This is a genomic window from Lysinibacillus sphaericus OT4b.31, from assembly GCF_000392615.1.
GTDB classification, from domain to species: domain Bacteria; phylum Bacillota; class Bacilli; order Bacillales_A; family Planococcaceae; genus Lysinibacillus; species Lysinibacillus sphaericus_B.
On record NZ_KB933398.1, the window covers coordinates 223,854 to 281,524 of the forward strand.

Annotated in this window: 57 protein-coding genes and 2 riboswitches (1 of these 59 only partly in view); of the genes, 37 read left to right on the forward strand and 20 right to left on the reverse strand. The window is 37.7% G+C overall.

The genetic code is table 11. The features are described from left to right. Positions 1-203 precede the first annotated feature (203 nt). The 5 genes from H131_RS01030 (at position 204) to H131_RS25165 (ending at position 3,417) form a co-directional block, all read left to right on the forward strand. Positions 204-1,148 (forward strand): RHS repeat domain-containing protein, encoded by a 945-nt coding sequence (locus tag H131_RS01030; protein ID WP_010857178.1) that lies wholly within the window; start codon positions 204-206, stop codon positions 1,146-1,148. 19 nt (positions 1,149-1,167) lie between these two features. Further along, a complete protein-coding gene (locus H131_RS01035) occupies positions 1,168-1,569 on the forward strand; it encodes a DUF7587 domain-containing protein (protein ID WP_196228851.1) in 402 nt (133 codons plus the stop codon). A gap of 3 nt (positions 1,570-1,572) precedes the next feature. Continuing rightward, positions 1,573-1,920 carry a hypothetical protein gene (locus H131_RS01040; protein ID WP_010857180.1) on the forward strand — a complete coding sequence of 116 codons (348 nt, stop codon included), beginning with the start codon at positions 1,573-1,575 and terminating at the stop codon, positions 1,918-1,920. A 588-nt stretch (positions 1,921-2,508) separates the two neighbouring features. Continuing rightward, entirely contained in the window at positions 2,509-2,763 is a 255-nt protein-coding gene (locus tag H131_RS01045) for a DUF7660 family protein (protein ID WP_010857181.1), read from the forward strand. Between the two features lie 240 nt (positions 2,764-3,003). Then, on the forward strand, positions 3,004-3,417 hold the full coding sequence (locus H131_RS25165; protein ID WP_230491805.1) for a hypothetical protein: 414 nt from the start codon (positions 3,004-3,006) through the stop codon (positions 3,415-3,417). A 254-nt stretch (positions 3,418-3,671) separates the two neighbouring features. On the opposite strand, the gene H131_RS01055 is transcribed toward H131_RS25165, so the two are convergent. Then, a complete protein-coding gene (locus H131_RS01055; RefSeq protein ID WP_010857183.1) occupies positions 3,672-3,875 on the reverse strand; it encodes an alpha/beta-type small acid-soluble spore protein in 204 nt (67 codons plus the stop codon). 228 nt (positions 3,876-4,103) lie between these two features. Between H131_RS01055 and H131_RS01060 the strand changes: the two genes are divergently transcribed. The 3 genes from H131_RS01060 to H131_RS01070 all read left to right on the forward strand — a co-directional run bounded on the left by H131_RS01060 (position 4,104) and on the right by H131_RS01070 (position 6,400). Then, positions 4,104-4,601 (forward strand): YehS family protein, encoded by a 498-nt coding sequence (locus H131_RS01060; protein WP_010857184.1) that lies wholly within the window; start codon positions 4,104-4,106, stop codon positions 4,599-4,601. A 301-nt stretch (positions 4,602-4,902) separates the two neighbouring features. Further along, positions 4,903-5,097, forward strand: coding sequence for a hypothetical protein (locus H131_RS01065; protein WP_010857185.1), 195 nt, complete (start codon positions 4,903-4,905; stop codon positions 5,095-5,097). 221 nt (positions 5,098-5,318) lie between these two features. Further along, a riboswitch (cyclic di-GMP riboswitch) is annotated at positions 5,319-5,403 on the forward strand. Positions 5,404-5,710: 307 nt separating this feature from the next. Then, positions 5,711-6,400, forward strand: coding sequence for a hypothetical protein (locus H131_RS01070; protein ID WP_010857186.1), 690 nt, complete (start codon positions 5,711-5,713; stop codon positions 6,398-6,400). Positions 6,401-6,479: 79 nt separating this feature from the next. Here H131_RS01070 and H131_RS01075 read toward each other — a convergent pair whose 3' ends face one another. The 3 genes from H131_RS01075 to H131_RS01085 all read right to left on the reverse strand — a co-directional run bounded on the left by H131_RS01075 (position 6,480) and on the right by H131_RS01085 (position 11,165). Continuing rightward, positions 6,480-8,174 (reverse strand): methyl-accepting chemotaxis protein, encoded by a 1,695-nt coding sequence (locus tag H131_RS01075; protein WP_010857187.1) that lies wholly within the window; start codon positions 8,172-8,174, stop codon positions 6,480-6,482. A 422-nt stretch (positions 8,175-8,596) separates the two neighbouring features. Beyond that, on the reverse strand, positions 8,597-10,012 hold the full coding sequence (locus H131_RS01080; RefSeq protein WP_010857188.1) for a YceG family protein: 1,416 nt from the start codon (positions 10,010-10,012) through the stop codon (positions 8,597-8,599). 157 nt (positions 10,013-10,169) lie between these two features. Continuing rightward, positions 10,170-11,165 carry a M23 family metallopeptidase gene (locus H131_RS01085; protein ID WP_010857189.1) on the reverse strand — a complete coding sequence of 332 codons (996 nt, stop codon included), beginning with the start codon at positions 11,163-11,165 and terminating at the stop codon, positions 10,170-10,172. 334 nt (positions 11,166-11,499) lie between these two features. Here H131_RS01085 and H131_RS01090 point away from each other — a divergent pair, with 334 nt between their 5' ends. The 3 genes from H131_RS01090 to H131_RS01100 all read left to right on the forward strand — a co-directional run bounded on the left by H131_RS01090 (position 11,500) and on the right by H131_RS01100 (position 16,311). Beyond that, positions 11,500-13,395, forward strand: coding sequence for a PrkA family serine protein kinase (locus H131_RS01090; protein ID WP_036130893.1), 1,896 nt, complete (start codon positions 11,500-11,502; stop codon positions 13,393-13,395). Between the two features lie 300 nt (positions 13,396-13,695). Further along, the gene (yhbH, locus tag H131_RS01095; protein ID WP_010857191.1) at positions 13,696-14,853 is read left to right on the forward strand and encodes a sporulation protein YhbH; all 1,158 of its coding nucleotides are present in this window, start codon (positions 13,696-13,698) and stop codon (positions 14,851-14,853) included. A 57-nt stretch (positions 14,854-14,910) separates the two neighbouring features. Further along, positions 14,911-16,311, forward strand: a complete 1,401-nt coding sequence (locus H131_RS01100; protein WP_010857192.1) for a SpoVR family protein — start codon at positions 14,911-14,913, stop codon at positions 16,309-16,311. 99 nt (positions 16,312-16,410) lie between these two features. Here the strand turns inward: H131_RS01100 and H131_RS01105 are convergent, their stop codons facing one another. Beyond that, on the reverse strand, positions 16,411-16,812 hold the full coding sequence (locus H131_RS01105; RefSeq protein WP_010857193.1) for a hypothetical protein: 402 nt from the start codon (positions 16,810-16,812) through the stop codon (positions 16,411-16,413). Positions 16,813-17,035: 223 nt separating this feature from the next. Between H131_RS01105 and H131_RS01110 the strand changes: the two genes are divergently transcribed. Beyond that, positions 17,036-17,914 carry a radical SAM/SPASM domain-containing protein gene (locus H131_RS01110; RefSeq protein WP_010857194.1) on the forward strand — a complete coding sequence of 293 codons (879 nt, stop codon included), beginning with the start codon at positions 17,036-17,038 and terminating at the stop codon, positions 17,912-17,914. A 67-nt stretch (positions 17,915-17,981) separates the two neighbouring features. Here H131_RS01110 and H131_RS01115 read toward each other — a convergent pair whose 3' ends face one another. Then, positions 17,982-18,368 carry a helix-turn-helix domain-containing protein gene (locus H131_RS01115; RefSeq protein WP_010857195.1) on the reverse strand — a complete coding sequence of 129 codons (387 nt, stop codon included), beginning with the start codon at positions 18,366-18,368 and terminating at the stop codon, positions 17,982-17,984. 211 nt (positions 18,369-18,579) lie between these two features. Between H131_RS01115 and H131_RS01120 the strand changes: the two genes are divergently transcribed. Further along, entirely contained in the window at positions 18,580-19,188 is a 609-nt protein-coding gene (locus tag H131_RS01120; RefSeq protein WP_010857196.1) for a restriction endonuclease subunit S domain-containing protein, read from the forward strand. Positions 19,189-19,537: 349 nt separating this feature from the next. On the opposite strand, the gene H131_RS01125 is transcribed toward H131_RS01120, so the two are convergent. Continuing rightward, a complete protein-coding gene (locus H131_RS01125; protein WP_155242480.1) occupies positions 19,538-21,205 on the reverse strand; it encodes a ribonuclease J in 1,668 nt (555 codons plus the stop codon). 391 nt (positions 21,206-21,596) lie between these two features. Next, positions 21,597-22,091 (reverse strand): L,D-transpeptidase family protein, encoded by a 495-nt coding sequence (locus tag H131_RS01130; protein ID WP_036130899.1) that lies wholly within the window; start codon positions 22,089-22,091, stop codon positions 21,597-21,599. Between the two features lie 147 nt (positions 22,092-22,238). Between H131_RS01130 and H131_RS01135 the strand changes: the two genes are divergently transcribed. From H131_RS01135 to H131_RS01150, 5 genes are all read left to right on the forward strand, one after another. Then, entirely contained in the window at positions 22,239-22,472 is a 234-nt protein-coding gene (locus H131_RS01135) for a hypothetical protein (RefSeq protein ID WP_010857199.1), read from the forward strand. A 74-nt stretch (positions 22,473-22,546) separates the two neighbouring features. Then, positions 22,547-22,759 carry a hypothetical protein gene (locus tag H131_RS01140; RefSeq protein ID WP_230491806.1) on the forward strand — a complete coding sequence of 71 codons (213 nt, stop codon included), beginning with the start codon at positions 22,547-22,549 and terminating at the stop codon, positions 22,757-22,759. Between the two features lie 16 nt (positions 22,760-22,775). Continuing rightward, positions 22,776-22,979, forward strand: a complete 204-nt coding sequence (locus tag H131_RS01145; RefSeq protein ID WP_010857201.1) for a hypothetical protein — start codon at positions 22,776-22,778, stop codon at positions 22,977-22,979. Between the two features lie 82 nt (positions 22,980-23,061). Then, a complete protein-coding gene (locus H131_RS23360) occupies positions 23,062-23,256 on the forward strand; it encodes a cysteine-rich CWC family protein (RefSeq protein WP_230491807.1) in 195 nt (64 codons plus the stop codon). A 79-nt stretch (positions 23,257-23,335) separates the two neighbouring features. Beyond that, positions 23,336-23,908 (forward strand): DUF305 domain-containing protein, encoded by a 573-nt coding sequence (locus tag H131_RS01150; RefSeq protein ID WP_010857202.1) that lies wholly within the window; start codon positions 23,336-23,338, stop codon positions 23,906-23,908. A 225-nt stretch (positions 23,909-24,133) separates the two neighbouring features. Here the strand turns inward: H131_RS01150 and H131_RS01155 are convergent, their stop codons facing one another. After that, complete coding sequence (locus H131_RS01155) at positions 24,134-24,769, reverse strand: metallophosphoesterase family protein (protein WP_010857203.1); 636 nt, start codon at positions 24,767-24,769, stop codon at positions 24,134-24,136. Between the two features lie 274 nt (positions 24,770-25,043). Here H131_RS01155 and H131_RS01160 point away from each other — a divergent pair, with 274 nt between their 5' ends. The 9 genes from H131_RS01160 to H131_RS01205 all read left to right on the forward strand — a co-directional run bounded on the left by H131_RS01160 (position 25,044) and on the right by H131_RS01205 (position 37,957). Further along, entirely contained in the window at positions 25,044-26,540 is a 1,497-nt protein-coding gene (locus tag H131_RS01160; protein WP_010857204.1) for a class I adenylate-forming enzyme family protein, read from the forward strand. A gap of 196 nt (positions 26,541-26,736) precedes the next feature. Continuing rightward, positions 26,737-27,681, forward strand: coding sequence for a C39 family peptidase (locus tag H131_RS01165; RefSeq protein WP_010857205.1), 945 nt, complete (start codon positions 26,737-26,739; stop codon positions 27,679-27,681). Positions 27,682-27,791: 110 nt separating this feature from the next. Then, on the forward strand, positions 27,792-29,024 hold the full coding sequence (locus H131_RS01170) for a carboxylate--amine ligase (RefSeq protein ID WP_010857206.1): 1,233 nt from the start codon (positions 27,792-27,794) through the stop codon (positions 29,022-29,024). Next, positions 29,021-29,722 carry a cysteate racemase gene (gene cuyB / locus H131_RS01175; protein ID WP_010857207.1) on the forward strand — a complete coding sequence of 234 codons (702 nt, stop codon included), beginning with the start codon at positions 29,021-29,023 and terminating at the stop codon, positions 29,720-29,722. The genes H131_RS01170 and cuyB overlap by 4 nt, the downstream gene beginning before the upstream one ends. Before the next feature lie 214 nt (positions 29,723-29,936). Next, positions 29,937-31,085, forward strand: coding sequence for a DEAD/DEAH box helicase (locus H131_RS01180; RefSeq protein WP_010857208.1), 1,149 nt, complete (start codon positions 29,937-29,939; stop codon positions 31,083-31,085). A gap of 1 nt (position 31,086) precedes the next feature. Beyond that, positions 31,087-32,316 (forward strand): aminopeptidase, encoded by a 1,230-nt coding sequence (locus H131_RS01185; protein WP_010857209.1) that lies wholly within the window; start codon positions 31,087-31,089, stop codon positions 32,314-32,316. Positions 32,317-32,359: 43 nt separating this feature from the next. Next, on the forward strand, positions 32,360-33,277 hold the full coding sequence (locus tag H131_RS01190) for an SGNH/GDSL hydrolase family protein (RefSeq protein ID WP_010857210.1): 918 nt from the start codon (positions 32,360-32,362) through the stop codon (positions 33,275-33,277). Positions 33,278-33,722: 445 nt separating this feature from the next. Further along, positions 33,723-34,880 carry an exonuclease SbcCD subunit D gene (locus tag H131_RS01200; protein WP_010857212.1) on the forward strand — a complete coding sequence of 386 codons (1,158 nt, stop codon included), beginning with the start codon at positions 33,723-33,725 and terminating at the stop codon, positions 34,878-34,880. Further along, positions 34,877-37,957, forward strand: coding sequence for an AAA family ATPase (locus H131_RS01205; RefSeq protein WP_010857213.1), 3,081 nt, complete (start codon positions 34,877-34,879; stop codon positions 37,955-37,957). The genes H131_RS01200 and H131_RS01205 overlap by 4 nt, the downstream gene beginning before the upstream one ends. 42 nt (positions 37,958-37,999) lie before the next feature. On the opposite strand, the gene H131_RS25800 is transcribed toward H131_RS01205, so the two are convergent. Next, complete coding sequence (locus H131_RS25800; RefSeq protein ID WP_010857214.1) at positions 38,000-38,122, reverse strand: hypothetical protein; 123 nt, start codon at positions 38,120-38,122, stop codon at positions 38,000-38,002. Positions 38,123-38,304: 182 nt separating this feature from the next. Further along, positions 38,305-38,637 (reverse strand): magnetosome magnetite crystal formation protein family, encoded by a 333-nt coding sequence (locus H131_RS01210; protein ID WP_010857215.1) that lies wholly within the window; start codon positions 38,635-38,637, stop codon positions 38,305-38,307. 126 nt (positions 38,638-38,763) lie between these two features. Then, a riboswitch (TPP riboswitch) is annotated at positions 38,764-38,871 on the forward strand. Between the two features lie 388 nt (positions 38,872-39,259). Here H131_RS01210 and thiT point away from each other — a divergent pair. Both thiT and map read left to right on the forward strand, forming a co-directional pair. Then, the gene (thiT, locus tag H131_RS01215; RefSeq protein ID WP_010857216.1) at positions 39,260-39,820 is read left to right on the forward strand and encodes an energy-coupled thiamine transporter ThiT; all 561 of its coding nucleotides are present in this window, start codon (positions 39,260-39,262) and stop codon (positions 39,818-39,820) included. Between the two features lie 126 nt (positions 39,821-39,946). After that, positions 39,947-40,708: a type I methionyl aminopeptidase gene (map, locus tag H131_RS01220; RefSeq protein WP_010857217.1), complete on the forward strand. Its 762-nt coding sequence runs from the start codon at positions 39,947-39,949 to the stop codon at positions 40,706-40,708. Between the two features lie 36 nt (positions 40,709-40,744). Here the strand turns inward: map and H131_RS01225 are convergent, their stop codons facing one another. Then, positions 40,745-41,458 (reverse strand): hypothetical protein, encoded by a 714-nt coding sequence (locus tag H131_RS01225; protein WP_010857218.1) that lies wholly within the window; start codon positions 41,456-41,458, stop codon positions 40,745-40,747. Between the two features lie 207 nt (positions 41,459-41,665). Here H131_RS01225 and H131_RS01230 point away from each other — a divergent pair, with 207 nt between their 5' ends. After that, complete coding sequence (locus H131_RS01230; RefSeq protein ID WP_010857219.1) at positions 41,666-42,493, forward strand: polyphosphate kinase 2 family protein; 828 nt, start codon at positions 41,666-41,668, stop codon at positions 42,491-42,493. A gap of 258 nt (positions 42,494-42,751) precedes the next feature. Then, positions 42,752-43,342, forward strand: a complete 591-nt coding sequence (locus H131_RS01235; protein ID WP_010857220.1) for a GNAT family N-acetyltransferase — start codon at positions 42,752-42,754, stop codon at positions 43,340-43,342. A gap of 132 nt (positions 43,343-43,474) precedes the next feature. Here H131_RS01235 and H131_RS01240 read toward each other — a convergent pair whose 3' ends face one another. The 3 genes from H131_RS01240 to H131_RS01245 form a co-directional block, all read right to left on the reverse strand. Beyond that, positions 43,475-44,038, reverse strand: coding sequence for a beta-class carbonic anhydrase (locus H131_RS01240; protein WP_010857221.1), 564 nt, complete (start codon positions 44,036-44,038; stop codon positions 43,475-43,477). A gap of 186 nt (positions 44,039-44,224) precedes the next feature. After that, positions 44,225-44,359, reverse strand: a complete 135-nt coding sequence (locus H131_RS25805; protein WP_010857222.1) for a hypothetical protein — start codon at positions 44,357-44,359, stop codon at positions 44,225-44,227. 138 nt (positions 44,360-44,497) lie between these two features. After that, positions 44,498-45,733: an aminopeptidase gene (locus tag H131_RS01245; protein ID WP_010857223.1), complete on the reverse strand. Its 1,236-nt coding sequence runs from the start codon at positions 45,731-45,733 to the stop codon at positions 44,498-44,500. 198 nt (positions 45,734-45,931) lie between these two features. Here H131_RS01245 and motA point away from each other — a divergent pair, with 198 nt between their 5' ends. Both motA and motB read left to right on the forward strand, forming a co-directional pair. After that, a complete protein-coding gene (motA, locus tag H131_RS01250; protein ID WP_010857224.1) occupies positions 45,932-46,735 on the forward strand; it encodes a flagellar motor stator protein MotA in 804 nt (267 codons plus the stop codon). Further along, positions 46,719-47,492: a flagellar motor protein MotB gene (motB, locus tag H131_RS01255; RefSeq protein WP_010857225.1), complete on the forward strand. Its 774-nt coding sequence runs from the start codon at positions 46,719-46,721 to the stop codon at positions 47,490-47,492. Before motA ends, motB begins: the two co-directional genes overlap by 17 nt. Positions 47,493-47,547: 55 nt before the next feature. On the opposite strand, the gene H131_RS01260 is transcribed toward motB, so the two are convergent. Continuing rightward, positions 47,548-47,769, reverse strand: coding sequence for a DUF1128 domain-containing protein (locus tag H131_RS01260; protein WP_010857226.1), 222 nt, complete (start codon positions 47,767-47,769; stop codon positions 47,548-47,550). Positions 47,770-47,948: 179 nt separating this feature from the next. Here H131_RS01260 and H131_RS01265 point away from each other — a divergent pair, with 179 nt between their 5' ends. Together H131_RS01265 and H131_RS01270 are read left to right on the forward strand one after the other, a co-directional pair. Continuing rightward, positions 47,949-48,275 carry a hypothetical protein gene (locus tag H131_RS01265; RefSeq protein WP_010857227.1) on the forward strand — a complete coding sequence of 109 codons (327 nt, stop codon included), beginning with the start codon at positions 47,949-47,951 and terminating at the stop codon, positions 48,273-48,275. A 24-nt stretch (positions 48,276-48,299) separates the two neighbouring features. Continuing rightward, positions 48,300-49,205 (forward strand): YihY/virulence factor BrkB family protein, encoded by a 906-nt coding sequence (locus tag H131_RS01270; RefSeq protein ID WP_010857228.1) that lies wholly within the window; start codon positions 48,300-48,302, stop codon positions 49,203-49,205. Between the two features lie 126 nt (positions 49,206-49,331). On the opposite strand, the gene H131_RS01275 is transcribed toward H131_RS01270, so the two are convergent. Next, positions 49,332-51,236, reverse strand: a complete 1,905-nt coding sequence (locus H131_RS01275) for a heavy metal translocating P-type ATPase (RefSeq protein WP_010857229.1) — start codon at positions 51,234-51,236, stop codon at positions 49,332-49,334. 922 nt (positions 51,237-52,158) lie between these two features. After that, the gene (locus tag H131_RS01280; RefSeq protein WP_010857230.1) at positions 52,159-53,697 is read right to left on the reverse strand and encodes a fumarate hydratase; all 1,539 of its coding nucleotides are present in this window, start codon (positions 53,695-53,697) and stop codon (positions 52,159-52,161) included. Between the two features lie 183 nt (positions 53,698-53,880). Between H131_RS01280 and H131_RS01285 the strand changes: the two genes are divergently transcribed. Then, positions 53,881-54,678, forward strand: a complete 798-nt coding sequence (locus tag H131_RS01285; protein WP_010857231.1) for a YwqG family protein — start codon at positions 53,881-53,883, stop codon at positions 54,676-54,678. Positions 54,679-54,716: 38 nt separating this feature from the next. Here H131_RS01285 and H131_RS01290 read toward each other — a convergent pair whose 3' ends face one another. Continuing rightward, the gene (locus tag H131_RS01290) at positions 54,717-54,902 is read right to left on the reverse strand and encodes an SE1561 family protein (protein WP_010857232.1); all 186 of its coding nucleotides are present in this window, start codon (positions 54,900-54,902) and stop codon (positions 54,717-54,719) included. A 369-nt stretch (positions 54,903-55,271) separates the two neighbouring features. Here H131_RS01290 and H131_RS01295 point away from each other — a divergent pair, with 369 nt between their 5' ends. Next, complete coding sequence (locus H131_RS01295) at positions 55,272-56,453, forward strand: MFS transporter (RefSeq protein ID WP_036130908.1); 1,182 nt, start codon at positions 55,272-55,274, stop codon at positions 56,451-56,453. A 660-nt stretch (positions 56,454-57,113) separates the two neighbouring features. On the opposite strand, the gene H131_RS01305 is transcribed toward H131_RS01295, so the two are convergent. Further along, on the reverse strand, positions 57,114-57,671 hold the 3' portion of the coding sequence (locus H131_RS01305) for a hypothetical protein (RefSeq protein ID WP_010857235.1). Its footprint extends 72 nt past the window's final position; only the last 558 of its 630 coding nucleotides appear in the window; its start codon lies off the right edge, out of view — the gene reads right to left on this strand; its stop codon occupies positions 57,114-57,116.

Sequence of the window (57,671 nt, forward strand, 5' to 3'; positions counted from 1 at the left end):
ATGTGGCGCAAATCACGGCTTCTCGCTCAGAGCAAGCCCAGTGGATAGCCTCCATGCTCATGAAGTTTATATGAGCTAACATCAATTGACATTCCCTTATACATGGAAATATGACTGTTATAGCTAGGGGCTACTGAAAAGTTTCGTTATGATAACTTGAATCGCCTTATACGGGCAAACTTTCAGATGGTAACGACGTTCAATTGAAGTATAATGCCTATGACGATATTGTTTTTGCGAAAGATAACCATACGCAAGTAGCCTTCGATTACACCATTCTCGGCAGTTTGAAGGTTCGAGAACAAGGTGGCAAGAAAGTCAAATTCACCTATGATACAGAGGAGCAGTTAACCGCTGTCATCAATGAAAAAGGCGAAACGTATCAGTTTGAACGTGATACGAAAGGAAATATCATCAAGGAAATCGGCTTTGATGAGATGGAAAAAACGTATGAGCGAAGTCTAGCAGGATTGATTCAGAGAATTCAACGACCAGGTAATCGTTGGACAGCGTATCAACATGACGGTTTAGGGAATGTCATTCGCTCAGATTATTATGATGACACCTGGGAAACATTTGGCTATGACAAAAATGGTTCGCTAATAGAGACTGCCAATGAACATGTAACCGTTAAACTAGAGCGAGACCCATCTGGACAAGTGATCAAGGAGTGGCAGAATGACCATTGGATTGCGAGTAGCTATGATGCATTAGGTAATCGTTCACAAATTACAAGTAGCCTAGGTGCAAAAATCGATGTCGCTCGTAATGTGATGGGAAATGTGGCGCAAATTACGGCTTCTCGCTCAGAGCAAGAACAGTGGACAGCAGCGATGCAATACAATGAACTTGGTCAAGAGATTGAGCGAATCCTACCAGGAGATGTCATCAGCAAATGGCAATATGATGTAACAGGTAGACCGACACACCATCGAATAAGCAATCAACAACGTCATACACGAAGACGCGTCTATAATTGGGATGTTAATCACCAATTACGAAGCACGGTCAACGAGTTAACAGGTGTAAAAGTTACCTATGGTTACGATGAATTCAAGCACTGGCACGTACACACAGATAGATCCGATTGGGTTAAGTGGCGGAATGGCTTTGTATGGATATGTAAAGGATACAAATACACAATTTGACCCGCTTGGATGGATAACTGTGTATCGAGCATTGACTGTTGCTCAAGAGTCTCAAGCGTTAAATAATGAGCCAATTATTCCTAAAAATAGTATGGCTAATTATTCAATTCAGGAGCATATTGATGATGGTAATTTGAGAACCCAATATTCATCAGCTACGAAAAAGAAACATACTGCTGAGCGGTATGCACGAGCAAATCCTAGAAGAGGAAAGATGTCTTCAAGTACAATTATTGCTATTGATACTGATAAGTTAGACTCTAACAAAGTTTTTGATGTATCTAATGGGATTGATCCTCAAACAGGTAATCGTTTTAGAAAACCAGCACTTGACTATGCACTGAAAGATGCTGAAGTTCTCATACAAGGTGAAATACCTAAAAGTGCTTATACTATTCATAAAAAGGGAGGGTGTCGTTAAATTATGAAAATAGATTACCGAAGTGAAATCGATAAAATTAGAAATTCTTTAAAGAACTACTACAATGAGCAATTCAAAAGTGAAGAAGAAGAGTACATTGAAAACAAAAAGGTCAAAGAACAAATAAAAAAATTAATAATTCAAGTTTATAATGATAGTACTCTGTCTGAAGGAGACAGAGAGTATCTGATAAAAGTAGGGGTAGAACTTCTGGCAAAAAATACAGGTTGTGCGGAAGACCTAGAGATTGCTGAAGAAATTCTTGATAGTCTTTTTTATGATATGAAAATACTAAGTCAGGAAAATAGTGATAATTTTTACGAGCAATATTTATGCAAAAGATGGCAGTAAGGTCTGGATCATTCTCAAAAAAGTAGACGTCAGTTTAGAAAAGTAAAAATGAAGCCATGTACAAATAGAAAATAGCCTCGCCATGACTCATGTCATAACGAGGCCTATTTTCTATTAATTTATTTTAGCGATGAGTATTAAATATCGAAAATTAAGTCTTTTGGTGAACAAGGAGATTGCGATTATTAGTTCCGATATGATAACTTGAATCGCCTTGTAGGGCAAACCTTTCGGATGGTAACGACATTCAATTAAAGTACAATGCCGATGATGATGTTGTTTTTGCAAGGGATAACCATACGCAAATAGCCTTTGATTACACCATTCTTGGCAGTTTAATATGCCGAGAGTAAGGCGGGAAGAAAGTTAAATTCGCCTATGATATAGAGGAACAGTTAAACGCTGTCATCAATGAAAAAGGCGAAACGTATCAGTTTGAACGCGATACGAAAGGAAATATCATCAAGGAAATCGGCTTTGATTAGATGGAAAGAACATTTCAATTGTTTTAAAGATGATGATGGAACCAAATCGGTAATTTGTAGAAAAAAATAAAGTCGATAGTAGAAGTCGAAAGGTGTGAATTGTATGGATTGGTATGAAATAATTGAAAACGTTTCTAATAAGCAACAGTTCTTAGATTTTGTAAATTTATTATCAGCCGATTTTAAAAAAAATAGAGATGAATGGGAGAATAAATCTATAGATGAATTTCTTCTAGGCATTGAGGGCTGGGTGGAAAGTATGGAAGGTTTTTTTGAAAATTCTGGTTTAGAAACACCCCAAAATATTGATTGGAATTTTTTATCGATGATGTTATATGTGGGTAAGATTTATGAATAAAAGTCCACTCTAAAAAAGAGTGTGATTATACGAAATTTGTATGTTGAGAGGCTTTAAAATGATGAGTGTGGTGTAAAGAATAGATCAATTTAACGCTAGGACTCGTTCGCCATTTCCGGAACGATTAGAGCATTTGATACTCGGAGGCATTGCACCAATGAAATAGTTGAAGCATATGTAAAAAGATTGGGGCACTTACAGGTGAATTTATTCCTAGCCCACTATTTGGAAGGTGACATTTTGAATTATGAAAGTAAAACTATAAAACTTGCTATGAATGACGGAAAAATATTTGATGGTATTTTGAAACTATATGAGGAATCTCCAGATGATGAAGAAATGGTTTTAATAGAACTATTAATATTAGGTGACACAATAAGTTTCGAACATGAAAACTTTTTCCTAGTACTTCAAAGCCTGCGACAACATCTAGAGAAAAAACATATACAGGTCATGTGTAATGGAGCTGCGTTAAATGTTTATCCATCTCAAATGCAAGGTACCGGACATTTAGCATATAAATTAAAATTTGGAGAGCCAGCTAGATTAAAAGATATAGTTGACATATTTGAATTTGACAATGGTTTGAGGTTTGTAAAAATCGAAGAACAGTTCAGCTACTATAATAAGTGGTTAAAAAGTTTAGAAGGTTAGGTTTGTTAGTTAAAAAAGAGTCTTTACTAGTGGTTAATTTTGTTACTTTAGGTTTTTTTGATGTGCTATATTATGGACATTTATTTTTACTAAGTAAACGAGGAATATGGTTGTTTCTCGAATTTTTCTCCTCACGTAGCATACAAAATCCCCATTAAGTAAGATGCTATCTACAGCGTACTGTAGTTTTTTTAACATTGTCTACTTAAAGGGGATAATATTCGTTTTTTACTTTAAAACATTAATTTTGCTATTTAAAATTTGCCTTTTGATTGTCTTTCAGCCATTTCAACAAGTCGTTTCGTAATTTCCCCACCTACTGAACCGTTTGCGCGAGAAGAAGCTTCTGGCCCAAGCTGTACGCCGAATTCTTGTGCGATTTCATATTTCATTTGATTAACAGCTTCTTGTACACCTGGAACTTGAAGTTTATTTGAGCTTCGATTATTTGTAGCCATATTTCTCACCTCCTTGTGATATTAGAATGGTCGATTGTTTGTTTTTCATACATTAAAAAAAGAGATATATGCGCAAGCTAAACACGAAAGCCAGGTAATATCTAATTGAGTGAATTTAAAATAGTTAGTTAGCTTAAAAATGCAATTACCTCTGTTATAATTAAGCCTAGTATTCATTTCACATAGAGTGAAGTTGCGGTTTCAATGGAAAAATCAGGAGGGTTTTAGATGACGGATAATGATATGTTGATTCGTTTAAGATACGCATTAGATATAAAAAATACAGAGATGGTAGAAATTTTTGAACTAGGCGGTATGAGCTTTACAAAAGAGGATGTATTGAACATGCTGATGAAAGTGAAGGATGAGGAAGAAGCACCCGAAAACTTCATTAAATGTAATAATAAAATGTTCGAAGCATTTTTAAACGGTTTTATAATTTTTAAAAGAGGGCCTCAACAACCAAAACCTGGTCAAGCAGTAAGTCCAGCAGTGCCTGTTAAGACTACAGAGAGCCCTAATAATATGCTATTAAAGAAAGTCAAAATTGCACTAGTACTAACAAGTGAAGATATGCTTGAGATTTTATATGAGGGTGGCGTCACGGTATCTAAAGGTGAATTAGGCGCTATTTTAAGAAATCCAAGTCATCGCAACTACAAAGAGTGTGGCGATCGATTTGTGAGAAACTTCTTAAAAGGCTTAACGATGAAATATAGAGGTTAAAAAAGACGCAGCTAGATGTATCAGCTGAGTTGAGCGGGGAAATTTATTGCAAATTCAATTAAGAAAGGAGCTATCTCACCCATTGAGACAGCTCCTTTTGTGTTGCTATAAATCATATTGTATCACCATAAATATGATAACCATTATTTAGTAAGTGTTATAACAGGCAGTTGTAACAACAAAGAATTTAAAAATTGTTCTTGAGACCGTTGACAAATTGTGACGAAATTGTGTACACTTAAGTTGACACAAAGTTGTCACAAAAGGGGAAAGTAAATGTTCACGAATAGAGGGGTGCTTTATGATCTATTTTGATATTATTCTTATTGCTATTGCATGTGTGAGTACGCCACTTATAGTTGCGGTTATGTTGGATATTTTCTATGCTGAAAAAAAACAGGTTCGTTTTTCATTACGCCGTACTTCGTTATGGTATGTGTCTGTTTTTGCGCTATCTTTCATACCATCCGTATTACTTGTCATGCAAAATGTATAAATTCTTGCTTCATCACTTAGGGGTAAGTGAAAAGCAAAAAATAAATAGAGCAGCTAGAACGAATAATAAATTCGTTCTAGCTGCTTTTATTTTTGTTTCGATACAGATAATAAAATAGTAATGTTTTCACTGTTTGTAAAGTTGGAGTAAACTAGTGATAAAATATGTGTATTTTTATATAGTTATATTTACTGATTTTACCTATTAAGTTAATTAAAGGTTGTAATGATAGGCGAATCTACTGAAGAGTAGAGACGCAAAGCTACAGGTCTAAAGCATTAATGCTATGACGGCTGGGTTGCCAAAGATCGCTAATTATAAGAAATTATTGCTAGTGTATATTCTTTTGTAGCCTATTTCTTTTTGAAATGGGTTTTTATTGTGCATAACTAATGGAACACTCCAATTGATGTTGCATGCTATTCGTGCACACGCCAATACTCTTTTTATTTAAGCAACACAAGAACATTGACGTAAGTGATGTTCTTGTGTTGTTTTATTTACTTGCCTTAAATTCCACATGAGTTAAGAATGAAAAGTGTTTCTAGTGAATAAGATTTCTATTAAATAGATGTTTTTTCCTATCTATTATTTTTCTTAAGGTGGGATTTTTGTGAAAACCTTTTTTCTACTGGTATTAGGTATTATCTATTTGATGCTAGCAAATGCAATGGAAGCAGCTATAGTAAGAGGTAGTTATTTCATTATTGGATTGAGCTTATTTACGGTAGGAGCATTTCGTTATGTTAAGGGGAAAGTTAGGTCTTTCAGAAGGAATGCTGAAATGAAAAGAGAAAGTGAAGAGGAATTAATGAATATTCCGCATACCCAATGCACAATATCGAGTGATTGCTTACAGGCGCTCTTATTAAACGAACCAACGAATACACTTTTGCTTGCTCAAAAAGAAGATTGGGAAGCAGAAGTGACGAAGAAAGAAATACAGTTTAATAAAATATACGAAGTTTCTATAGTAGAGGATGACAATATTATAATTGCTAGTACTAGAAATGGATTATTAAGTGGGTCATTAATTGATGGAGAGCAAATTATTTCAGGGGACACAGAAGAGGTAGAGGAAGAATCTGATGATACAGTATCTCAACTAGCTTTAAAAATAGTGGTGGATAATTTATCGACACCCGTTTTAGAATATGTATTTATGACAAATAGCAAACCGATATCAAGAGAAGAGGATGCATATAGTGAAGCATTGGAGTTATGCGAGCAGTGGTATAGAAAGATAAGTATCATTATCAAGCGTTACGAACTTGAAAGAGTACCTATTCGAAATTGGCAATGAAATAATTTGTTTTTGAAGACCATTTCCATGAAAAATAAACAGGCTGTCTCGAAAGACTATTTCGAGACAGCCCTGTTTTTTAAATTTTAAATTTCTGTAGTTGTGTGTTTAGCTCTTCCGCCATATTTGCCAACTGATTTGCACTTTTTGAAATTTCGTCCATGGTTGCTGCTGTTTCCTCAACAGTAGCTGTAGTTTCTTCTACGCCAGCAGCAGATTCCTGTGAAATAGATGCCATTTCATCAATAGCAACATTTATAGATTCGGAACTTTGCATAATTTGATTTAAATTTCCTGAAATGACATGAATATTGTCAATCATATCTTTGACAGCAACAGAAATATGATCGAATGTTTCATTTGTTTGATTTAGTTGTGCTGTTCCTTCTTTTACTTCCTCATAACCTGATTGCAGGGAATTTGTCACATGGCCTGTTTCACTTTGAATACGATTAACAATGGTTGATATGTCCGTCACAGAGAACTGTACTTGTTCTGCAAGCTTGCGTACTTCATCGGCAACAACGGCAAAGCCTTTTCCATGTTCTCCAGCACGTGCTGCCTCGATTGCTGCATTTAACGCAAGTAAATTTGTTTGGTTTGAAATCTCATCAATAACAGAAATAAGTTTTGAAATTTCAGCAGATTGCTCGTTTAAGCCTTCTACTTTTTTCACTGAATCTAATACAATTTCATTAATCGTAGCCATTTGTTGCGTTGAACGTACCATTAAATCTTTTCCTGTAGTAGTTAAGCTTTGTACATGTACTGAATGCTCTTGTAATTCCTTGCCTTCTTGTGTTGTGTCCTGAATGCGGCGTTGGAACGTTGTCATTGTTTCTGCTAAATCGCCGGCGGTTGATGCTTGTGTTTCTGTTCCCGAAGCCAGTTCTTGCATCGTAACGGTAATTTGCTCCGTACCTGTTTGGACCTCATTTGAAGATTGAGCCAGTTCTTCACTACTAGCCGCCACATTCTCTGATACAGAGTGAATAGTGCTTATCGTTGTGTTTAGTTGCTCATTCAATTCATTTGCTGAAAGCATTAATTGGCCAATTTCATCTCGATGAGTGATTGGCAGTGGGGCGTTTCGTAAATTTCCATCAGCTAATTCCCTCATGCGGTTTGAGACAACTTTAATAGGTTTAGAAATGCGGCTTGCTGTACTAATGGCTATTAGGATTCCTACTATTGTCAATAGTGTATTGACAATTACGCCAATTGTTTTATTGTTTGAGCTTGTTGAGACAACCTCATTGCCGATTGCTGTAATATCCTCAGCGCGTTTAGTTGCTAATCCTTCATAGCCTTTTCGTACTTCAGTTACAAGATGATTGATAGCAGTTAAATTATCTAATGCTAATTGTTTATTGCCACTTTTATAGACATCAAATACTTCACTATTTACTCGATTGCTCCATTCGCGAGACATTTCTACTATTTTTCCACGTTCAGTGCCATTGTCGTACTGTTCAATAATGCGGTTGCTTTCTTCAGCAATTTGACGGTACTCATTAAAAGTATCTATGTATTGTTCCTCTCCTGATACAACATAGCTTAAGGCTGCAGATAGCCGGACACTCGTAGACATCGCTAAATTTTTACTAGCTGTTAATACAGCCAAATGTTCTTCAATAAGTTCTTTTGCTTGTTGTTCCATCTTATTATTAGAAATATAGGTGTAGCTTGTAAAACATATTACTAGACTTAACAAGACGATAAATGCACTTAAAATACGAGCTTTGAGTGTTTTGAATTGAAACAAACCAATCATTTTTTCCCATCCTTTAATTGCTCCATAAAATAATGAGGAGCTTTAAAATTAAAATTTTTAATTGTTATAGTACAATTATTATTTTATACCTATTTTTATAGAAAAATAAGACTTTTTAATCGGAATTTTAAAAATAGTTTTTTTAGTATAAAGCTTTAGAAAGTTAAGATCGCTAACTTCTATTTTATAGTTAAATGTATGTAGTGGTATGTCGATTGCAATGTATTTAAGTAAACTAATGTGAAAATTCTCACCTCTAATTTTAGCTAAATAACAATAGAGAAAACGAGATGATTAAAACTTTCTAAATAAAAATGCTGTCCAAAGCTGATTGGACAGCACCCTAAGTTAAAGGTACATATTATTTTCATGTTTCGGGTGTGATTTGCACGTGTAAGTTGGTTAGCCTCTAGAACAATAAGCTAGTTCGTATGTTCAATAAAGTTTTGTGCAAATTCATATATTTTATCGGAAGGTACTGCTAGATTTAAATTTTGTCCTCTATCAAAACCACCAGTTATTAGGCCAACTAGCCTTCCAAACATATCCAACAGCGCACCGCCAGAGCTTCCGTTAGAAATAGGGGCAGTGAATTGTATCATGGGAATGCTATCAAGGTCTCTGAAGCCTGATACGATGCCATCGGAAAAGGAATTAAATAACCCTAATGGACTACCTATAGCAACAATCTTTTGGCCTCTAACTAAATTGTCATCAGTTTTTAACGTGAGTGGTGAGCAGTCTTTATCCACTTTAATAATTGCCAAGTCATATAGCTGATGATATTTAATAAAATGATCTGTAAGATATTCTTGCGTATCATTTTCATATATAACCGAGTAGTAATGTCCTCCTCCAACTACATGTAGATTCGTTAAAATATAACCACTACTATGGATAATAACACCTGAACCGCTGCACATAATTTTATTTTCTTCATCGTAAACTTTAATCATGACAACGGAGTTTGATAGCCCAGCTAACTGCTCATAACTTAATTCACTAGCATTAACTAGTTTTTGGCGCTGTTTAGTAGTATTGACCAGCACCGATTGTGTAATTGTATTTGGTATAGGAGCCAAGGGGATTGGTTCTATATTTGTTGCAGGTATAAATTCAGGTATTGTTACGTCGGCTGAATATAGGGCACTGCATGTATATCGTGTTGAGAATGATTCTATTTCAGGGCACAAATTGACAATGTCCTCTTTCGGGTTCATATAGCATACATCACAGCCAAGCCTAGATAAGAAATACAAAAATAATAATTCATGATGTTTAATATCGCCGATAAAAATTACTTTTGGAGATAGGCTAGGCGACTTCTTAAAAAGCTTTGGTAAATAGGCTTCTATCCAGTTCAAAAATTTCACAACAAAATTTTTTAATAAGGTTGCATTGGAATTGGGATTGGTTTTCTTATACATTGCCACAATTTTAATAAAGGTGATTTTTTTCGTCCATTCAAGAATCTCGTTATCTAATACCAAGCATAGAGGGGTTTGATAGATTAAATTCTTATCAGCACTAGGATTATCGATGACAGTCTGCCAATTATCCCAAATATTTGCTAGCCTATTAATATCATTTTTATTTGATATTGCTTCGAGACCACCTAAACGTAAGTAGGAAGTATTGGGACTTGAAGTAAAATGTTCGTCGATGCGCTTAATATTGTCAATGTAATGTTCGATAGTATTTGGAACGCCGATATATCTTACAAAAAGGATTTCTTTACTAACAGCAGTTTGATTATTGTTATTGATGAGCACGAAATCTTCAAGCGGATTTTGTGTTTGTTTAAGTTGGATTTTTAAAGGCTTTGTTTTCACTATCATATCCATTCTCCAGTTAAATTTATTTATTTATTACAATTATAGAGAAATTTCAAATCATTGCATAGTTAGATTTTTACAGTTCAATAATTTCATTTATGTAAAGAGATAAGGCTATTCAATAAGTTGAAAAATGCTTATTGAACAACCTTAAACTGTACTACTTTGCTTTTTTCGCTTGTCGCTCCCATTGCAGTAATGACGGATAAGGATCAAATGCCCATTCCGTACGCCCATTGAACTTGTAGATGCCGTAATGAAGATGGGGTGGGAATTTTCCGGATGTTCCTTCTTTGCCGTAGCCGGAACTACCAACATAACCGAGAACTGTTCCAGGTTCTACAATGTCTCCAATCTCGATTTCCTTATGAAAGCTACCGAGGTGGGCATAATAATGATAGGAATTATGATTATCACGAACGCCAATCCGCCATCCACCAAATTGATTCCAGCCTTTTACTTCAACTACACCATAAGAAGTGGATAGGACAGGCGTCCCGTAGCTAGCAAAAATGTCGGTTCCTTCATGTATTCGTCTCCCTCCCCAACCTCTGTTAGCGCCCCATGTGCCTCTAAAGCTGTAATTGTTGCGGACAGGAATTGGAAAGGTATGTGCATCAAGATCTGTTGTTTTGAAATGTCTATACAAAGTGGAAATTGTAGTGATTTGATTGACAGCTTCTTCGCTTCCGTAATATTCCCATAAAGCTAATTTAAAATCCTCGTCTGTCGAGCCAAACTTCCTTAAATAACTGGCCATGGAGAATATGACATCTTCATCATCGTTAGGACTTGCAATACCATCACCATCGCCATCAAGCCCCATTCCTCCGAAAAAACTGATGGTTTCGGGGATTGTATCTTCCTTTACAGGGTTCAATGCCCCTGACCAATACTCGTCCGAAAATCGAATGGCAATATAACTTTCGCGCTTGGGTATATCTGAGCGGACCGATTGTAAATTGCGTTCAAATTGGTCGATAGCTGCTAAGAAGTGCCATGGAATCAATAATTCATCAAATTGTACATAATAGGACATACGCTGTTGCAAAATTTCCTCTTCAGAGGGTTTTTCTTTTGCCAATGTAACAATGGGGAGAGTAAAACTACATAATAGCAACAATGTTCCAAGGAAAATTAGATGACGATGACTCAATAAATGAACCTCCTTTCTACAGTTAGAATAACCGAATTTAATTATTTCATGAGTATGGTTTGTACAACAAAGTACAATCAACGGAAATCGACTTGCGACTATTGTGAGGCAAATTTTCATTCAGAAACAATTAAAGCGTTACTCTTGGTTTAGGACCATAAAATGAATTTTTTTGTGAAGTGTTTTCTTAACTAACCTAGGACTGTAGTGTAGTTTGGCAACAATTTACTCACTATGCATGGGAATATTTAAAGAATGCAAAAAAGTATTGGGTATCATAATGTCTCTTATTTCATACTATGTTATAAATCAAGCCCTGAATGGAGGGAAGGCTATCAACATTTTAAACAAAGTGAAGAGCTATCGCGAAGAAGAAAATCGACTGAAGTGGGAAGGTACATTTGCAGATTATTTAAGCATTATTAAGGAAAGACCTGAAGTTGCTCAAACTGCCCATTCACGCGTCTATAATATGATTAAAAGTGCAGGTTTAGAGGAACGCGATGGGCAAAAGATGTATCAGTTTTTTGGTCAAGAAATTTTTGGGCTTGAAACAGCAATTGAAAGATTGGTGGAGGAGTATTTCCATCCAGCAGCACGGAGATTGGATGTTAGGAAGCGAATTTTATTACTAATGGGGCCAGTAAGTGGCGGTAAATCAACGATTGTGACCTTGCTGAAACGTGGACTTGAGCAATATTCGCGCACGGATGAGGGAGCAGTCTTCGCAATTAAGGGATGTCCAATGCATGAAGATCCTCTACATTTAATTCCTCATCATTTACGTAAAGAATTTTTCGAGGAGTATGGTATACGGATTGAGGGTAGTTTATCGCCTTTAAATACGATGCGTCTTGAAAAGGAATATGATGGACGTATTGAAAATGTCATAATTGAACGTATTACTTTTTCAGAAGACAAACGAGTAGGCATCGGAACTTTTACTCCTTCTGACCCAAAATCTCAAGATATTGCTGATTTGACGGGCAGCATTGATTTCTCGACAATTGGTGTGTTTGGTTCAGAATCTGACCCTCGCGCTTATCGCTTTGATGGAGAGTTAAACAAGGCCAATCGAGGGATGATGGAATTCCAAGAAATGCTGAAATTAGACGAGAAATTCTTGTGGAACTTATTGTCATTAACTCAGGAAGGTAATTTTAAGGCGGGAAGATTCGCATTGATTAGTGCAGATGAGTTAATAGTGGCACATACAAACGAAACCGAGTATCGTTCATTCATATCGAATAAGAAAAACGAAGCATTACATTCGCGAATTATTGTGATGCCGATTCCTTATAATTTGAAAGTTAGTCAGGAAGAATTGATTTACCAAAAGATGATTAGAGAAAGCGATATTTCTCATGTTCATATTGCACCACATGCATTGAAGGCCGCAGCAATCTTTTCGGTTCTAACAAGGCTTGAAGTTCCGAAGAAACAAGGTGTGGATCTTATTAAAAAAATGCGCTTGTACGACGGAGAAAATGTGGAGGGATTTAATTCCGTTGACTTAGAGGAGCTTAAAAAAGAGTTTCCAAACGAAGGCATGAACGGTATTGATCCACGGTATATTATTAATCGAATTTCTTCAGCCATTATTCGAAAAGAAATACCGTCTATAAATGCGTTAGATGTTCTACGTTCACTGAAGGATGGACTGGATCAGCATGCTTCGATCTCACAGGAAGATCGAGAAAAATATATGAATTATATTGCTGTTGCTAGAAGAGAGTATGATGATATTGCGAAAAATGAAGTGCAAAAAGCGTTTGTTTATTCGTATGAAGAGTCGGCGAAAACACTGATGAATAATTATCTCGATAACGTTGAGGCTTTTTGTAATAAAAACAAAATTTTTGATCGTTTGACTGGTGAGGAAATGAATCCAGACGAAAAATTGATGCGTTCAATTGAAGAACAAATCGGCATTTCAGAAAATGCCAAAAAGGCTTTCCGTGAGGAAATTTTAATCCGTATTTCTGCGTATGCAAGAAAAGGCAAAAGATTTGATTATAATTCTCATGAAAGATTAAGAGAAGCAATTCAAAAGAAACTATTTGCAGACTTAAAAGATGTTGTGAAAATTACAACGTCTTCCAAAATGCCGGATGAATCGCAACTTAAGAAAATCAATGAGGTTGTGGCAAGACTTGTTGATGAACATGGTTATAACACAACGTCTGCAAATGAATTATTACAATATGTAGGTAGTCTACTGAATCGATAAAGACTGAATAGGAGTGTCCCTAGGGCACTCTTTTTATCTTCATTCATTTAGCGGAGGGACGTCAAATGAATGAAAGGACTCCATACTTAAATCGCCACGTCCTGTGGCAGTCCCTGCGTAATGTACATCGAAGTCCTAAAAATTGTGGCACATGTTGCAGTTTTGAATTGTGCTTATATAATTCAAAACCGAGCGCAGGCCCCGTCGAGGTGTAATTGATTTCTCTAAAAAAGTGCAACATAGGTGATCACAAGCATAGTATAGAAAAAATGCAAATTTGATAGATGGGTGAGGATAAAAATGACTGAAAACCAGAATAAACGATATGCCATCTCTCAGGAAAATTGGTCCCTCCATCGTAAAGGGCACCAAGATCAACAACGTCATATGGAAAAAGTAAAAGATGCCATTAAAAATAATTTACCAGATTTAGTGAGTGAAGAAAGTATCATCATGTCCAATGGTCGTGAGGTTATCAAGATACCTATACGCTCTCTTGATGAATATAAAATTCGCTACAACTACGATAACTCGAAACATGTAGGCCAAGGACAAGGGGATAGTAATGTAGGGGATGTTGTAGCACGTGAACCAAGTAGAGGTAATCAAGGCAATGGCCAAGGTAAAGAAGCCGGTGATAAGCCTGGTAATGATTACTATGAGGCAGAGGTAAGCATCGAAGAAATACAAAATGTGTTATTTAAAGAGTTGGAGCTGCCGAATTTACAGCAAAAAGAAAAAGAAGATATTAAAACCGAAAAGGTTGAATTTAATGATATAAGAAAAAAAGGGCTTATGGGCAATGTCGATAAGAAGCGTACAATTTTAAATGCGCTGAAGCGTAATGCCATGCTGGGAAAGGCAGAAATTACTCCGATTCATAATGATGATTTGCGCTTTAAAACATGGGATGAAGTAGAAAAGCCAGAATCGAAGGCAGTAGTCCTTGCCATGATGGATACAAGTGGTTCCATGGGTTCCTTTGAAAAATATTGTGCCAGAAGCTTTTTCTTTTGGATGACTAGATTTTTACGTTCAAAGTACCAAACTGTAGAAATTGAATTTATCGCACATCATACGGAAGCCAAGGTGGTGACGGAGGAAGAGTTTTTTACTAAAGGAGAAAGTGGAGGAACCATTTGTTCATCTGCCTATATTAAAGCCTTGGAACTAATTGGTGAAAAATATAATCCGACTCGCTACAATATTTATCCGGTTCATTTTTCGGACGGTGAAAACATTTCGATGGATAATGAGAAATGCTTGAAGTTAGTTGGCGAGTTAATGGATGTTTCAAGTATGTTCGGATACGGTGAAGTAAATCAGCATAACCGCTTTTCTACACTTATGTATACGTATAAAAAAATTGAAGATGAGAAATTTAGGCATCATATTTTGAAGAAAAAAAGTGATGTTTACGATGCATTAAAAAGCTTTTTCCAAAAAAGCGAATCTTAATTTGAAGATTAAAGATGGGCAGTACTGAGTATGCAATTCCAAAGGAGGGAGCGAAAAATGGAGAATGAGCTTCACCGAGCGATTGATGAAATAACAGAAATTGCGGCAGGTTTCGGTTTAGATTTTTACACGATGCGATACGAAATATGTCCAGCAGATATTATTTATACATTTGGTGCATATGGAATGCCTACGCGTTTTTCGCATTGGAGTTTCGGGAAACAATTCCATAAAATGAAATTGCAATATGATTTAGGGTTAAGCCAAATTTATGAATTGGTCATTAACTCGGACCCATGCTATGCATTTTTACTTGATACGAATTCATTAACTCAAAATAAGCTAATTATTGCCCATGTATTGGCACACTGTGATTTTTTCAAAAATAATGTGCGCTTTTCCAATACAAGACGAGATATGGTCGAGAGCATGACTGCAACAGCTGAACGAATAGCTAGCTATGAAAGAGAGTACGGCAAGGATGAGGTTGAACAGTTTTTAGATGCGGTGTTAGCCATTCAAGAGCATATCGACCCATCTATCATACGACCTAAGCTGTTTACCGGTAATGAGGAAGAGGACGAAGAAGAAATTATTGCGTCAAGATCACCATATGATGATCTTTGGAGTTTAGATGAAAAAGAACAAGAACATAGAACGGTTCGAAGAAGATTAAAGCAGTTTCCGTCAAAGCCAGAAAAGGATTTATTACTGTTTATTGAGGAACATAGTAGAGAGCTAGAGGAGTGGCAGCGCGATATTTTAACAATGATGCGTGAGGAAATGCTTTATTTTTGGCCGCAATTAGAAACGAAAATTATGAATGAAGGCTGGGCGTCCTATTGGCATCAACGAATTATGCGCGAGCTCAAGCTCACAACTACAGAGACCATAGAATATGCAAAATTAAATGCAGGCGTTGTGCAACCGTCTAAAACATCAATTAACCCTTATTATCTTGGGCTGAAAATTTTTGAGGATATTGAACAACGATATAATAACCCTACAGAAGAAATGAGAAAGTTAGGCGTTGAGCCGAACTCGGGTCGCGAGAAAATGTTTGAGGTGAGAGAGATTGAATCGGATATTTCTTTTATCCGAAATTATTTAACAAAGGATTTAGCAAAACAAGAGGACCTTTATTTGTTTCAGAAAAAAGGCAATGAATACCGTATTACTGACAAAGATCATGAAATGGTGCGTGATCAGCTCGTATCCATCCGGGTAAATGGTGGGTTTCCGTATATCGTGGTGAAAAATGGCGACTACTTACGGAATGGGGAGTTATATTTAGTGCATGGTTATGAGGGGATGGAGCTTGACCCACGATATTTAGAGAATGTATTACCGTACATTTATCAACTGTGGGGGCGACCGGTGCACTTGGAAACGTGTGTTGATGCAAAACCTGTTCTTTATTCATATGATGGAACTAAAAATTATAAGCGATCAGTGTAATTGTAAAACTTCTATCATGGGCTGATAAAACCCACAGATAGAAGTTTTATTAGTTAGTAACATTGGTGCCATAACGCTTACTCTTTTTTTCTTGTTTCTTTATAAATTATCTTTGTTTTCTTCTTGATTTTGATTGGAGCTTGAATGTATTTTGCTATCGATTACTAAGCTATCACGTACTTTTATTCCTTGTTGTCCACCAGCCTCGTCATTATCATTACCGGCTATGCCACTTCTTCCATTCCCATCAGCAAATTGAGAATTTTGGTTTCTTGTGCGGCTACCGTTTAAAGCATTTTGCCCACCTTGGTTGGCATTTGTCCCCACATCTTTATTAATCTGTCCGCCACCCTCAGCTCTTTGTTCAATATGGATGTCCGTATTTCCAATATTAAACGTGAGATGAATCGTGATATTATCTTTTTCGTGATCTTTTGAATGTGCTCTTTCCGGTTCTTTAGATGAATTGTTTCTCCTCGAAAAATCTTTATATCCAGCCATCGTTTGCTCACCCCTTTCACTTAGGTATATTACTAACGTATTAACTTAACTTGAACTTACTTGTACGTGTAGCCTTGTGCTGAAATAGAAATAATTCAAAGTAAGTGTCATAATAAACCTAGCCTACGAGAAATAAATAATGAATAACTGCTCGCTATCGTGAAAATTTGTTAAAATGAATAAGATTATTTGAATAACATAGAACTGGAACGGTGAAAAAACGTTGAGAACATTTAAAAAGGTCTATATAGAAATTACCAGTGTCTGTAATTTGGCTTGTAGTTTCTGTCCGCCGACTGCACGTGCAAAAGGGCTAATTAAGGTAGAACAATTTAATAAAATACTTGATGAAATACGACCACATACCAAATACATTTACTTGCATGTCAAAGGTGAACCACTGTTACATCCACGCATCGATCAGTTATTAGATGCTGCACACGCCAAGGGCTTTAAGGTCAATATTACGACCAATGGGACATTGATTAAAAAGAATCGTGAAAAATTGTTAGGTAAGCCGGCACTACGCCAAATCAATTTCTCATTACATAGCTTTGATGGTCATGAGGGCTCAGAAAATCGAGAGAAATATTTAGGTGATATATTGGATTTTGTCCGTGATGCAAAAGACTTTAATACAATCATTTCATATCGTCTCTGGAATTTACAACAAGAACATGTAACGGATATTGCGGCGAGAAGAAATCGAGAGACGTTAGAAATCTTAGAAAATGAATATACGCTGGATTATCGTATTGAGGAGAAAGTTCAGCCGGGCAAAGGCGTGAAAATTGCCAACAATATTTATTTAAATCAGGACCATGAGTTTAGATGGCCTAGTCTGCTCGCACCTGAGGATGAGGGCAAAGGTTTTTGTCATGCGTTACGTAGCCAAGCTGCGATTCTTGTTGATGGTACAGTTGTGCCGTGTTGTCTTGATGGTGAGGGTGTCATCAATCTAGGTAATGTTAATCAGACATCATTTACAGAGATTGTAGAGGGTGAACGTGCGAATAATATTGTTGAAGGATTTTCAAGACGAGAAGCGGTCGAAGAACTATGTAGAAAATGTGGCTATCGCCAAAAATTTGGGATGGAATAGTTGGTTCGAAAACAGCCGCTTGCTTTTTTGGGCTATTTAAAATTAAAAAACAGCACAAATGGTAGTGTTACCCATTTGTGCTGTTTTTCTTCGATTGTGCATCCACAGTATTTAAAAAATCCTTTGTTATACGTACAACATATTTTACTTCATCTAAATCTCGCTCTCTTAGTAATGAGCGATGAATGTCGAGCATTAGATTCTTCTCTTCAATATCGGTAACACCGGATAACTTTTGGAAATTAAACAGTTCTTCAGGTGCAATATCTAACGCCTTCATAAGCATCTCTAATGTGCTTAATGTGATATTCGATTGACCATGCTCAATATTTGAGATTCGACCTTTACTAAAACCTAACTTCCCCGTTTTTTCTGCAACTTCTTCTTGACTAAGTCCCTTAGAAACTCTAATGATACGGAGTTGTTCGCCTACAAGCTTTAAAAAGTCTGACATATCATTCACCTCTATGTAAAAAACTAGAGAAAAACCTTTGAAATGCATATACCATTATATTTGTATAATGGAGAAAAAGTTACATTAAAATGGTACAATAGAGAGAGGTATTATTTGTTCGTGCGAAATTTAAGAAAGATACATAAGAATAAGTAAAAAACTTCAAGCAGATATGTTGTAGACAAAGTAAATAAAAATGGGGGATACAAGCATGCTAAAACGTTATAGATTAAAAGAAATTGTTTTAATTGTTGCCGGGTTATCAGTACCGAATATGCATTATTTCTCAAATATAAAGCATTTTAAGTGTGTTAAAGTGCCTGCAAAGACAATCATTCTCGCTAAAAGTGGTAGGAGTGGTACTGAAAAAAAGATATATCAATGTGAAACTGAAGTTTGCATTGCAAATGATAATGTAGCTATCATCCCAAATGAATCCATCATTTTAAGTGATTATTTATTGCATTACCTCAATTGGTATCAGTTAGGTAATGATTGGCAACATTTGTCTCATCTAACTGTAGATGTCCCAGGAATTGAAATGCAAACGAAAATCGTGCAGTTGTTAAATGCGATGCAGCTTTTAATAAAAAATAGAGACTCCTTAATAACATTGGTAGAAGATTTACCGCAGCATTTTAACGATATTTCGATGCAAGCTGAAAGCCATACAAGACACTTAAATTTAGGGTTTGATCAAGTTCAAAACTGTTATATTTCCTTGCTTCATAAAATCTTTAAAGGAGATCTTTTCAAGGAAATTCAACAACCTGATAATTTTATAGAACAATTGTGTAAAAAAAATATGAGTCAGTGCTAAGTGGTACAAGTAGCTCTTACATGAACCGTTTGCTATGTTTAACGATAGATTGTGGATGTTCCTAAAGTAAAAACAATATACGTAGAGGTATTCTAGATTCCTGCACTCGTATTTGCGACGAATGCGTGAAAAACGTAGGAACAGGAAAAGCAAGAGCAAGAGCATGAGCATGAGCATAAGACCCACCGATGCGGCTCATGCTTGCCTGTGGAAAGAAAGTGAAGCGGCATTTTACCATATAGGCAGACGGGCGTTTTTGTTTTAAGAGACAGCCCCTATCTAGCATGTATGATGTCTTATAGATGCAACGCTTTTAAGCTAATCTTCGGGGCGCCTCTACTAGCTCATGTCAAATTTCAATGATAATTGGCAATATCATTGGTTTTCGCTTCGTTTGAGAAAAGAGATATTGGCCCACTACTTTTTTTATTTCTTTTTTTAAGACGAATATTTGCTGTTTATTTTCTTCTTGCAATTCACTAACTGTTGTTTTGACGAGGACATCTACTTTGCGTAGTAACATTTCTGAATCTTTTGCATAAACAAAACCGCGTGAAATGGTATCTGGTTCCGCAATAATCGTACCATTCTCCTTACTGATCGTTAAAACAATAACGAGCATACCGTCTTCAGATAGTTGTTTGCGGTCACGTAATACAATCCCTTCAACCTCACCTATACCAATTCCATCAACATACGTATCGCCGGATGGAATCTTGCGTGTTTGTCTTGCCTTGGCATTTTCAATATCAACCACGTCCCCATTTTTCATGATAAAGGTATGGCCTCTTTTGACGCCTACCGCTTCTGCTAACAGCCGATGCTGGTGTAACATACGGAATTCACCATGAATGGGTATGAAAAATTTTGGTTTCATGAAGGTCAACATCAGCTTTAAATCTTCTTGGTAGCCATGTCCAGAAACATGCATCCCCGTGTTACTTGCAGATCCATAAATTACTTTTGCCCCTAGCTGAAATAAATTGTCGACGATTCGTGAAACACCTTTCTCATTCCCAGGAATAGGAGAAGCTGCTAAAATGATTGTATCATCAGGTAAAACTTTAACCTCACGATGATTTCCGCTGGCTAAGCGAGAAAGCGCAGCTAATGGCTCACCCTGACTCCCTGTACATAAAACCACTACTTCTTCAGGTGGAAGATACTTTACTTCACGTGCATCGATTAGCATGTCGTCAGGTATAGTTAGATACCCTCGTTCTAAAGCGACTTCTACAACATTCACCATACTACGTCCAAGTAATGCAAGCTTTCTTTTTGTTGCAATTGTTGCGTCGACAATCTGTTGAATACGATTTACATTAGAGGCAAATGTAGAGATGATGACTTTGCGATCGGCATGAAAAAAAGCTTCTTCAATATGACCTCCGACAAGTTGTTCTGATGGTGTTAACCCAGGTCGTTCGGCATTCGTACTTTCAGATATAAGCACTAGTACACCCTGCGTACCAATTTCGGCCATTTTATGAATATCAGCATATTGATTGTTCACAGGGGTTAAATCGAATTTAAAGTCGCCAGTGTGTACAACATTACCTTCAGGGGTGTGAAAAACGATACCTAAGCAATCAGGTATACTATGGTTCGTTCTGAAAAAACTAACGTCCATAAGCCCGAGTTTTAACGCGGACTCAGAATGTATTTCTATTAGGTCTGTCTCTCTCAAAAGTTTATGCTCTTTTAGCTTTAACTCAATTAACCCGAGTGTAAAACGAGTTGCATAAATAGGAACATTTAATTTTTTTAAAAGATAAGGAATACCACCAATATGATCCTCGTGTCCATGTGTCACAATCAGTGCTTTTATCTTCTCTTTATTTTCCTGTAAATAAGTAATATCGGGGATAATCAAATCAATGCCCAATAAGCTTTCATCTGGAAACTTAGCACCACAATCGATAATTACCATATCGTTTCCGTATTGTACAACATACATATTTTTACCGATTTCATTGATGCCACCTAAGGCGAAAATGGATAATGTATTGTCTGTCATGGCCAAAATTATTTCCTCCTATTTTTAACTTACTACAATACTTTTTAGTATTGCTTCAGGTGATGTATCTTATACTTTTGATACATAATCAAAGAACAAAGAAAAACAACTATGCATATAAAATAATTGCAAAGTTGTTTCATGTTGTTGAAAAACTATAAAAGGTGTCCTATTAAATAAAGTATGACTCTTCGGCAAAACGAGCCGTTGATTTCCGTTCCAACTGAGCACTTTCCTGGGGGCGTCTGATGAGCCGCTTCACTCGCAGGTGTCACTCTAATGTATAGTACGATTCTTCCGCAACAGGGGTTTATGTGCTAAAGCGAAGCTTCACAACAAGCACAATCGTGTCAAAAAGTGCTACGCTATCGTTGATTGGAGTGGAAGGCTACTAGGGGTGAATGGATACTGCTGTACCGATGGGAACGATACTAGCAAGTTCCTCCACATCGTGATTATGCATACGTATACAGCCGCGTGAAACGGCATGACCAATAGAACTAGGGTCATTGGTTCCATGAATGCCATAGTGTTCTTTAGATAAACTCATCCACATTGTACCAAAAGGTCCACCTGGATTAGGCGCTTTATTAATGATAATAAAACTACCTACAGGTGTACCATGTAACATTCTACCGACGGCAATAGGATATTGTTTTTGAAGGATGCCATCTTTGAATAGCCGTAACCAACGATTTTCGATGGAAATATCGATTTGATAAGGGATTGTATTAGGATCTGGAAAACCCGGTATGACAATTTGTTGCCCGATATAAAGAACATTTGGATTAATTCCTGGATTTGCGGAAATTATTGATGACAAAGGGGTACGATAATCTCTAGCGATTTGAGATAATGTTTCGCCTGCTTTGACGGTATGAATCAGTGTAACCACCTCCCGCTATTAGTTGTTATAGTGTATTTTATGCTTGGAGTAGAGAAAGTGCCGAAAGTGATTTAGCAAAGGATGAAGTGTGGAAATAGCGGTTAAGTTAAGCGCAAGGTATATCTGATAGTAGGGGAGCATTTAATAATGAAGGAATTTAAAATTACTTATTTTTTTGATGAAATGCATTATGTCCGAAGATTTATTCATATTGAATCGCAAGAAAAAGCTGAGCAATTGGTACGAAACGAGCGAGATCAATATATTTCATTTACAGATAGTAGAGGAATTTATCATGAACTGCATACAAAAAATGTCCGAGTAATTCAAATCTCTGAATACCATCGTGTAGATAAAACAAAACATAAAGTGAAAAAGTAGTCCATGTTAAAGGTAAACGCTGAAGACACATAATCTGTTCACCTTTACACACATTATAGATAAAGGAGTGTGGAATGATGGACAAAGAAAATGTACCGCATGACAAAAAAATGTTTATGAACTTAGCCAGTAAGGATAAACCAGACATGGTGGAATCGGATACAATTAGTATTTTCGATTTGCACGAAGACATGCAAACAGTGGATATCATACCAATTGCTGAGCTCAATAAAAGAGTGAAAAGAGAAGGCGACGAACTGATTGAACTGCAGCCGGATGAATTATAGAAATGGAGGTATTTGTATGAGTGATAATCATAAAGCGTTGTTCACTTCTTCAGGTACGAACATTAACGAGGTAAAAAGGAAAAATGCAGCTTCTGGGTTATCCTACAATGAAGTAAAAGAGCTGTTAGCTAAAAATGGTGGACAGGGGACAGCAATCTATAGTGATACGAACATTCAAGAAATAAAAATGGAAAATCAGTCATTTAAGAATAATTCATGATTGCCTAAAGGGAGTGCGAAATATATTTGTATTTCGTACTTCTGATTTTGTACAGTACAATATCACGAGTAGAAAGGAGTGCATGCAATTGCCTACAGGTGAAAAGTGTTGCCCAATATGTGAACAAGAAAATCATTGCGAGCTGGCTCAAGGTAACAATACTTGCTGGTGTATGAAGGAGAGCTTTCCTGAAAATATCTTGGAAGCGGTAACTCAACAACCTAATAAGTGCATCTGTCGAAAATGCTTAAATACATATAAATACAAAGGTATATAGTTTTAGGTGATCTGTTGGTACAAATGTCTATTACACAACAACCTACAGGGCATACATTACTCTGAAAGGAGTGTGTCTAATGTCTAAACCAATTGAACTTAGTAATGTAACACAGGCATATTTAGAGGAATATCAAAAAATCCTTAATAAAATGATGCAGGGTATGACCTATGTTACCATTACATGTAGCATATCAGAGAATTTCATCAAACAAATAATTCCGCATCAAGTAGCTGCTATTAAAATGTCAGAAAACGTTTTACGTTATACAACAAATATCCCTGTTCAAAACTTCGCATTAGAAATAATAAATACTCATTCTGAAATAGTAGAAAATCTAGAAGCAATACAAAATAGATGCTGTATCGTGCAAAATTCAGAATATGAATTATATGAATATATGTGTACGTTTAAGGAAATAACGGAAGTCATGTTCCAGGCAATGTGTGCGCCACCAATTTCTAATAGTATTAATGTGAATTATATCCAAAAAATGATTATCCATCATCAAGGAGGCGTACGATTAGCGCAAAATGTATTGAGATTCTGTATTTGCCAAGAGTTAATTCCGATTCTCCAATGCATGATTAAAACATTATGCTGTCAAATCGAAGAGATGCAAAAATTACTGGAAGGCTTGCAGGATTGTTAATAAAAAAACGCTAAAATCTACGGTGATTTTAGCGTTTTTGTGTTATATGAAAATCGATGAGATGCGGGCTGCGTTGTTCTAAGTCTATATAAGCACGTTTATTACCACAATAATACAAAATCACGTGCGTGGACGTTAACTCTTTACATATTATTATCTTTTTGTACACTTGGTTGACATTATCTCACCATAACTATAACACATTTATCCATGTCCATGAAATAGCTAAATTCGGTTAGCCAATGCCATTGAAAGTTGTGAATTTTCCTGTAGTGAAGTAAATGGTGCGCACATAAACGTTACTGTTCGCTTTTCACTGTCATAAAGACACCATTCACGATGGTCAACAACAGAACCAACATTGATGCCATATTGTTTATCATGTAAGGTAATCGGCTGACCAAAATGAATACGAACGGGTAGCTTTTTATTAAGACTATAAAGGCCTGACTCATGGCTATGTCCGAAAAAAAGAAGCTTTTTTTCGAATGGAGGGAAAGTAGGTTGCCATGTAACACTCCACTTAAATTGATGGCCGTGCATAAGTGTTGCGCCATCAATGTCCATTGTTTCAGGGAGTTCTATAAAACGCTCGATGCCTGTCACTTGTGTAATACGTTCTTCTTGATTGCCTCGGATGGATGGGAACGTTAGTAAATTTTCAAAATCACTTTCTATGATAGCTGCTTTTTGCAACGGCAAGTCAGACACAGATTTCGCCTTTTTTTTACTAACAATACATTCATATAAATCACCTAATCCTATTACTTCAGCATTCTTCGCTGTTTGTTGAATGTGAGCCAATACGGCTTTTGTATCTTCAATACTAGAATGTAAATCTCCTAAAAGTGCATACAGCATGTTAACCAGGCCTTTCTTCAAAATGGATTGTACAAGTATCATACACCTAACAGAAATTGATAGAAAAGTAAAATGTATAAGTATATTTTGTTACATATCACTGAAATTTTAGTGTGTGATGAAAAATTGCCAACTTAATTATAGATTGATAAAATATAAAATGTAGTCAAAATTTTCTGAATTCGGATACTAGAATAGTATTTTAACGGCAGTCATAAAATTTAAACTACACGATATAGGTGTAATTGATGGTAAACAATTAGGGGGGCTTTCAATGACAATGTTAATGACTGATATTTTACAGAACTATGCAGAGCAGCAACCACAGGCAATTGCAACAATGTATGGCGGCAACAATATGACCTATAGGGATTTTTATGGTCGTGCAAGTAAATTTGCAGCGTACTTACAACAACAGGGTTATGAAAAAGATGATGTTATTGCATTGTATACGCTCAATTCAGATTTATTTTTAATTGCTTATATCGGTGTTCAACTAGCAGGCTTTGTCGCTATGCCCATTAATACAAAATTGGCTACACCAGAGGTCGAATTTATTTTTGATCATTCACAAGTAAAAGGCCTTATCTATGATGAACGAATCGAAGATGCTATTGCAGAGATTCCCTATGCATTCCACCATGTAGTAGGTTTAAAAGACATGGTAGAAATTATTCAAAAGCATGAAGGGCAAAGAAAGGCTGTCATATTGGAGCCGAATGAAACAGCTGTTGTTATGTATACTTCTGGTACAACAGGTAAGCCCAAAGGAGTAATGCTGACTCATCAGAATATTGCTTCCACAGCAGACATCTGGTCAACATCTATGAATATGACGAATACGGATAAAATGTTTATCTGTACGCCACTATTTCATTGTGCAGGACTCCACGTATTTGCTATGCCGATGTTTTATAAGGGGGGGACAGTCATTATAGAGGAAGGATTTTCTCCTACAAATACGCTCGTACAACTTGCAAACAAGCAGGCGACCATTTTCTTTGGCGTACCGTCCATGTATACAATTATTTTAAATACACCGGCATTTAAAGAACATACATTTAATAATTTACGTTTACTTTGTTATGGAGCTGCACCGATGCCTTTTGAGCTTGTCAAACAGGTAAAAGAGGCATTTCCACAGGTGAAGGTTCAAAATTTATATGGTCAAACAGAAAATTCACCAGCGGCTACTTCTCTATTAGATGCTGATGCATTAACGAAAATTGGCTCGGTGGGGCAACCATTAGCACTGACTGAGGTACGAGTAGTCGATAGCTATGGTGAATCAGTGCCAGCTGGGCAAGTTGGCGAGATTTGTGTGAAAGGTCCGCAGGTGATGAAAGGCTATTTACGTAATGATGAGGAAACAACTCGAACAATCCGAGATGGCTGGCTTTATTCAGGTGATTTAGGGCGCTTTGATGAAGAAGGATATTTATATATTGTAGACCGTAAAAAAGATATGATTATTCGTGGTGGTGAAAATATTTATCCGATCGAAGTGGAAGAGGTTTTATATCAATTGCCAGAAATTTTAGAAGCAGCAGTTGTCGGTTTACCGCATGAAGTTTATGGTGAGGTATCAAAGGCGTTTGTTGTCTTGAAGGATGGGCATTCTTTAAATGAAGAAACGATTCTTGCCTATTGCCGTACACAACTTGCCAAATATAAAGTGCCTCATGAAATTGAATTTTTAGTAGAATTACCACGCAATGCATCCGGAAAGGTACTGAAGCATACTTTACGCTCTACAGTGAAAACAATTTAATAAATGGAAAAAACGTAGCCAGTTCATTAAAAAGTAGCATGATAAAATAGGAACACTTATGAAATTAGCGTATAATAGAGACTGCAATTAATTGAAATAATAGAATTGAAGATAGTGTTATTGTCTTCGAACAAGATAGGAGCGGAATTTTGTCTTGTGGACGAGGTATAAACGCCTTTTTATAATAGGTCTTATAATGATTATGCTACTTTCGGGCTGCGATCAGCTATGGCAGCAAGATAAACAAAAAAATCAATTAACCGTGTTAACGGTGGAATTTAATAGCGGAGCACCGATCCCTAAACTCTATATAAAAGTGACAGATTTGGAGACAGGTGAAGAGATTGAGGATGCACTTGGTTCTGAAGAGGGCGAGGCGACATTCTCCAAACTTGTAGAGGGTAAGGAGTATACAATTGCCGCTACCACACTTGAAAATAGTATGGGGGGCGATGGGTATACAACGATTGATACTTTTATATATGATACGTCAAAGCCATATTATCGACTGCAAACTCATTTTTCAAGAAATGAGCAAGAACTGGATGTGCCCATTGTGATGCAAAACCCCGAACTACCACATGGCTGTGAGATTACATCGCTGACAGCAGTATTAAATTATTACGGTATGAATGTTACAAAGCTAGAAATGGCTGATACGTATTTACCGAAGCAGAATTTTAAAATAATCGGGGGGCAACGATTTGGACCAAATCCAGCACATGCATTTGCTGGAGATCCGAGTGATAAAGCAACTGGCATGTACGTCTTTGCAGCGCCAATTGTGAAAGCGGCACAAGCAGCTATAGAAGCGAAGCAGGCTGATTTACGTGTAACAGACAAGAGTGGTGCATCACAGGAAGAGATTTTAGAGCTTGTCCAAGAAGGAGTACCGGTTGTGACATGGGTCACGCTAGATTTATCAAAACCGAAAAGAAAAGCAAGTAAAGGTTGGATATACGAAGGAGAACCAACGCAACGTGATGGGTACGTAAACCTTCATGCTGTCGTATTAACAGGCCATTTAGACGGGAAAGTAGTCGTAATGGACCCACTAAAGGGCTATGTCACATACAATGAAGATCAATTCTTTAAAAGCTATCAGGAGCTAGGTTCACAAGCAGTAGCAGTGCATAAGTAATATCAAAAGTGCTGTTGCAAACGGCTGTACTTGCTTCAATTGAAGGCATATCTAACAATAATGGCACAGTATGTTACACTAATATAAATAGCTAAAGGGAGTTGAGTAGAATGGCCATTGAGCACACTTTTTTACCGGTTTTATTGGGCGATGAAATGAATGCTTACGGCATGGCACGAGCATTTTACGAGTCCTATGGCGTTAAACCACTCGCATTAAATCATACGAACAAAGCCAAAATTCAACACAGTGATTTACTTACTTTTCGTGAAGTGCCAAGACTACATATCGAAGAACGATTTGTTGTTGCTTTACAAGCGATAGCTGATGAATTTGCAGAAAAAAAACTGCTATTGCTGGCCTGCGATGAATTTTATGTGAAGAAAATTGTCCATCATAAGGAGGAACTGTCACAGTTTTTTATCATTCCTTATGTGGATGCTTCACTTGCAAATCAGCTACTGACACGTGAAAGTATGTACCAACTATGCGCGGAATTCGGCTTCGATTACCCAAGCTTGCATGTATGTACGGTGAATGACTATGAGCAATATGATATGCCCTTTGAGTATCCAGTTGTTATCAAGCCAATGAATATGATGAAATATGCTGCATGTATTTTCCCTGGTAAGAAAAAAGTATATATTGCACATGATAAGGAAGAAAAGGATGCCATTTTCCACGCAATTTATAAAGAATCTGCGTACCGTGATGATTTAATGATTCAACAGTATATTCCAGGTGATGATGCCAATATGCGTGTTGTAAATGCTTATGTTGGACAAGATCGTAAAGTTAAATTACTATCTGTAGGAAACCCTATTTTAGAAGAACATTCGCCCGATGGTATCGGTCGCTATGTTGCCATTATGACAACCTATGACAAAGCGTTGATGGAACTTGTAAAGACATTTCTTGAAACAATTCACTTCCAAGGCTTTGCAACGTTCGATATGAAATTTGATGAACGTGACGGTCAATACAAACTGTTAAGTATTGAATTACATAATGAACTTTCGAATTATTATGTGACAGCAAGTGGCTATAATTTAATGCAGTATGTAGCGGATGATTTCATTCGCGATAGTAAACAGCAACTAACATACGTGCAAAATAAGCATCTTTGGACGATTGTGCCTAACGGTGTATTATTTAAATATGTATTAAACGAACAACTAGTGATTGAAGCGAAGAGTCTTATTCGCCAAGGCTTAGCGACCGATTCTATTTTTAATTATAAGGATATGAATGCGAAACGTTGGTTGAATGTAACGCTCGATAATTTAAACTTTTATCGTAAGTATAAGAAATATTTTAACAACAAAGGTCTGTCGAACTCATGAAAAAACAAACTTTAGGTATTATTGGTGGCGTTGGTCCACTAGCAACAATGTTTATCGGTGAAATGATTGTAAGACGTACAAAGGCTATCAAGGATCAGGAACATGTACATACAATTATCGATAATGACACAAATATTCCTGATCGTACGGCTTTTATTTTAGATAATACAAAGCAAAATCCAGTTCCAGTCTTAATTGAGGATGCCAAAAAACTAGCTTCTGTTGGAGCAGACATGATTGCTATTCCATGTAATACTGCGCATACTTTTTATGATGAATTAGCACAAGGCTCTCCAGTACCTGTGTTACATATGATTCGTGAAACGGCCAAGCGCGCGCATGAATTAGGAGCGAAGCGAGTCGGTATTCTAGCGACAACAGGTACGTTAACATCTCGTATGTATCAGGATGCACTTGAGAACTATGGCATTACGCCCGTTGTACCAGATGATGCCATGAAAGAAAAAGTCATGATGATTATTTACGATTATGTAAAGGCTGGTAAGGATGTCACCAAAGAACAGTGGCAACCAATTGAAGAGGCGATGCTTGCACTTGATTGCGACCGTATTGTTTTAGGGTGTACAGAGCTGTCCATCGTCAATCGAGATTTAAAATTAAACGACAAATATATAGATTCACTAATTGTTTTAGCTGAGTGTGCTATTTTAGCATGTGGCTATGAATTAGTGCGTTAACATTTGGCTCACCTGTTGGTAATAGGTGAGCCTTTCACTTCGACAAGTAAGTTTGTAGTTGCGAAAACGATAGTCAGCAATGGACATTTAATGTTGAGAATGCTCCGCATCAGATACAATGCTATCGAGGTATAATAGATATACAGAAGGAAAATGCTTGTACAGGGCTAGTATGTTAAACTAGTGTCAAGCAGGATAAAAGGTGGGAATTGACATGTCAGTAATAAATTTATTAAATGAAGGTCTACAAGCAAAATGGAATTTCGAAGAGCCAATGAAAATTCAAGATGAAATGATTCCAGCAATGCTTGATGGCAAAGATATTGTAGCTGAATCGCCAACAGGCTCTGGGAAAACATTAGCCTATGTGTTGCCTTTATTAAACAAGGTAAATGGAACGAAAAAACAAACACAAGGACTTATTGTTGCCCCATCTCAGGAATTAGCGATGCAAATCGTGGAAGTTATTCGCGAATGGACAGCTGGTACTGATATTACAGTTCAACAACTAATAGGCGGTGCAAACTCGGCGCGTCAAATCGAAAAACTGAAGAAAAAACCGACAATTGTTGTTGGTACACCAGGCCGTCTAAATGAATTAGCACGTGCGGGTAAATTAAAACTTAAAGAAATTGAAACGGTAATTTTAGACGAATGTGATCAGTTACTAAGCCGTGAATATCGTGTAGTAGTAAAATCCTTTATCGAAGCCTCAGCCTACGGTCGTCAGGTAGTTGTCGTTTCAGCCACAATTACAGAGGAGATTGAATTAGTGGCTAGCCGTATGATGTTTGAGCCATTACGCTTCAAAATTAAACCTGAAGATATGGTAAAGTTCGGCAAAGTTGTACATTCATTTGTGAAGGTAGAAGAACGCGATAAAACTGATTTCCTGCGCCGTTTATCCCATACGGATGGCTTACGTGCACTGGCCTTTGTCAACAATATTGACCAATTACTCATGAAGGAAACTAAGTTACAATACCGTGCTGCACCGATTGTGACACTACATTCTGACATGAAAAAAGAAGAACGTAAAAAGGCATTAGATGCATTCCGTAAAGGAGATGCTCGTATTTTAATTGCCACTGATATAGCGGCACGTGGTTTAGATATCGCAGGTTTAACACATGTTATTCATGTTGACGTGCCACGCACGATTGAGCAATATTTGCATCGATCTGGTCGTACAGGACGTGCAGGTGCTGATGGCGAAGTCTTAACATTATTATCGTACCACGATGAAAAAACCTATAAAAAGTGGACACGCGAAGTTGCTGGTAAGCCAGTTCAAAAGGTATGGCATGACGGTGAACTAGTAGAAGGTAATTCAAAAACTATTGGACAAAAACGAGGGAAATAATATGACTTTTGATGAGAAATTACAAGCATATGCAGAGCTTGCCGTAAAAGTTGGCGTCAATATTCAACCAGGTCAATATCTATTAGTGAACACATCTGTGGATGCATTAGACTTTGCTCGTTTAGTGGTAAAAGAGGCCTATAAAGCCGGAGCAGGTCGTGTTCATGTTAATTTTTCAGATGGTGTAATGGACCGTGCCTATTTCGAACATGCCTCAGACGAAGAGTTAAATCGTTATCCAGAGTGGATAGTCAAAATGCGCGATGAGCTAATCGAGCGTAAAGGCGCACTTTTATGGATTGACGCTGCAGATCCAGATCTTTTAACAGGTATTCCGGCAGATCGTTTGGCAACACAACAAAAAGTAGCAGGTGCTGCACTGAAAAACTATCGAAATGCTGTGATGAAAGATTTAATCGCTTGGTCTATCGTAGCAGTACCATCTCCAAAATGGGCAGCAAAGGTATTCCCAAATTTAGTTGCAGAAGAGCAAGTATCTGCGCTGTGGGAAGCTATTTTTAAAACAGTGCACATCGGTGAGGGGAACGCAGTTGAAAATTGGCGTTCACACGTGGCAAATTTAGAATCCCGAGCAACTTTATTGAACAGTAAAAAATATACAAAGCTTCATTATACAGCACCGGGTACAGATTTAACGATTGCTTTAGCACCTCAGCATAAATGGCTTACTGGTGGAAGTAAAACACCTGATGATACGGTATTCATTGCCAATATGCCGACAGAAGAGGTTTATACATTGCCGATGAAGCAAGGGGTTAATGGGTTTGTCAGCAATACTAAACCATTAGTTTATCAAGGCAATATTATTGATGGCTTCAAGCTTACTTTTGAAGAGGGGAAAATTATCAAGGCTGAAGCACAAACTGGTCATGATTTATTGCAAGAGCTTATTGCGGTGGATGAAGGTTCGTGCTATTTAGGCGAAGTAGCACTTGTACCATATGAGTCACCTATTTCAGCATCAGAGATTTTATATTTCAATACTTTGTTCGATGAAAATGCTTCAAACCATCTAGCTATTGGTGAAGCATATCCAACTTGCCTAGAAGGTGGAAGAGATTTAGAAAACGGACAGCTTGAAGCATTAGGCGCCAATATTTCTATGACGCATGAGGATTTTATGATTGGTAGTGGCGAAATGGATATTGACGGAATTTTACCTGATGGTACGGTAGAACCGATTTTCCGTAAAGGTAGCTGGGCAATTTAACAACAATTAATATGCCTAAGTTGAATAAATAGGAGATGAGCAGATGAAACGACTACTGGGTTTAATAAGTGTAACCTTGCTTACAATCACATTAGGTGTTTCATCTGCATTTGCACAGGCTGAAAATTATGTGGCAATTGGAGATTCATTAGCCGCAGGTCAAACACCCTATCAGGAAATTGATACTGGCTACAGTGATTTGATTGCAATGAGACTCGGACTAATTGGTCAAATAGGTCATTATACAAAAGAGCTTGCGTTTCCAGGCTTTACAACGATGGATGTATTGCAGCGAGTAAAATCTGCTGAGGCGAGTGAGTTATTAGCGAATGCAACGCTCATTACCATTTCCGCAGGTGCCAATGACTTACTACGTCTTGTGCAAGTGAATCCAACTGCAGGCACACTGACATTTTCTCAGCTCCAGACAGATTACGCATTAAATACAGCCCGAAAAAATATGGAAGAAATTTTAGCTGAGTTGAAAACGCGTGCACCACATGCAAAAGTCTATGTGATGGGTTACTATTTTGCCTATCCGACTGTGCATGCCTCTCAAAAAGAAGGAACGAATGAACAACTGCTCAAGTTAAATACAATTTTACAGCAGCAAGCACAGCAGGCTGGAGCGGTATATATAAACGTGTATGATGCTTTTGGATTGCAGGCAACGAACTACTTACCGAATATCTCAGATGTACATCCGAATTTCGAAGGTTATCGTCAAATGGCGAATGCCTTTTTGAAAACTTATAGTGGCAGTGATATGTTAGCGATATCATCTGAAGAATTACCAAAGCCTAATCCAATGACATTTGAAGAAATAGTAAAAAAGCAAGCAAAAGTCAAACAGAGACCTGATGAATCGACACAAGAGTCAGTTGCTACCGTGCGTCGTATTCAAGGCTTTAACGGGTATGTATCCTTTCTCGAAAAAGCAAGAGAGCTTCAGTATAGTTAATGGGTTCACATTAAGCTAGAATATCGAAGGAAAAGGAGTTGTCTCAATGGTGAGACAACTCCTTTCTGCGCAAATGCCAAGCATCAGGGGCAAAAGAGTGCTGGACGTGCATCGCTCAGGTAGAAGAGTTTACCGCTCAGGAGAAGGTGAGTATCGCTCAGATAGTTGGTCGTACCGCTCAGGAGAAGGTGAGTATCGCTCAGGTAGAGGAGCGCACCGCTCGGGTGAAGAAGAGTATCGCTCAGGTAGAGGAGTTTACTGCTCGGGCAAAGGCAAATATTGCTCAGGTAGTTGTTCATACCGCTCAGGCGAAGGTGTTCACCGATTGGGTAGAGGGACGCACCGCTCAGGGAAGCGAGTTCAACCTGCAGACAACCACAGAAGCAAGAATGTACGTTCCTCTGCAAGGCATGATAAAATAGAAAAAAGACAGGAGGCGCAACGGATGAAACTATTCCATACAGCAGATTGGCATTTAGGGAAGCTTGTGCAGGGTGTGTACATGACTGAGGACCAACACTATATTTTACAGCAATTTATGCAGGCCATTGATGAGGAAAAGCCCGATGCAATTATTGTAGCGGGTGATTTATACGACCGCTCAATGCCGCCTGTAGAAGCAGTTAATTTACTAAATGATGTGTTTGCAGAGATTGTACTTGAAAAGAAAATACCTGTGTTAGCGGTTGCTGGGAACCATGATAGTGCAGGTCGATTGAATTTTGGAAGTCGGTTAATGCGTGATAGTGGGTTACATATAGTTGGGCAATTTACGAAAAATTACGCTCCAATTGTGTTAACAGATCAATTTGGTGAGGTGCATTTTCACCTTGTACCATTTGCAGAGCCTGCAGCAGTGCGGACGATTTTAGCAGATGATACGATTCAGTCACATCAAGATGCGCTACAAAAAATCATTGAGCGCATCACCCAAACAATGGATACAACAAAACGCAATATCTTCATTGGACATGCCTTTGTAACCAAATACGGCAATGAGGAAGAAAACACGAGTGATTCGGAACGTCCACTATCAATAGGGGGCTCGGATTGTGTAAATGCATCACTATTTGAACAGTTCAACTATACTGCGCTGGGCCATTTACATAAGGCACATTTTGTACGAAATGAAACGATTCGATATGCCGGCTCACCATTGAAATATTCGTTATCAGAGCACTTACATGAAAAGGGCTACTTAATTGTTGAGTTAGATGAAGCAGGACTAATAACTGTAGAAAAACGCAAGCTTGTAGCAAGACGTGATTTACGTGTGGTCGAGGGCTTGATGGATGATTTATTAAAGTTAACACCTAGTGAAGATTATGTTTTTGTTCGCTTAACAGATGATATGCCCGTTGCTTCACCTATGGAACGTATTCGTACTGTGTTTCCGCATGCACTGCATATAGAACGTAAGGCGGTACGTGAGGAATTATCGCAGGAAATTCAAGCGATTGAGACGGAGAAAGTAGAAGACATCGACTTATTTCGTGCGTTTTATGCAGATTTATATAGTGAGCAGCCAAATCGAGAAACCGAGCGTTTATTTACAGAAATGCTCCAGGATATTCTTGAAGAGGAACGGGAGGCTGTAAAATGAAGCCCTTAAAGTTAACCATTACTGCATTCGGCCCATATAAAAATACGGAAGTCATTGATTTTCAACAGCTTGGTGAACACCGTTTGTTTGCCATTTCAGGGAAAACAGGCGCTGGGAAAACAACAATTTTTGATGCTATTTGTTATGCACTTTACGGTTCTGGCAGTGGTGAAGATCGCCAGGATACCGCTATGCTCAGAAGCGGATTTGCTGAAGATGATGTGTATACAGCTGTAGAACTCGTTTTTGAAATGCATGGGAAAACGTATCAAATTTTGCGTCAACCTGGTCATATAAAAGCAAAAAATAAAAGTGTCACGGGTAAGAAAGTTGAGTTGGCTCATGTCAAAGAGGGTCAACTTGACTTTAGTATTGTAGAAAAACAACAGACCAATGAAGTAGATAAAAAGCTACAGGAAATTGTAGGTTTAACGAAAGATCAGTTTAGCCAAATTGTCATGCTCCCTCAAGGTGAATTTCGTAAGCTTTTAACATCAGATTCTACGAATAAAGAAGCAATTTTACGCAAAATTTTTAAAACGGATCGCTTCGGTGACATAACAAAAAAACTTGATGCAAAACGTAAGGAAGCTGAAAAAGATTTAGAACGCGCTAAGCAACTAAAAGAACATTTACTGGGTCAGATTGCTGGTGCACTGCCACAACGTTCATCAGCATTATTTACTTGCATTGCAAATAACACGGAAAACATGCATCAACTAATGACTGCGCTAGAGGAGGAGCAAACCTTCTATAGAGAAAGTATACAGGTTGAACAGCAGCGTTATAATGAGGCTTATAATCACCATCAAAAGGAGCAAGAACATTATAGTATGGCGAAGGCGCTCAATGAGCAATTTGAAGAGCATGCTAGTCGTCAAGAACGGCTGAAGACACTAGAGCAACAGCAAGATGTCTATGATGCCAAAGTACAAGAGATTAAATATGCTGAGCAAGCAGAGCGCCTTGTTATGTTTGAACAACAGTGTAAGGACCTACGAACTGAGCAAAATCGTAAAGAACAAACCTATCAGCAAGCAACTATAAATATGCAAACAATTGAGGCACAATATAAAGTAGCACAAGAATCATTTGACGAAGAAGAAGCCCGAGAACCGGAACGTCAGCAAGTCTTACAGCAAGAATTGAAGCTACAGGCACTACTGCCGACATTTGAAGCGTTTGAAGGTAATCGTCAGCAATTACAAATAGATGAGCAAGGCGTCGGAACAGCCAAGCGAGCGGTAGCTGATAATCTGACAATTTTACAACAGCAACAAAATCAACTACAGTATGTAACTGAAAAAATCGAACAATACGAAGAACAAGTGGCGCCATTTGCCGACTATTTACAACAGCTTCCCAAGCTCCGTGAACAAGTGGCATTATTAGCACAAGTAGAGAAATATGAGAGAGCGGTTGCATCAGCAGAACAGGCTGTTTACGTAGCGGATCACCAATATCAAGATAATAAGCAGACGCTGCAACAGTTAGAACAACAATGGATTGCGAGTCAGGCAAGGATTTTGGCAGCACAACTCAAAGAGGGAGATCCGTGCCCAGTGTGTGGGAGTACGACACATCAAATAACACATAATGAGCAATTAGAGACAATTGAGGAAGCACAATTAGAGTTATTACGAGCGAAGTCCAAGACGGATGAACGTACGTATTTTGAAAAAGAGGCAACATTAAAATCAGCAAAGATCCTTCTTCAAGAGGCAATAGAACAAATCGATGCTAATCATATCTCTCAAGGTCAACAAACAGAACTAAACGCTGCGTTACAACATGTCGAGAAGCAGGTCGCTCTGTTAAAAGTGGTTAATGATCAGCTGGCTGTCTCACGAAATGAGCAAAAGAGTCAACGTGAAAGAACAGAGCAGCTACAAGAGAAACAAACAAAGCTAGAGCACTATTTAGCTGAACAGCAGAAGGCGTTAACAAAACAACAGGTAATTGTGGAAGAGCAACAAAAGCACATTCCTGAAAACCTTGAAACATTACAGGCGTTAAAGCAGGCTATCGCTGACATTGGGGTACAAAAAAATGCCTTACAAACAGCTTGGCAGGCTAGTCAGCAAAATTTACAATCTGCAAAGGAAGCGGCGAGTAATGCGGTAATGGCTGAGGAACTAGCAAAAAAAGCATATGAGGAGATTCAAGTTAGTCTCAACGAAAAACGTGAACAATTTTCAATAAGTATGAAAGAGGCGGGCTTTGAAAGTTATCAAGCGTATGATGCGGCAAAGCGTAGCATGATGGAAATGGAAACTTTGCGTAAAGCTTGTAGCGATTATGTTTTGCAGCTACACACATTACAAATTCAAATTGCAGAAGGCACCAAGCAGCTTAATGGGAAAGAGAAGAAGAATTTAGCACTATTAGAGGATTCGTTAGAGAGGCTTCGTGAGACGTACGAGGAAGCATTTAATACATTGCAACGGACGAAAGGTTTTGCACAGGCTTGCGGTGACTTTAAAGTGAAAGTAAAAGAAACGGCTGAAGAAATACAATTGCTTGAAAAAGAAGCTGGGCGTGTCAAGGAGCTCCATGCTCTATTGAATGGGCAGAATGTAAAAAAGCTTTCCTTTGAGCGCTATATTCAAATAAACTATTTAGACAAAATTACAGCAGCAGCAAATATTCGTCTGTACCATTTATCGAATGGGCAGTTTGAGCTTCGACGATCAGATCGATTAGAGAAGCACGCTAAACAAAGTGGGCTTGGTCTAGATGTGTACGATGCCTATACCGATCAAATTCGTGATGTCAAAACATTATCTGGTGGAGAAAAATTTAATGCCTCTTTAAGTCTTGCGCTTGGAATGGCAGATGTCATTCAAAGCTTTCAGGGGAATATTCGAATCGATACAATGTTTATTGACGAAGGTTTTGGTTCGCTTGATGAGGAAGCACTGAATAAGGCGATTGACACACTGATTGATCTACAAGAATCAGGTCGTATGATTGGCGTTATTTCGCATGTAGCTGAACTAAAGGCTTCCATGCCTGCTGTTCTACATGTTGAAAAAACCTTGAGTGGACATAGCAAAACACGATTTGAAGTGAAATAGAGAGAAGGCGTTTTCCTTTGTAACAAGGATACGCCTTCTACTTTATTTTCTACGGGTTGTTGGATTAGGGGGTGTGCCTTTTTTAGCGGCAACTACTTTTTTGACGATTGGAATCACAATAGGTGCTAATTTAACAGCAGTTTTTACGAATTTAGATACTTTCATGATATACCAGCTCCCCTTTATTATTTCTACCTGTTTGTCCTGCACTGATGAGGGCTCAGATGATCATTTGATGCGTGAAAATCAAGCCGTCGTAAGTGCCCAATTGGTTCAACTAGTAACCGTTGGGATAAAAAAAGTCCCAACGGTTAAGTTCCCTTTAACCCGAGAATGAAACATAAATACTATCGGATAACGCGTACAGCTTGAACGATATTCCATATAACAATTCCAAGAGATACGAGTAAGTAAATCGCAAAAGCAGCAAACCAAATGATGATGAATGTATTATCGCTTACGTCAGGTTCAAACGTAGTCATTGACATTGATGAAAACACGAAGACGATAAAGAAAATGATACCGAATAGAAATGGAATTAAGTGTGAGATAAGCGCTCGGATTGAATGGCGCTTCACTTCATGTTCTTTTGACACAAAATAAACAATTAACGGCACAATAAAAGGTGCGAAAAATATGCTGAGATAACTAAATGCAGATAATATTTTTTGGTTCTCCATAGTAGTCCCTCCTTTTTATTTATTTACGCATGAGAATCTTGAAAGTTTCAAAAAATTAATGAAGAAATGGTTGTAATCACAAAAGTGTTTGCGTACAATGAGGATGTTCAAGCAAATTTAAGATGTAACGACCACAAGGGGAGCTGATGATGTCAGCTGAGACTGGGCACGTAATGCCTTTACTCTTCGAACCTGTAAGTTAAAGCTTGCGTAGGGATGTGGATAGAAACCGACACTTTTACGATGTGAGGCTCTGTCCTGGCATCGTTTTTTTATCTTCATTCATCTGGAAAGCCCTCTCCTCTATAGGTAGCAGGCTGAAGATGATTGTAGCTCTTTTTAGGAGGCTGTTCCAATGCCAGCCGTATGAAGAGCAAGCTTCCAGTTAGTGTAACGGATTTTGACAAGGAATCAATTGAGGGAATTAGCCTAAATTTGTAGGATGATGTGTTTTTCGAAATGACCGACATCAAGGCGCCCTTTCTTGCAGAACTAAACACTTGTCAATCCGAACGCAATTAAGTGGAAGCATAATAGATTGCCAGATTGAGCACATATTTAAATAACTGATTTCTATTCCTGCTCTTGTATCCTACATCGGAACAAAGGAGAGAATAATATTATGGACAAAAAAAGACTATTAATGCTGGTGGAGATTGCGATTTTCGCAGCGGTGGGTCTTGTACTCGATCAAGTTTCTTTTAAAGTATGGGTACAGGGTGGCTCAGTTAGTCTTGTGATGATACCCATTATTTTAATGGCATTTCGCTGGGGTCTCTTTGCAGGATTGACAACGGGCTTACTAATCGGCGTTATGCAAACAATGTTCGGTGCGTATATTGTACACTGGCTTCAAGGTTTATTGGATTATGGTGTTGCCTTCACGGTAGTAGGTATAGCGGCGCTTGTACGTAAACCTGTACTTGAGGCAGCGACAAATTTAAACAAAAAGAAGATGGCTATTTATATTGTCATTGGAACCGTCTTAGCAGGCTTTTTACGTTATTTAGCACATACGATTGCAGGAGCTGTGTTCTTCGCTGAGTATGCTGGCGAGCAAAATGCTTGGATATATTCCATTCTTTACAATGGCACATATATGCTACCTGCAACAATTTTAACAGTAGTCGCAGGTGTTCTTTTATTTACAGCAGCACCACAATTAATGCAACGAAAATCGTAAAGAGTAAGCCGTCTGTTCCTCTATAGTGCAGGCGGCTTTTCTGAGTTAATTAGCGCGTATTGTTCATTATTGTATTGTGGTTGTGATATATTAGAGTGTATATATTAGATGAAAGGGACGTTAAAAATGATTGTAAAAACGCAAGAAGAGATTGAAGCCTTTAAAAAAATCGGTCGTATCTGTGCTGAAATTCGTGAAGCAATGAAGGCTGCTACCAAACCAGGTGTGACAACACTTGAATTAGATGAAATTGCAGGTCGCATGTTTGCGGAAGCAGGAGCTATTTCTGGTCCAAAGGGAGAATATGATTTCCCTGGTTACACTTGTATTAGTGTGAATGAAGAAGTAGCGCACGGTATACCAGGAAGCCGTGTTATTAAAGACGGCGATATTGTTAATATCGATGTGTCCGGTTCGCTAAATGGCTATTTTGCCGATACTGGTATTTCATTTGTAGTCGGAGAAGGTTATGAAGATAAAGAAAAACTCTGCCGCGTAGCGAAAAGTGCTTTTGATCGTGCGATGACAAAGGTAAAAGCTGGCTCTAAATTAAACCAAATTGGGAAAGCTGTTGAGCGTGAAGCTTATGCCAACGATTTAACAGTCATCATGAACTTAACAGGTCACGGTTTAGGCCGTTCTTTGCATGATGAGCCCAATCACATTTTAAACTATTACGATGCATGGGATTCAACGATTATGAAAGAGGGAATGGTGTTAGCGGTAGAACCGTTCATTTCAGCCAAAGCAGAGCATATCGTCGAAGCTGGTGATGGCTGGACGTTTGTTACACCAGACAAATCATTAGTTGCCCAAATCGAGCATTCGATTATTGTTACAAAAGACAAACCAATCATTTTAACAACATTAGATGAAGAGTCAATTTAGTTAAAAAGTAAATACGAAAAAATCCTGCTTACCAAGTTATTTCTGGTAGGCAGGATTTTTTTTAATAAATTGTATACCGACAAGAAGCACACCACATAAAAACAAGGCTGCTGTTGTCACGAGTAATTCATCAAAGCCATTATGTAATGCAATACCTATATAGGCCCAGATAAAAACGCTCGGATAGACAATATCAAAGTGATGAAAGCGAATATGTAGCGCTATGGCAACGCCTATAGTCAGTAAGATAACTGCCCAAAGTGGATTGCTAAGACCAAAGCCGTTCCATTCATACGATGTTAATGTAAAACTTGCATTTGTCATCAGGGTAAATGTCGCCCATGCGAAATAGATTGAAAACGGCACTCGACCTGTCAGCGCATTATTGCTAAGTGGGTACGTATTGTACAGTAAAAATAAATAAATTACTAATATTAACGTAGTCAAAAGTGACACGATAAATAATTCCTGATGCCAAAACACTATGGCAAACGCCTGTAATATACTGACGCTACTAAAGAGAACAGTCTGTTTAATAGTTGTCTTTTTGAAATTCATAACTAACCAATAGCCGAGTAAAAAGTAAACTACAATCCAAATTACATAACTAACATTAAAAGGTGCAAACATAACGGGAAAACGATTAGAGATTTCTAACGAAGATTGACCATTTATTTTTATGAAATAGGATGAAAAGGTTAGGATGAGTGCGACAATATAAGAAATTGTCATCAAAATAAATTGAGGCATGGTTTCCTCTCCCTTCGTGTTAAATTGTATAGGGAAAAGACAAATAAGTATAGGACTGTCACAAATTTTCTATTTTCATTATAGCGGAAATTGGCAATAATGTATCGTCTTGTTTCGCCAAATTTATCTACAATTTGCCATTTGGATAGGCATCCATATATTTCTTTAGTACAATAAGATTATCCAAGTGTAAGGAGTGAAGTTTTAATGACTCAAAATTTAAAAAATCTAGACCTATCAATTGAACTAGATAAAAAAATGTATAAAAAGAAATTAAAAGTACTCCAATATGAAATGTTAAATGCCCAGCAGTTTTTACTGAACAATAAAATCGGGCTTATTTTAGTGTTTGAAGGTATGGATGCGGCAGGTAAGGGTGGCGCGATAAAGCGTCTGATCGAACGTGTAGACCCACGTGGTTATGTCGTGCATCCAATTTCTGCACCTCAACCACATGAACTTCGCTATAACTATTTACAACGTTTCTGGAGGAAGTTGCCACAGCATGGTCAAATCGCTATTTTCGACCGTTCGTGGTATGGACGTGTGTTAGTAGAGCGTATTGAAGGTTTCGCAACAAAGGACGAATGGGCTCGTGCATACGAGGAAGTTAATCAATTTGAAAAGCTTCTAACAGATGGCGACTATATTATCGTGAAGTTCTGGCTTCATGTGTCAGATGAAGAGCAGTTAAAACGTTTTAAAGAACGCGAACAAGATCCATATAAATCGTGGAAATTGACGGATGAAGACTGGCGAAACCGTGAAAAAACACCACAGTACATTGAAGCTGCAAATGATATGTTTGATAAAACAGATAAAAAGAATGCGCCATGGATTTTAGTGGCAGGCAACGATAAAAAACATGCGAGGGTTCAAGTATTACAAGAAACAATTGCACATATTGAGCAGGAAGCACAAAAACGTGGTTTACATTTAACCAATGTGTTAGATAAATCTTATTTAGAAGATGCTGAATCGTCTAGCATGGAAGTATTACGAGAGCAATCGAAAAAAGAAGAGCAAACAAAATAAATAATCGGAAAGATGCTGTGCTAACAAGACATGAGCTGTTTTAGTTGTAGCAGCATCTTTTTTTACATACAATAAAGTAAAACTTCAATCAGCGGGGTTTTGCACTAATGATTCGTTGAAAGCAATAGGACTTTTACGGCCAGTTAATCGCTCACAAAAGTGATAAGTACGACGGATTCAACTTGAGGTGGTCGTCTTACTGACCGTTGAGGCGAGATGAACATGTACTGACAATTATCGGAAGGCAAGTGTGGAGATATGGTATTAAAAATTTGGAATCTACTGAGGAAAAAGGGTGGAAATGTGGTATCGATTCAAGGGGGAAAATGCTACGTTCGCACATTCCAAGAAAAAGATGCACAAAATTTATCTGGTCTCGTAAGTCGCAATAAATACTTTTGGTCTACATATGAACCATTACAACGACCTGAATACTATACAGTGGACGCTCAATATAAAAAAATTCTAGAAAGCTTGTATTTAATGGATTCAAAGCGAGAATTTTCTTTCGGTATCTATGAGCAAGGTACAAATAACTTAATTGGGCATATTGCTCTCTATGCTGTAAAACGTTTGCCGTATTCAAGTGCATTTGTTGGCTATGCAATGGATGAGATTTATATAGGAAAAGGCATCGTAACAGAAGCAGTAGAATTGGTCGTTCGCTTTGCTTTTGAACAAATTGGCTTGCATCGCGTGGAGGCATACGTATCAACACAAAATAACGCTTCTATCCGTGTTTTAGAAAAATCAGGATTTCAACGAGAAGGGCTCCTAAGGCAGCTTTTGTACATTAACGGGCAATGGGTGGACCACTATATGTATGCGTGTGTAGATGAATCATCATGAAAAAGATGTGACTATCCTTCGAGATATCGACAGATAGTCACATCTTTTATTTTTAAAAGTATAGTTTAACTGCACGATTGAATATGCTAACACGACATCACATTGAAACCATGAAGCACAGAGCAGAAATGATTATTGTTTATTGCCGTCTTCTATTAAATCAAGACGACCTGTATTTGGATCGATTACTAAGCCGTGAACAGGCACATTTTTTACCATTAGTGGGTGATTACGAATTGTATCGACACTTTTTGTCACACTAGTCGCTACGTCACCGAAACCACGTAAAAACTCTTTTAAATCAATCCCTGAATATTCCATCATTTTAATGGTTTCTGGGTTAATACCACGCGCTACCATTTTGCTTAGCATAGCTTCTGGATCCACCGCACTCATACCACAGTCATAATGCCCAACGACATATACTTCATCTGCTTGTAGTTCATATACAGCTACAAGTAAACTACGCATAACCGCACCAAATGGGTGACTAACTAATGCCCCTGCACTTTTAACGATTTTAACGTCACCATTGCGTAAATTCATAGCTTTAGGTAATAGCTCTACAAGTCGAGTATCCATGCAAGATAAAACAACGATTCGCTTATCAGGGTACTTTGTTGTAATAAAAGGCTCATATTTTTTCTCTTGAACGAAATCCCCATTAAACTCTAAAATATCTTTTAACATTGTCATGAAAGATTGCTCCCTTCCTTACAGAAATATTTTAGAGCAAAAATATAAATATGCAAATAATAATGACAATTTTCGCGCAATTTTATGATAAAAAAAAGGAGTTTAGTAATTTATTTAGCGAATCGAAATAAAGATGTTACAAAAATGTGAAAAAACAGCTACGGTAAGTAGCTGTTTTGAATAGGCTTAGAATTTTTCGTTTGGCTTTGGATCTACAGTTACTGAAGATTTAGAATCTAAACCAACTTGTAGGTAGTGAATGAAGAATGCAACAGAAATTAATAAAACGACTGAAAAGCCAAGTACAGTTGTGATGAACATTGAAAAGCTCCTCTCTACTAATAAATCTACTATAATATTTACTCTCATTATACAATAGGTTGCTATGAAAATCTAAGGATAATTTATGACATCCATAACATACCTTGGCTAGAATACTATAAATAGGTGTCTATTTCTCTAGAAAGCCCAATTGCCATTGCGGAAAATTGGTTCGATTTGACCATTGTCCATTATCCCATCAATATTCATATTAGCAGAGCCAATCATAAAGTCAACATGTGTTAGGCTTTGGTTGAGACCATTTGCAAGTAACTCATCAGGAGACATATCTTTACCACCCTCAATACAAAATGCATAAGCGCTACCAATGGCTAAATGATTCGAGGCGTTTTCATCAAATAATGTATTGTAAAATAATAAACCTGATTGAGAAATAGGTGATTGATGTGGGACAAGTGCCACTTCACCAAGATAGTGAGCACCCTCATCTGTTGCAACAAGGGATTCTAAAATTTCTTGCCCCTGTTCAGCCTGCATCTCGATAATTCGTCCTTCTTTAAATGTTAATGTAAATTGATCGATAATATTACCACCGTAGCTTAATGGCTTCGTGCTAGATACATAGCCGTTTACACCTGTTTTTAACGGAGCTGTAAAGACTTCTTCAGTCGGCATATTTGCCATAAATGATTGTCCTTGTGTAGTGACACTACTACCACCTACCCATATATGTTTTTTTGGTAATGTAATAGTTAAATCAGTACCTGTTGCAGTATAGTGCAGTGCTTTATATTGTTTATTATTGAGGTAATCAGCCTTGTCATGTAATAATTGGTCATGTGTCCGCCAGGCATCAACTGGATTTTCTAGATTTGTGCGTGTAGCAGCGAAAATTGCCTCCCATAATGCCTCCATTTGTTCAGCTTCAGGTAAATTTGGAAAAACCTTCGCTGCCCAATTTTTAGAAGGTGCAGCAATAACTGACCAGCTAAACTTATCTGATTGCATTAAGCTACGGTAGTTTGCAAGTGCCTGACCGGATGCTTTTTGGAAGGTCATAATTTTCTCGCCATCAATCCCTTTTAGTAGGTCAGGGTTTTGCGAAATGATACTTATAAACGCAGCACCATGCTCAGCTAACCATTCACGTTCTTGAACTTTCCAAGGAGGGAAGAAATCGAATGTGTCTTTTGGTGCTGATTCAAAACGTGTCCGAACAAGTTCATCATCAGATATATCGACAAAAACTTGTTTTGCACCATTTTCATAAGCGAGTTTAGTAATTATCTGTGCTAATTTTATGTTATCCGTCGAACAACTCATATAGAGATATTGATTTTTCTGGATATTTACTCCTACTTTTACAGCTAATTCGGCATAACGTAGTAAATTTGTGTTAAATGATAATAACAAATTCTTAGCTCCTTTCGATTATGGACAATTTAGTGTACTATTCTTAATTCAATATAATCAAATATGGTCGAAATGTGAATAAAAAGCATTTATTACATCGAAAAATTAATGAATTACATTTATACTATATTATATCTTTATTTAAAATATGGAAAAATAGACGACATTAAGAGTGTAAGAAGATTTGGAGGTCCTAGAATGGATATATCGTCGGTAGTAGGGTTAATCATAGCGTTTATTGCGCTATTAACAGGAATGGTGCTGAAGGGTGTAAGCTTAAGTGCGTTTTATAACCCAGCAGCTATCCTAATCATCATCTTCGGTACAATCTCCGCTGTAACAATTGCCTTCCCTGTGAAGGAGTTAAAGCGTGTACCAAAGCTATTTAAAATTCTTTTCAAAGAAACTAAATTAGCAGATGATATTGAGATTATAAAAATGTTTTCACAATGGGCGGACTTAGCACGCCGTGAAGGGCTATTAGCACTTGAAAGTAAAGCCTCAGAAATTGAAGACCCATTCTTAAAAAATGGTCTTACATTAGCTATTGACGGTCAAAATGCAGATTATATACGTGACGTATTAACTGAAGAAGTAGAAGCTATGGAAGATCGTCATGCAAGTGGTGCTGCAATCTTTACACAAGCAGGTACATATGCTCCAACTTTAGGGGTACTTGGTGCGGTAGTAGGGTTAATCTCCGCATTGGCAGATATGAATGATATAGAGAAACTAGGGCATGCGATTTCGGCTGCCTTCATGGCAACTTTATTAGGTATCTTTACAGGTTACGTATTATGGCATCCTTTTGCTAATAAGTTAAAACGTAAATCTGCTGTTGAAGTAAAGCAAAAACGCATGATGATTGAAGGTATTCTTTCTGTATTAGAGGGAGAAGCGCCACGTGTAATTGAACAAAAATTATCTTCTTATCTAACGATGGAAGAGCGTCGTCAAATTTCTGGTGAAAGCGGGGCGGGCGGCCTTGGCAAAGAAAGCTAAGAAGAAAAAGCATGATGAGCATATCGACGAGTCTTGGTTAGTGCCTTACGCAGATATTTTAACGCTGTTATTAGCGGTATTCATTATATTATTTGCCTCAAGTTCGGTCGATCAAGAGAAGTTAGATAAAATGTCAGCAGTATTTAGTCAGGTATTTGATGGTGGAACGAGTTTTCTAGAACAGCCTTCACCGGTTCAAACGCCCGATGCCCAAAATGATGAAACACCACAGCAGACGCAGCAAAACTCAGCTTATTTAAAAGATCAGAAAGAGTTGGCGGAAATCAAGGACAGTGTTGATAATTTCATCGCGGTTAATGAGATGGAAGGTCAGTTCGCAACAGAAATGACGGATGAAGGTTTATTAGTAACAATTCGTGATAGCATACTATTCGATCCAGGTAAAGCAACGATTAAACCAGAATATATTCCAACTATTCAAGAGCTTGCGGCCGTATTAGTATCAGATCCAGCACGTAATATTGTTATTACAGGGCATACAGATAATGTTCCTGTAGGTCCAAATTTCTCGTCAAATTTAGAGTTATCATTAATGCGTGCTTCAAATTTCTATCTTGAACTAACAGCTAGTAACGCACAACTAGATTCAAAGAAATTTAGTGCTAAAGGTTACGGTGAGGATCAAGCCATTGCACCAAATGATACGGCTGAAGGCCGGGCGAAAAACCGTCGTGTGGAAGTATTGATTCAGCCATTTGTCGCAGAAGACGGTTCATCTACAACAAATAAGCAATAAATAAAAAAGCTATTAGCAACAGGCTTTATGCCATAGCTAATAGCTTTTTTTCTAATTATTTACGTAGTGAGCCTAATTCTGCAACGATAGCTTGCATTTCACTCGGGCTAAATGTGTCGCGCTTCATAACCATTTCGTAGAGATAGACTAGATCTTCATAATTTGCTTCATCGAAATTCTCTGATTTCATCGCATCGACATTTACCATGCGAAGTTTATCTTTCATTTGATCGACCATATAAATAACATTTTCTTTTGATGGTATTGATAAATCCATTTAGTTAAACCTACCTTTCAAAGTCCTCGCCAATATCATTTCATTGAATAAAAAAATTGTCAACACTGTATTTAAGCATTGCTTTAAAAATAGGTTGTTATTGGGTAGAATAAAGGCAGCAAGTTGTTTATTTGTCATTTATAAGGGAATATACAGTACACAAGTAGGGGGTTTTTAATATGGGACAAAGTAAATTATTAGCATCCATCATTATTGGTGCCACAGTGGGTGCGGCATTAAGCATGCTTGATCGCACAACACGTGAAAAAACAGTAGCTACTACGAAAAAGGCGACTGCAGCAGTATCGTATTACGCAGCGAATCGTGGCGAATTACAAGATTTAATAGAGGAAAAAGTATTAGCTGCTCAAGTGCTCTGTGAAAGTGTAACCGACAACGTCAACATGGTAGCAGAAAAAGTTGATGAATTTAAAGAATTACCTTCCACTATTCAGGGTATGATCAGTGATACAAAATCTGCCTTCTCTTCACCAAATAAAGAATAAGTTGTAGTAAAGGAGGAGATTTGTATGGAAAAGAAGAAAGTCTCGGTGAATACAGCATTTGGTTTAGTCAAATCGTTTGTCTCTCCAAATGAAGATTCTGTAGATGTCATGACGCCAAAGGGCTTTGTACAAGATTTGATGCTACGAATACAACGCGTGGAAATATCAGCTCTTGCCGCACAACTGGCGTATTTCTTTTTACTATCTTTCTTCCCACTACTTATTTTCCTAGTTACACTGTTACCATATCTAAATTTAGAAACAACACAAGTTTATTCTTTTTTAGTGAATGTCGTGCCAGATGAAGTATATCGATTGATCGAAAATACATTAAACGAAGTATTAACAAATCGCAATAGCAGTTTGTTATCCATTGGTGTAATCGGTACAATATGGTCCGCTTCCAAGGGAATTAATGCCTTGATTAGGGCTTTAAACAAAGCCTATGATACGGAAAGCAGGGGAGGCATCTTAGATCGAGGGTTATCCCTAGTCTTTACAATAGCGTTTGTAATCGTATTAGGTGTCGCCCTGCTATTACCGGTTTTTGGACAACAAATTGGACATTTTTTATTTTCGATAGTCGGAATAGAAGAAGAATTTGCATCCCTTTGGCATAATATACGCTTGTTCATGCCACCATTACTGATTTTTGCTGTTTTAATGGGCATTTACTGGTTTGTACCGAATACAGATCCACGTTTGAAATTAATGGGCGTGTGGCCAGGGGCAATGTTCTCTACACTTGCTTGGTTGGCAGTAACATATGGTTTTTCTTTTTACATTAGTAATTTTGGAAACTATTCTGCTACATACGGTAGTATAGGCGGTGTCATTATTTTAATGCTATGGCTGTATTTCACAGGAATGATTTTAATATTTGGTGGTGTATTGAATGCCACAATGCAAAAAAGAGCATTACAAAAATAGCCGGATGAGCATCGCAAATTACAAAAATTATCATGACAATAACACAGCCCCACTATCACAATTTTGTGATGTGAGGCTGTTTTACGTATAGGGAGTAGCGTGACTAGCGTTGGAAAAACACTGCTGTTATACATTTTTATTAAGCATACGTAAGCCATTTAAAATAACAAGAATCGTACTACCTTCATGACCAATCACACCTAGTGGCAAGTCAACAAGCTGTAAAAAGTTAGAAGCTATTAATAATATAATGATACCGATAGAGAACATGATATTTTGTTTGACGATACGTTGCATTTTGCGCGATAGGCGAACAGCATAGGCAATCTTAGATAAGTCATTTTTCATTAAAACTACATCTGCAGTTTCTAAAGCAACGTCGGTACCTTCTCCCATCGCAATGCCAGTAGTGGCAGTTGCTAAAGCAGGAGCATCATTAATGCCATCTCCAACCATGCCTACGTATTTATATTGACGAAGAAGGTCTTTCATTTCAGTAACTTTTGTTTCAGGAAGACATTCCGCTACATAATCATTTACGCCTGCTTCTTTTGCAATGACCTTTGCAGTTTTTTCATTGTCGCCTGTGAGCATGACTACATTAATACCTAACTCTTTTAGTAATGTAATGGCTTTTTTTGCTTCATTACGAACAGTATCCTTTAAAGCGGTAAGTGCAACGATGCCTTCGTTGTCACGAATGAAAATAACTGTTTTTCCTTCTGCGGCAAGTAAAGCTGCGGCACCATCTGCAAATGCATGGGCTTCTTCTCTGCCTACAAAGTCTGGTTTCCCCACTAAATACTCCGTTTCATTGACAAAGCCCTTTATCCCCCAGCCAGGTATGTCTTCAATAGTTGTCTGTGCATATTGCGTGAAACCTTCAGCTTTTGCATAGGAAGTGATGGCTTGTGCTAATGGGTGATTCGACTGTGCTTCAATACTTGCAAGGATGCTCATTGTCGTACCTCTATCCAATCCTTCGCGAACGATGAAATCAGTGACGACTGGTTTCCCTAGTGTTAAAGTACCTGTTTTATCTACTGCTAATGCACGTAATACGCTTAAATGTTCTAAATGTAAACCGCCTTTAAATAGCAAGCCATTTTTAGCTCCGTTTGAAATGGCAGCTAGTGTGGCTGGCATAATCGATGCGACAAGCGCACAAGGTGATGCAACTACTAACAAGACCATTGCTCGGTAAAACGTTGTTGTCCAGTCCCAACCAAGTAAAAAGTGGGGGAGAAACATCATAAGAGCAACCGTCAGTAATACGAACTTTACATAAGTACCTTCAAATTTCTCGATGAATTGTTGAGAAGGTGATTTTTCACTTTGCGCACTTTGCACAAGGCTAATAATTTTTTGAAACAATGTTTCAGAATTTGGCTTTGTCATTTCCATTGTAATCGCACCGTTTAAGTTGACTGTTCCTGCGAATACCTCATCGCCTTCGCCTTTAGCAACAGGGAGAGGCTCACCGCTAATAGCTGATTCGTCAATAGAAGACTGTCCTTTGAAAATCACACCATCTGCTGGTACACGTTCACCAGGTTTAATAAGTAGGTGGTCACCAATAGTTAATGTAGCAACTGCAACTTTCATTGGCTCAAAGCCACCACGTACTAGCCAAGCCTCTTCAGGTTGTAAATTCATCAGTGCTGAAATTTCACGATGACTTTTATTCATGGCATATGTCTCTAATGCACCACTTACAGCAAAGATAAAAATCAAGATGGCTCCTTCAGTCCAGTAGCCGATTGCAGCTGAACCGATTGCGGCTAATACCATAAGTAGTTCGACATTCAACTTTTTATCTGCAAGTGTTTCTTCAACACCTTCTTTTGCTTTCGCAAAACCCCCGACACAAAATGCAATCATATATAAAAGAACGGAAGCGGTTGTTTGATCGCTAGAATCCAAACGCCAAGCAAGTAAAATGAAAAATCCTGCTACGATAGCGGCAATTAGTTCAGCATGTTCTTTTGCTTTCTCAATTAGATTAATATTTTCTTGATTAGAGTAATCCATTTATATCCCTCCTGATAATGAAAATCAATATCAAAACCCTTAATAAACAAAGAAATTCAGTTTTTTATAGTTAGAAAGAAATTTTACTTCTTTCTTTGTAATTTAGAATTATTATAACAAAGGAATTTGGAAAAAGAAAGTAAGAAGTTGATGAGTATCGTTAAAGGCTGTCAATGAGGCATCGAATTATTTAGTTGATCACCTTTGCGCGGGGGTGATGCCATTTTGGCTGAGCGTTTTCCGGGTGTGTCCGCTGACTGGCTTTGGGGCAAACAGCATGTTTGTCAGACGTGCGGATACTCCGCTTTAAGTTAATGGTTTTTGCTTTACATACAAAAGATCTTTTCGATAATTTGTCCAGAATAGAAAAAAAGGCACAGAATATTCACTAGGAATATTCTGTGCCTTTAAATGTGCGCCCGGCATGCGTATGAACTATAGGGTGCAAGTCCCGAACCCCGAAGACAGAAGTAGAGGTTAGCCAAGAGCAAGGGTGTCCGTGGCGACGCGGAATCTGAAGGAAGCTGGAGGCAAAACACCGGTCCGAGGAACACGAATCTCATATAAGGCTAGGTATGATTGGATGAGTTTGCATTACAAAACAAAGTCCTTTCTGTCGAAGGTCATATCGAGTAAATGAGGCGGATAGATGGTGTGAAAGTGCATACGCTTACCCGGGGAGGTCTGATGGAAACGTGAAGTACCCTTCATAACCTACTTGGTGACAAGTAGCTGAACCATCAGAAGTCAGCAGAGGTCATAGTACGAAACTTTGCGTTATTCATCTTAATTGAACCGCCGTATACGGAACCGTACGTACGGTGGTGTGAGAGGTCGGGAGTTAATCACTCCCTCCTACTCGATTTTGTGCAGAAATTACAATTAATTATTACTTAAAATAACTAAAGGAATGCTAGCCTTATTAGAAAATGCGTTCAGCGTGAAGGGCTAGTTTCTCTAGCGAGGATTTGTCTACATCAGCGTGTAATGAGTTACCGTGTGAATCCATTGTAACGACTGCTGTGAAGCCTTCAACATTTAAATGCCACATAGCTTCTGGAATACCAAATTCCATTAAGTCAACGCCATCTACACCTTTAATACAATCTGCATAGTACTGTGCAGCGCCACCGATTGCATTTAAGTATACGCCACCATGTTCGCCAAGAGCTTTTAATGTTTTTGGTCCCATACCGCCTTTACCAATTACAGCACGGATACCAAATTTTTTCATGATGTCTCCTTGGTATGGCTCCTCACGAATAGAAGTAGTTGGACCAGCAGCCTTAACTGTCCAGTTGTCCTCTTCGTCTTTGGCCATTACTGGGCCGCAGTGATAAATAACTTGTCCATTTAGATCAACTGGTGCATCATGACTCATTAAGTGATGGTGGATTGCGTCACGGCCAGTATACATGCGACCAGTGATAGCAACAACGTCACCCACTTTTAATGCACGAATTTGTTCTTCAGTAATAGGTGCAGTTAGTTCAACTACATCTGTTGAATTATCTTCTGCTGTTGCAGCAACTTCATTTTCTTTGAATGTGATTTTTTCACCATCTTGGTAGTGCCAGTTAATGATTTCACCTGTTTCAGGATTGATGTCGATTGCCATACGACGGTATGCCCAACAGTTATATGCTACAGATACATAGAAAGAAGCAGGAATACGGTGCATAACGCCTATTTTACAGCCAAGTAAAGTTGCTTCACCGCCGAAGCCCATTGTACCGATACCGAATGTATTTGAAGTTTTTACTACATATTCTTCTAGTTTTGCAAGATCTGGATTTGGGTTTGTATCTTCTACATGACGGAATAATTGTTCTTTTGCAAGATCATATCCAGAAGAACGGTCACCACCGATTCCAACACCGATGAATCCTGCTGAACATCCTTGACCTTGTGCTTGATATACAGAGTGAAGGATACACTTGCGGATACCATCTAAGTCACGACCAGCGCGGCCAAGGCCATCAATCTCACATGGTAAGCTGTACTGGATATTTTTATTTTCACAGCCGCCACCTTTAAGAATTAATTTAATCGTAATATAGTCTTTTTCCCATTGTTCGAACTTCATAACAGGTAGACCATCACCAAGATTATTACCACTGTTTGCGCCAGTTAATGAATCAACAGCATTTGGACGTAATTTAGCGTCAGCCGATGTGTCATTAATAGCTTTTTTAATGGCTTCTTTAATTTCTAATTGGTTTACACCAACAGGCGTGTAAATTTTGAATGTTGGTAGACCAGTATCTTGACAGATTGGTGATACGTTATCTTCTGCCATAATAATATTATTTGAAATTGTGTCTAAACTCATTGCTGCACGTGTGCCAGCATTTTCAGCTTCTTTGGCCTTTTTAATAGCGCGACGCACGTCTTTAGGTAAGTTCGTAGACGTTTCAGTAATTAAATTGTAAAGACTTTTCTCCAAAGTTTGTAGATTCATTTGGTATTGCCCCCCATAGAAAAAATTGATTATTTCCACACTACATTATACTCTTTTAGACTAATGAAAAAAAGAGTACTTCTACTTGTACTCGGAATTAAAGACGCATTCATAAAAAAGACACTTGCTAACAAAGAACGTTTGTTCTAAAATGGTGGTAAAACTACTTTAGGGGGTACGTGTATGTCTGTAAAGAAACTTGAATTACCTGAAGCATTTGAAAGATTTAGAGAAGTGATGGAAGAAACGATACAACCATTTATAAATATAGTAACAGAGCAACGAAAGACATCCTTATTTGAAAGCAAATTTGAAGGGGAGCCGTATTTTCCGCTGACAATGGCGTATCCGAAAAATGCCGAAGGGCAACCATTAAAACTATTAGCGCAAATTAATTTTGCATATGTGCCGAAGCATGTGCCAAACTTTCCAACAGAGGGAATTTTGCAATTTTATATCGATGCACATGATGATGTTTTAGGAATGAATTTTGATAATGGCCAAAATCAGCAAGGTTTTCGTATCATTTTTCACGAACAGATTGAGGTGGATGCGTCACAATTAATACAAGACTTCTCATTTGTCGATACTAACAAAGAAGACATGTACTTTCCGGTTGAAAAAGAAATGGCGTTGTCCTTTGAAACGGGTTATGAAGCATTATCTGCAAATGATTTCCGAGGCACTACGCACTACGCAGCTATTTTTGCGTGTATAGAAGAGGATGATGATCTAATGGATGAGTTTTATGAAACATTGGATAGCACTGGTCATAAAATCGGTGGTTATCCATTTTTCACACAAGAAGATCCTCGAGCATACGGAGAAAATACAGATTCGCAGATTTTATTATTACAGGTGGATAGTGTGGGAGACCACATAATGTGGGGAGATGCCGGAGTAGGCAACTTTTTTATAACAGAGGATGAGCTAAAGCGAAGAGATTTTAGCCGTGTTCTCTATAATTGGGACTGCCATTAAAAAGCAAGCGGGTAATAACACCCGCTTGCTTTTTACAATTATTTTTCACGAGCGTTGAATTGCTCCATTTTGTCTTCTAAATCATCCATCATTTGAATTAAACGATCGATATCTTCTAACTCAGTTGTTTCAGGATCGATGGCATCTAAAACTTCTAAAAAAATTTCAAGACGTTCTTTTAAATAGGTCACTTGTTGTTCTTTATCAGTGATTGGCTTTGACATGCATACACCTCATTTCATCCATTCCATAGTAGCCGATTTTATGTTAAATTTCAATGCTTAGGCAAGAACCTAGGACTAAGTGATTATTTTAAAAAACTAGTAATCTGAATATTTACAATATTGTTGTGCTGTGTTAATGTTGTATTAAGAAATAGTAAAGGAGCTGATCAAAGAAAACGGTGAACTCTAACTCGAAAAGGAGGGAGTTTAAACAAGTAATCGGTGTTGTAAAAAAAGCCGAAATTCGTGTTTATACAAGTTGAATGGAGATAAGTGTTAGTTAAGCCTTAGCGTAAAATCACATGTGGTGAGCGCTAAGGCTTTTTGGTATGCTGTTATGTGGAAGATGAATTGATGTTGGAGGAAAAAATGACGTACTTCTCAGATTACAGCAGAAAAAGATTTGCTATTTTAGTGTTAATTGTATCGATTTCAGGTTTTTCACAAGGCATGCTTTTACCACTTATTTCGATTATTTTTGAGCGAGATGGTGTATCCTCCGCATTAAATGGTTTAAATGCGACAGGGCTATACATAGGAACTTTATTGATTTCACCGTTTATCGAACAGCCTTTACGAAAATGGGGCTACAAGCCAATTATCTTAATTGGAGGTGCACTTGTTTTCGTCTCACTCCTCGTCTTTCCTTTATGGAAAAGTGTGACATTCTGGTTTATCCTCCGTTTATTCATTGGAGTAGGGGACCATGCCTTACACTATGCGACACAGACGTGGATTACTAGCACAACGGACCATAAAAGCTTAGGGAAGGGAATGGCGATTTATGGCTTGTCCTTTAGCATGGGTTTTGCAGTTGGACCATTGATGGTACGCCTGATACAAATTTCAGAAGCCATGCCATTCATTGTGTCATCTATTATGTGTTTATTTGCCTGGTCATTTGTTTTCTTCTTACGCAATGAAAAGCCAGAGCGTTTAACTGGTGACATGAATGCGAGGGGATGGAATCGTTATAAAGCCGCGATTTTATTTGGATGGATTGCATTTTTAGGACCATTTGTTTATGGATTTTTAGAATCCTCATTAAACGCCTTATTCCCTGTATATGCATTGCGTAAGGGTTTTGAAGTCGACATGATTCCGATAATTTTATCGGTCTTTACGTTTGGTGGTATTTTAACCCAAGTGCCACTTGGTGCACTGGGCGATAAAATCGGACGGCGGATTGTCCTGATGACAGGCTCATTTGGCGGGGCCATTCTTTTCGCTATTGCAAGTTTTTTAGAACATTCACAAATGGCAGTGGCTATCGCATTTTTCTGCGCGGGGACACTTGTCGGTTCGATGTTTTCACTAGGTATTACATATATGGCTGATTTAACACCGAAGGAATTGCTACCAACCGGAAACCTTCTTTGTGGAATTGCCTTAAGTATTGGTAGTTTAACAGGGCCATTTTTAGGCGGTATCTATCTAGAATTCGTAAAAAATTATAGCTTCCTTTTACTAGTGGCACTGCTATTGTTAACTGTAGCACTTGTTTTACTCATATTCGGGAAAAATAAAAACAAGCGACCAATGACAGTTTAATGTCGTGGTCGCTTTTGTATGTAAAATAAAAGAGCGGGGCTCATCTCCCGCTCATAAAAACAAAAAACGCCCAGCAAATCCGTGCTGTAATGGCGTTTTTCGGTGTGACACGGATGTTCCGTCCATGCCACGTAGGTTTGGCACCTAAGAAATCATTATACAGAAAATCTGCGCAGAAATCAAATAGATTATGAGATACCCGCGGAATAAGGTGAAATACCCGCGAAAGCACACAAGATACCCGCGAAACAAGAAGGAATACCCGCGGCACTAGAAGAACTACTAAGCAAAAAGAGCGTCTCAAAATTTCTTTGAGACGCCCTTTTTTATTACTTATTCTTCAACACAAGCTTCGCTACACATTCCACTTGAACAGAAACAGTTCCATCACTAAATAATTTAGTTATTATCGTTACCTTTTAGATTTAAAACACTCCACACAATAAATACAAATCCTATTAATAAAGAAATAATACTGAGTATCAATAAATTATTGGGAACATTTTCAAGAAACACATTAAATTCTTCTGTAGACCAAGTACCACTAAGTGAGACACCAATCGAAGCGCATATGTACCTAGTCGAATAAAGTATAGCCGCGATAATAAGAAAAATAGAACCATAAATACTTTTAATCATAACTTTATTGCTCTTTTCTTTTTAAAATTGAACTACTCTATACTGACGTTCTACCCATTGTTCAGGGTAAACATATTTTGTATCATAAGTTTTTCCACGACTATCATATTTTTGTTCTTGTGTAACTTTATACTTTTTGTACACATGTCTATATTCTAAACGGTAATTTCCGCTATCATAAGTCTTAGAACGATAACTTACTGATTCCGACCATGATAAAGTAACATCGAAACCCACTACACTTTCTAGTTTTTTTACTGGAATCTTAAGTGTACCAGAATATTTATGAGCAACAGTTTTAGTGTGAGATGCACTCAATGATCCTCCACTTACCGTAGAAGCTCCAGCATAATTCCATGGGCCATATGTTAAACCTTCATAAGTTGAAGACGTACCAAACCACATTAACTGTCTTTCAAATGGAGTAATTTCAAATGGAGAAATCTCTTCTTCAAAAGGAACCTCTGTACCTATTAATTCATCATCAAGAACCACATCTGTAAAATCAACAACTACTTCACCTTCTGCTAATCCAGAATTGACATCGGCATCTAATTCACTTGCAGACGATTCTGTAAC

Bases quoted from the DNA above. Each gene is read 5' to 3' on its own strand.
- H131_RS01065 (WP_010857185.1), top strand. From the start codon at position 4,903: ATGATCTATTTTGATATTATTCTTATTGCTATTGCATGTGTGAGTACG.
- H131_RS01240 (WP_010857221.1), bottom strand. From the start codon at position 44,038: ATGACAATGTTAAAAGATATTTTAGAGTTTAATGGGGATTTCGTTCAA.
- H131_RS01100 (WP_010857192.1), top strand. From the start codon at position 14,911: ATGGAGAATGAGCTTCACCGAGCGATTGATGAAATAACAGAAATTGCG.
- H131_RS25805 (WP_010857222.1), bottom strand. From the start codon at position 44,359: ATGTTCATCACAACTGTACTTGGCTTTTCAGTCGTTTTATTAATTTCT.
- H131_RS01190 (WP_010857210.1), top strand. From the start codon at position 32,360: ATGAAACGACTACTGGGTTTAATAAGTGTAACCTTGCTTACAATCACA.
- H131_RS23360 (WP_230491807.1), top strand. From the start codon at position 23,062: ATGCAATTGCCTACAGGTGAAAAGTGTTGCCCAATATGTGAACAAGAA.
- H131_RS01170 (WP_010857206.1), top strand. From the start codon at position 27,792: ATGGCCATTGAGCACACTTTTTTACCGGTTTTATTGGGCGATGAAATG.
- H131_RS01145 (WP_010857201.1), top strand. From the start codon at position 22,776: ATGAGTGATAATCATAAAGCGTTGTTCACTTCTTCAGGTACGAACATT.
- H131_RS01265 (WP_010857227.1), top strand. From the start codon at position 47,949: ATGGGACAAAGTAAATTATTAGCATCCATCATTATTGGTGCCACAGTG.
- H131_RS01115 (WP_010857195.1), bottom strand. From the start codon at position 18,368: ATGTCAGACTTTTTAAAGCTTGTAGGCGAACAACTCCGTATCATTAGA.
- H131_RS25800 (WP_010857214.1), bottom strand. From the start codon at position 38,122: ATGAAAGTATCTAAATTCGTAAAAACTGCTGTTAAATTAGCACCTATT.
- yhbH (WP_010857191.1), top strand. From the start codon at position 13,696: ATGACTGAAAACCAGAATAAACGATATGCCATCTCTCAGGAAAATTGG.
- H131_RS01105 (WP_010857193.1), bottom strand. From the start codon at position 16,812: ATGGCTGGATATAAAGATTTTTCGAGGAGAAACAATTCATCTAAAGAA.
- H131_RS01205 (WP_010857213.1), top strand. From the start codon at position 34,877: ATGAAGCCCTTAAAGTTAACCATTACTGCATTCGGCCCATATAAAAAT.
- H131_RS01185 (WP_010857209.1), top strand. From the start codon at position 31,087: ATGACTTTTGATGAGAAATTACAAGCATATGCAGAGCTTGCCGTAAAA.
- H131_RS01055 (WP_010857183.1), bottom strand. From the start codon at position 3,875: ATGGCTACAAATAATCGAAGCTCAAATAAACTTCAAGTTCCAGGTGTA.
- H131_RS01045 (WP_010857181.1), top strand. From the start codon at position 2,509: ATGGATTGGTATGAAATAATTGAAAACGTTTCTAATAAGCAACAGTTC.
- H131_RS01135 (WP_010857199.1), top strand. From the start codon at position 22,239: ATGAAGGAATTTAAAATTACTTATTTTTTTGATGAAATGCATTATGTC.
- H131_RS01125 (WP_155242480.1), bottom strand. From the start codon at position 21,205: ATGACAGACAATACATTATCCATTTTCGCCTTAGGTGGCATCAATGAA.
- H131_RS01210 (WP_010857215.1), bottom strand. From the start codon at position 38,637: ATGGAGAACCAAAAAATATTATCTGCATTTAGTTATCTCAGCATATTT.
- H131_RS01275 (WP_010857229.1), bottom strand. From the start codon at position 51,236: ATGGATTACTCTAATCAAGAAAATATTAATCTAATTGAGAAAGCAAAA.
- H131_RS01235 (WP_010857220.1), top strand. From the start codon at position 42,752: ATGGTATTAAAAATTTGGAATCTACTGAGGAAAAAGGGTGGAAATGTG.
- H131_RS01075 (WP_010857187.1), bottom strand. From the start codon at position 8,174: ATGATTGGTTTGTTTCAATTCAAAACACTCAAAGCTCGTATTTTAAGT.
- H131_RS01080 (WP_010857188.1), bottom strand. From the start codon at position 10,012: ATGATAGTGAAAACAAAGCCTTTAAAAATCCAACTTAAACAAACACAA.
- motA (WP_010857224.1), top strand. From the start codon at position 45,932: ATGGATATATCGTCGGTAGTAGGGTTAATCATAGCGTTTATTGCGCTA.
- H131_RS01200 (WP_010857212.1), top strand. From the start codon at position 33,723: ATGAAACTATTCCATACAGCAGATTGGCATTTAGGGAAGCTTGTGCAG.
- H131_RS01270 (WP_010857228.1), top strand. From the start codon at position 48,300: ATGGAAAAGAAGAAAGTCTCGGTGAATACAGCATTTGGTTTAGTCAAA.
- H131_RS01180 (WP_010857208.1), top strand. From the start codon at position 29,937: ATGTCAGTAATAAATTTATTAAATGAAGGTCTACAAGCAAAATGGAAT.
- thiT (WP_010857216.1), top strand. From the start codon at position 39,260: ATGGACAAAAAAAGACTATTAATGCTGGTGGAGATTGCGATTTTCGCA.
- H131_RS01260 (WP_010857226.1), bottom strand. From the start codon at position 47,769: ATGGATTTATCAATACCATCAAAAGAAAATGTTATTTATATGGTCGAT.
- H131_RS01230 (WP_010857219.1), top strand. From the start codon at position 41,666: ATGACTCAAAATTTAAAAAATCTAGACCTATCAATTGAACTAGATAAA.
- H131_RS01280 (WP_010857230.1), bottom strand. From the start codon at position 53,697: ATGAATCTACAAACTTTGGAGAAAAGTCTTTACAATTTAATTACTGAA.
- H131_RS01290 (WP_010857232.1), bottom strand. From the start codon at position 54,902: ATGTCAAAGCCAATCACTGATAAAGAACAACAAGTGACCTATTTAAAA.
- H131_RS01160 (WP_010857204.1), top strand. From the start codon at position 25,044: ATGACAATGTTAATGACTGATATTTTACAGAACTATGCAGAGCAGCAA.
- H131_RS01150 (WP_010857202.1), top strand. From the start codon at position 23,336: ATGTCTAAACCAATTGAACTTAGTAATGTAACACAGGCATATTTAGAG.
- H131_RS01120 (WP_010857196.1), top strand. From the start codon at position 18,580: ATGCTAAAACGTTATAGATTAAAAGAAATTGTTTTAATTGTTGCCGGG.
- H131_RS01155 (WP_010857203.1), bottom strand. From the start codon at position 24,769: ATGCTGTATGCACTTTTAGGAGATTTACATTCTAGTATTGAAGATACA.
- cuyB (WP_010857207.1), top strand. From the start codon at position 29,021: ATGAAAAAACAAACTTTAGGTATTATTGGTGGCGTTGGTCCACTAGCA.
- H131_RS01165 (WP_010857205.1), top strand. From the start codon at position 26,737: ATGATTATGCTACTTTCGGGCTGCGATCAGCTATGGCAGCAAGATAAA.
- H131_RS01285 (WP_010857231.1), top strand. From the start codon at position 53,881: ATGTCTGTAAAGAAACTTGAATTACCTGAAGCATTTGAAAGATTTAGA.
- H131_RS01295 (WP_036130908.1), top strand. From the start codon at position 55,272: ATGACGTACTTCTCAGATTACAGCAGAAAAAGATTTGCTATTTTAGTG.
- H131_RS01140 (WP_230491806.1), top strand. From the start codon at position 22,547: ATGATGGACAAAGAAAATGTACCGCATGACAAAAAAATGTTTATGAAC.
- map (WP_010857217.1), top strand. From the start codon at position 39,947: ATGATTGTAAAAACGCAAGAAGAGATTGAAGCCTTTAAAAAAATCGGT.
- H131_RS01040 (WP_010857180.1), top strand. From the start codon at position 1,573: ATGAAAATAGATTACCGAAGTGAAATCGATAAAATTAGAAATTCTTTA.
- H131_RS01060 (WP_010857184.1), top strand. From the start codon at position 4,104: ATGACGGATAATGATATGTTGATTCGTTTAAGATACGCATTAGATATA.
- H131_RS01225 (WP_010857218.1), bottom strand. From the start codon at position 41,458: ATGCCTCAATTTATTTTGATGACAATTTCTTATATTGTCGCACTCATC.